This window comes from Enterococcus sp. S53, assembly GCF_016516865.1.
Classification (GTDB): domain Bacteria; phylum Bacillota; class Bacilli; order Lactobacillales; family Enterococcaceae; genus Enterococcus_D; species Enterococcus_D innesii.
On the sequence record NZ_JACVUH010000003.1, the window covers coordinates 1 to 57,671 of the forward strand.

Here is a 57,671-nt window from a genome sequence, read left to right on the forward strand (position 1 = left end):
TTGCAGATATGCTTTCGCTTGTCGAATCGCTATTACTTACGCTCGTACTGCTGCTATAACTTGCAGAGTCACTTGCACTTAGTGAGGTCGAAATGCTGCCACTCAATGAGGAGGAATCACTAAGTGAGGTACTCAAGCTCATTGACTCACTGTTACTTAACGATAATGAATCGCTAACTGATGTGCTGGTACTTATCGACTCACTAACACTTGTAGATGTTGATTCGCTCACTGACGTACTTGCGCTTGTGGAATCGCTGTTGCTCACACTTGTGCTGCCACTGAAGCTTGCTGATTCGCTAGTAGACTCACTATTGCTCAATGACATCGACGTACTAATTGAATTTGAGATCGAGTCTGATTCCGATAAACTTTCTGATAAACTCATGCTGGTACTCAATGAATCAGAAATAGATTCGCTGAAACTAATGCTCTCACTAAGCGAAGAAGAATCAGATTCACTAATTGCGACAGACAATGATTCTGATGCTGAAATACTTTCTGATACTGAATCACTCTCTGACAATGATAGTGAAGTGGATTCACTGAGTGATTGCGAGAGTGAAACTGATACTGACTCAGATAAAGATAAGCTTTCAGAATCACTTGTACTGTTGCTCAATGATCCAGAAACAGAGGCACTAAAGCTAGAACTATCACTTTCTGAATCTGACTCAGAAACACTAGCTGATATGGATAACGATTCTGATGCAGAAAGGCTTTCTGACATTGAATCACTATCCGACAGTGAAATAGATATTGAAATACTTTCAGATAGGGATTCTGATAAAGATTCTGAATCACTAATCGAAATTGAAAGAGACATTGATTCACTTTCTGAGATAGAGGTCGATGACGAACCACTCTCTGAGTCCGACACTGAAATAGATTCACTTATTGAAAGAGACGCTGATTCTGAGTCACTCAATGAAATCGAAACCGATTCTGAATCACTTAAAGAAGATGAAGTAGAGACTGATGTTGATAATGATTCAGATGTCGAATTATTCATATCAGATTCACTTTCTGAAATCGACGATGACAATGAATCACTCTCTGATTCTGATACTGAAACAGATTCACTCGTTGATGTAGACATAGATTCTGAATCACTGACAGAGATCGATTCTGATAAAGAGTCACTTTCTGAAATCGATTGAGAAAGAGAAACACTTTCTGATTCTGAAGTAGAAGTAATAATGGATTCAGATAATGATTCACTTCCCGAAACAGACTCTGAGGTAGACAATGATACTGGATCTTGCTCATAATTGACCGTGAACATCTGAGGTGAAGAATCCATTTGAGATGCTCCATTGCTAGTAGTGTCAAAAGTTTGATTGGCAGCCAAAGCTTCCGCTAATGTATTGTAGACTACTCCATCTGGTCCAGTAACCGTATAAATATATCCATTTCTCTCTAAATCTGCATCTGTTACACCAAGAGTGATACTTTCGTTTGAAACGCCAGAAGTACCATATTTTCCAACAGTGACTGTTCCCGGGATTTGCTCAAATGCTTCCCCTGTAGCCGGATCTGATTCCGGTTGGTTATTCCCAACGACACCGACTTCTTGATAAGACGGATAAAGAGTGATCGTAATAAACTGTTGATCACTATCTGTCGTACTACCATTATTGCTAGTATTATCAAAAACAAATGTCCCTGTTTGATCTGCATAATAGCCGGTTTGAGTGAGGTAATCCGCAATTAAATCCGTATAACTTATTTCTTGTCCGGTCGTCCCATTGATGGCAACTGTGCCAGTTTGGTTCTGTAATGGACGACCATCTGAATTAACAAATGTTACGTTGACTGTTTGTGTATCTGCTACAACATAAATAGTGGTTAGACTCGCACCTGTTCCTACTGTTGTAGATCCAGGCTGGACGTTGCCATTTAATACTGCACCTGTTGCATAATAGTAACCAGGAGGTAAATTCGTCGAAGTATAGTAACTATTGGTCCAATCGATAACATTTCCATAGTTTGCAGGAATTCTATCTGTTCCTGAAGCTTCGGTACCAGCATTCATGTACTCAGAAGAGATCACTTGACCTGTCTTAACGTCAACATATTGGTACTGAACCGAATTATTGGCAACACCGTATACATAAATATTATAGGTATAATTGGTGTTTTCCATCGGAACGATCGCAACTGTCGCTTGTCCATAACTATCCCCATTATCAGCATCAGTCGTACTATCTCCACCACTTTGGCCATCATTTTTCGCAGAACTAGCGACTTGGGTACCAATCGCCCACATGTAATTATCAGGCATTAACTCATTTGCATACTCCAACGTTTGCAAATCAAGATACTCACCAATGTAATTAACGTCTGGATCAATTGGCATATCAACAGTTTTGATAATATTGCCATACTGATCAACATAGTTTACAGTTACAGTTCCTGGTGCAATAGCAACAGTCGCTAATTCACGGGTAGAGGTATCTACAATATTAGATGTAGTAACATTTCCAGCCGTATCTTTAATGGTGGTTGTCGTACCTGAAATAGTCATCTCTACGAATTTTAAGTTACGGTTTCCTTCTGGAGCAGCGGTTTGGCTACTGCTGCCTTGCCATGTACTAATCTGAGAATTATTCATGACGAATGTTCCTGAACCTGTAATCAATCGGCCGGCTGAAACAGCTCCTGAAGAAGTTAGACGTGCTAAGTGCAATGCTCGCGGTGAAATAAAGCGAACGGTTGCGCCTGAGTCAACGTTTACAACAGTATTAGCATTCCATTGTTGCAAATCAAGTACTGTTCCAGCGTTAAATGTAACAACTGCTCTGTTCGTAACATTTAGCGAATTGGAACCTACTGTGCGGGTAGCGGTCATTTGCAGGTTTTGTCCAAAAGTTGCAGTTCGGTCATTTGATTGACTTCCTGAATAACGAGAAAAATCAAGGAGCATTTGGAAGCCGTCTTGTTTCCAGGTTACGTCATCTCCAACAGTGATTGAGTTAAATCCATAATAGACAAGGGGATAGTTGTTACTATTATAGGTACTAAGTTCGTTACCAATAATTGTCGCACCATCACCTACTTTAAAGGTATGGTTGAATCCTGTATCACTCGCATTGTTCCCTCGGATCGCCATATAGTAAAACATGGAATAACCAGTGGTACCAGCTGTTCGGTTCAACTCTACATGGGACCCATTAGCGATAGCTACTTCCCCAATTTGCATCAATTCTTGTTTTACATTGGCAACAATTTTGCCAGATAAAGTCACTTGACTATCCTCAGCATCCAGTAGTCGTCGTGGTTGATAAGCAGTATCTGTTCCGCTAACACCATCTCGTCCTTCGAGAGTGACATTATCGATATTGAAGTACCAGTATCCATAACCACCTGTTGCCGACCTTGAATCAATCACTGCGTCCGCTGTACCTGTCCCACTGTCTCCTGAGTTGGTGCCTGACTGCCAATGAATCAAGTTAATATTTGTGATCGTAAAAATAGAACCGCGAACCGTAGAACTTGCCCCTACATTAAACGCTGCTCCTGCCATATTGACTGTAAAACCATTCCCGTCAATAATCACACTCGTTTCGCGCCAACCTAAATCACGAGTAGCCACATTGGTAGCTGCTGTAATATTGGCGGTGACCTCGATATAGGTAATCGAAGAATTTCCATACGCTGCTTTTAAGGTAGCCCAGTCATTAACTGCCGCATACGTGCCATTAGCAATAGCGGTTTGTTTGTATAAATCTTTATTCTTCACTTGATCAGGCACATCAACTGTTACTCCAGAAGGTGAATTGGTTTTATTTCCATCATTGATTGCCTGTTCAAATTCTTCTCGACCCATATCCGGATCTGCAGAAACGTTGATTTTAATGATCTGCCCTGATTGAGTGGTGATTGCAAAACTTGCAATCAAGTTATTGGCACTAGCATATTGCTGCGCTGCCCGTATCAAAGATGTACTTGGTGAATTGCCATCTTTGACTACTATTTCTAATGAATTCGTTGTAGTGTCAACCGAAGCTTGTACTTTCTTAGGCACTAATTGATCAAAGAGCTCTTGTGCTTTTTGTGATTCTACTTTATTTTTTTCGGTGACTGTTTGTTTTGGTGGGTTCTTTTGACTTACTGACGTTGAATGAGAAACACTTGTAGATCGTGACATTGATAAACTGGTCGATTCTGATGCACTTGACGACAACGAACCACTTTCTGAAATCGAAGTACTTTCTGAGATACTCAAACTTTCTGATTCGGACACACTCTCCTCCTCAGAAAGACTCATTGATTCAGAAACACTTTGGGATTCTTCAATACTGGTAACATTGTTTTCAATTTCTGAATCACTCACACTCTGTGATTCTGTTAAACTAGTTGACTCTGTCGCACTTTGTGACTGCGTATTACTTTCGGATTCAGAAAAACTTTCCGATGGCTGCGTACTTTCAGAGAGTGAAGTAGCTTCACTTTCTTGTGTCGATGAAGCCGGTATTTTGGTAGTCGTTTTATTTGCCAAGACATTCTCGGCATTTGCTTCTTTACTTGCATCTAATGGCGGTGTGATTTCTGAAGCATGCGCCACGATTGGCGTGATACTCAATCCAGCAATGCCAGTAAAAGAAGTGATCGTTGCATACACCCAATGTTTTCCGCTTTTATACATCTTGTAGCGTTCACTTTTATTGGATCGTAACAACTTTCGATAATTATTCTTTTTACTCATTACGTTTATTTTTCTCCCCTTTCGTAAAAATATTTTTACAAGCTTCCCCAAGTCCTATTTCTTTATGAGATAGGACAACTAATTATTTCATAGCTAGTAAAAAAGTTACGTTTTGTCCCAGAATCGGGACAAAAAAAAGCAACCTCTCCAATAAAAGAAGTTACTCTGCTGGAAATTCATATTGAACAAGCTTCAAAGCAGCTGCGATCGTATCGTCCATATCATAATAGCGATAGTTGGCTAGGCGCCCACCAAATAAACATTTTTTTTGCTGTTGCGCCAATTTCTCATACTTGCGATACAGTGCATTATTGCTTTGATCGTTGATTGGGTAGTAAGGAATATCTCCTTTCTTCCACTCTTTCGGGTATTCTTTAGTGATAACTGTTTTTTTTGTCACCACTGGACAAAAATGTTTATGCTCAATGATTCGCGTATAGGGCGTTTGACTGTCTGTAAAGTTCATGACTGCTGTTCCTTGGTAATTATCCGTATCATAGACTTTAGTTTCAAAATGTAATGACCGATAGGCCAACTCACCATAACAATAATCGAAATATTGGTCAATCATTCCAGTATAAACAATGTTCTTAGAAGAGGCTTCATGACGTGTGCGATCTGCAAAAAAATCAGTCTCTAAAGAAATATCAATCAGTGGATGAGTAAGCATTTTTTGAATCATTTGTGTATAGCCCAATTTGGGTATTCCTTGAAAAATATCCGTAAAATAATTGTTATTAAAGGTATACCGAATTGGCAGCCTTTTGATAATAAAAGAAGGAAGAAGATCACATTCTCGTCCCCACTGTTTTTCAGTGTAGCCTTTGATCAGTTTGTGATAGATGTCTGTCCCGACTAACGAAAGAGCTTGTTCTTCTAAATTTCGTGGTCTTTTTATTCCTGTCTTTTCAATTTGGGTCGATATTTTGATTCGAGCTTCAGCAGGATTTTTGGTTCCCCACAGTTGGTAAAATGTGTTCATATTAAAAGGAAGATTATATAACTCACCTTGATAGTTTGCAATTGGTGCATGAATATAGGGATAGAATTCAGTAAACTGATTGATATAATCCCAAATTTTTTTACTCGATGTATGAAAAATGTGCGCACCATATTTATGTACGTCGATTCCTGCTTGTTTTTCTGTATAGCAATTGCCGCCAATATGTGTCCGTTTTTCTAACATTTTCACTGTATGTCCCCGTTTCGCTGCTTCATGAGCAAAAACTGACCCAAAAAGACCTGTACCAACGATCAAATAATCATAAGCCATTTTTTTCTCCTAACCTTTTTTCTTTTATTTTAGAATTTTGATAAGCCAGAACTATAATTTCTTTTTTCTGAAAAAGAAAATAAAGAAGAAATGAGTACTTTCAGTTATCTTAGATGAATGGTCATTGTCTTCAATGAATGAATCGAGACAACAAAAAAGCTCTGAAATCGCAGCGGCTGACTGTTAAATCAACCGCTACTCTTTCAGAGCAAAGCAATAATCGAGAGATTATTTATTTTTTAAGTTGTAGAAAGCTTGCAAGCCTTTGTATTCAGCAACTTCACCAAGTTGGTCTTCGATACGTAGTAATTGGTTGTATTTTGCAATACGGTCAGTACGTGAAAGAGAACCAGTTTTGATTTGGCCAGCGTTTGTTGCAACTGCGATATCAGAGATTGTTGAATCTTCTGTTTCACCTGAACGGTGAGAAACTACTGCAGTGTAACCAGCTTCTTTCGCCATTTCGATTGCATTGAAAGTTTCAGTCAATGTACCGATTTGGTTAACTTTGATAAGGATTGAGTTACCGATACCGTTTTTGATCCCTTTTTCAAGGATTTCAGTATTTGTAACGAACAAGTCATCCCCTACTAATTGAACTTTGTCGCCTAAGCGTTCAGTTAATAGTTTCCAACCATCCCAGTCATTTTCATCCATACCGTCTTCGATAGTGATGATTGGGTATTTGTTAACTAATTCTTCTAAGTAGTCAACTTGTTCAGCAGCAGTACGTTTTACGCCGTTTTCGCCTTCAAATTTAGAGTAGTCGTAAACACCGTTTTCGTAGAATTCTGATGATGCACAGTCAAATCCTAGGTATACATCTTTACCTGGTTCTAAACCAGCAGCTTTGATTGCTTCTAAGATTGTTTCAACACCGTCTTCAGTTCCTTCAAAACGAGGAGCGAAACCACCTTCGTCACCTACTGAAGTTTCTAAACCACGTTTAGACAAGATTGATTTCAAAGCGTGGAATACTTCAGTACCCCAACGTAAGCCTTCTTTGAATGTAGGTGCGCCTACAGGCAAGATCATGAATTCTTGGAAAGCGATTGGTGCGTCAGAGTGAGAACCACCGTTGATGATGTTCATCATAGGAGTTGGCAATACTTTTGTATTGAATCCGCCTAAGTAGTGGTATAAAGGTACTTCTAGGTAATCAGCAGCTGCACGAGCAACAGCGATAGAAACACCAAGAATCGCGTTTGCGCCTAATTTGCCTTTGTTAGGAGTTCCGTCTAAAGCGATCATTGCCTTATCGATAGCCATTTGGTCACGGACATCGTAGCCGATGATAGCTTCTGCAATGATGTTATTTACATTGTCAACTGCTTTCGTTACACCTTTACCGCCATAACGAGCTTTGTCGCCATCACGTAATTCAACTGCTTCGTGTTCACCTGTTGAAGCTCCTGAAGGAACCATTCCGCGGCCGAAAGCACCTGATTCTGTGTAGACTTCTACTTCGATAGTTGGGTTACCACGTGAGTCTAAGACTTCGCGTGCGTAAACATCAGTAATAATTGACATGTTTTGTCTCTCCTTTGAGTTTGTTTTATCTTAAGGGGAATACCCCTTGCGAACAACTTAATTGTAGTGAAAAAATCACGATTCTGCAAATGTTATTTTCATGAAAATGAAATTATTTTACAGCATCTAATAATGCTAGGAATGAATCAGCTTGCAAGCTTGCGCCGCCAACTAATGCTCCGTCAACATTTTCTTTTGCCATGTATTCAGCAATGTTTTCAGGTTTTACAGAACCGCCGTATTGGATACGCACGCTATCTGAAACTTCTTTGCCGTATAATTTTTCAACGGTTTTGCGGACAACGCCACAAATTTCGTCTGCGATGTTTGCATCCGCTGATTTACCAGTACCGATTGCCCAGATTGGTTCGTAAGCAATCACAAGATTACTTACTTGACCGTCTGTTAAACCGTCTAAGCCAGCAGTGATTTGTCCTTCGATCCACTCAGCTGTTTTGCCAGCTTCATAGGTTTCTAAAGATTCACCACAGCATAGGATTGGAATCATGCCGTTTGCAAAGATTGCTTTGGCTTTTTTGTTGATGTCTTCATCTGTCTCATGGAAGTATTCACGACGTTCTGAGTGGCCGATGATGACATAGTCAACACCTAGATCTGCTAAAGCTGCTGGTGAAGTTTCGCCAGTAAAGGCACCTTCATTTTCCCAGTAGCTGTTTTGAGCAGCAATTTTTAATTCTGTTCCTTCAGCAGCATTCACTAATGTTTCTAAGAATAAAGCTGGCGAACCGATCACAGAGTCAACTGTCTCGTTGCTAGGAATATTTGTTTTGACTGCTTCAGCAAATTCTTTTGCTTCTTTCGCAGTTTTGTTCATTTTCCAGTTTCCGGCAATAATTGGTTTGCGCATGTTCTGGCACTCCTTTTCGTTATCAAGCGTGCAAAGAAAGTTCTTTGCACGGCTTGTCATTGATTATTTATCGTTGATCGCAGCTAGGCCAGGAAGTGTTTTTCCTTCTAGCAATTCAAGGCTGGCACCGCCACCTGTTGAGATGTGGGTAAATTTGTCAGCAAACCCTAATTGTTCTGCTGCAGCTGCAGAGTCACCGCCACCGATGATCGTTGTTGCATCTTCAAGGTTGGCAATTGCTTCACAAACACCAATCGTACCGTTTGCGAAGTTAGACATTTCAAACACACCCATAGGTCCGTTCCAAACGACTGTTTTTGCGCCTTTTAATGTTTCAGCAAACAAAGCGATGGTTTCAGGTCCGATATCTAAGCCCATTTGTCCTTCAGGAACATCACCAGTATGTTCTTCTGTTGGGACATCATTTGAAAACTCAGCAGCAGTGATTGAATCAACTGGTAATACTAATTTATCGCCAGCTTTTTCGATCAATTCTTTTGCTAATTCTACTTTATCTGCTTCCACAAGAGAATTACCGATTTCCATGCCTTTTGCTTTGTAGAACGTATACGTCATTCCGCCGCCGATCAAGATTTTGTCTGCTTTAGGAATCAAGTTTTCGATTACGCCGATTTTATCAGATACTTTTGCTCCACCAAGAATCGCGATCATTGGACGTTTTGGTTCTTCGACTGCTTCCCCGATGAATTTGATTTCTTTTTCCATTAAGAAACCAGCAACTGTTGGGATACCTGTTGAAGCGATCCCTACGTTTGAAGCGTGTGCGCGGTGTGCGGTACCAAAGGCATCATTTACAAAAACATCGCCTAAAGAAGCCCAGTATTTGCCTAGTTCAGGATCGTTTTTGCTTTCTTTTTTGCCATCGATGTCTTCGAAACGAGTGTTTTCAAAAACAACGACATCGCCATCTTGCATGTTGTTGATCGCTGTTTCTAATTTTTCGCCGCGGGTTTCATCCACGAAAGTTACTTCTTTGCCTAATAATTCGCCAAGACGTTTCGCAACTGGCGCTAAAGATTTTCCAGCTTTATCTGCTTCTTCTTTCACACGACCTAAGTGTGAGAAAAGAATTGCTTTTCCGCCGTTTTCGATCACATAATTGATTGTTGGTAATGCTGCTTTGATCCGTGTATCGTCTCCGATCACTCCATCTTTCAATGGAACGTTGAAGTCCACACGTACAAGAACTTTTTTATCTTTTAAATCGATATCTTGAACTGTCATTTTAGCCATGAACAGATTCCTCCTAGCATAATTGTTAAAAAAAGCGGAGAAGCGCGATGCTTCCCCGCTTTCTCTTGCGATGGTTTAAATTAAAGTCGTTCGCAACTCTTATAGGTTAGCGAAGTATTCTAAAGTACGTACTAATTGTGCAGTGTATGACATTTCATTGTCGTACCAAGCAACAGTTTTAACTAATTGTTTGTCGCCAACAGTCATAACTTTTGTTTGAGTTGCATCAAATAATGAACCGTAAGTCATACCAACGATATCAGAAGAAACGATTTCGTCTGTGTTGTAACCGTAAGATTCGTTTGAAGCTTCTTTCATTGCTGCATTGATTTCATCAACAGTTACTTCTTTGTCAAGAACAGTAACTAATTCAGTTAATGAACCAGTTGCAACAGGAACACGTTGAGCAGCACCATCTAATTTGCCGTTCAATTCTGGGATTACTAAGCCAATCGCTTTAGCAGCACCAGTTGAGTTAGGCACGATGTTTGCAGCAGCAGCACGGGCACGGCGGAAGTCACCTTTAGGGTGTGGTCCGTCTAGAGTCATTTGGTCACCTGTGTAAGCGTGGATTGTAGTCATTAATCCTTCAACTACACCAAATTTGTCGTTCAATGTTTTCGCCATAGGAGCTAAACAGTTTGTTGTACATGAAGCACCAGAGATAACTGTTTCTTCACCTGTTAAAGTTTCATGGTTTGTGTTGTAAACGATTGTTGGAACATCGTTTCCACCAGGAGCTGAGATAACCACACGTTTTGCACCAGCTGTTAAATGTTTTTCAGCAGCTGCTTTAGAAGTGAAGAATCCAGTACATTCTAGCACGATTTCAACACCTAGTTCGCCCCAAGGCAATTCTTCAGGGTTGCGGTTAGCTAAAACTTTGATTTCGTTTCCGTTCACATTGAATGAACCTTCGTGAACTTCCACTGTACCGTTGAAACGTCCTTGTGTTGTATCATATTTTAACAAGTGAGCTAACATTTTAGCGTCTGTTAAATCATTGATAGCCACAACTTCGATTCCTTCTACTTCTTGGATACGACGAAATGCTAAGCGTCCGATACGTCCAAATCCATTAATACCTACTTTAACTGTCATTTAAGATTTCCTCCTTATGAAAATCATAAAAATATTTATTTTAAAGGGTTGCCCCTTTTAAAATCTCATTTGCGCAAGCTTCATCAGTGATGAGCCAGGTTTGTTTTGGTGCATTTTTCATGTATGCATTGACCGCTTTGGCTTTTGACTGTCCACCAGCGACCGCAAAAATGATTGGGACTTTTTGCAAATCTTTTAATTGAAGGCCAATTCGAGGAACTTTGTAAACGACCTCGCCTGCTTCATTAAAGAAATACCCAAAGGATTCTGCAACTGCATTTTTTTGTTTCAACATCAGAATTTCTTGTTCTGACATTTTTCGTCGAGCCGCCATATGCAACGCCCGTCCAATACTATGAATAACACAATTTGCTTGACTTATCAAGTTTAAGACATCAACGATGGCGGGTTCTTTCAAGAGAAACTCGTAGGTGTTCATGCTTAATTGTTCTGGTACAAACAAGGAGCGATAATCGCCATTTGTCTGCATCGCCATCACTGAGCTGACTGAGTTTGCTTGGACGTTGACTGATTCTCCAATACCGCCACGGGCTGGTACAAACAAGTTATGACGTTTGGCGGTTTCTAAATTGCCTAATTCCTCAGCAACTTTCGCCATTGTCGTCCCTCCCATCACTGCGATGGTGTTTTTGCCTTCTGGCAATAAGAGATCCAACGATTCATTCAGCAACTGGCCAAATTCAGCAATAACTTTCGGTTGTCGATCACCATCGCCGCTCGCAATCAAACAACGTTCGATGCCAAAGGTCTCTGATAATCGTTTCTCGATTTGGTGCATTCCGAACAGCTGATCCATCAGTGCACCGATCTTCGTGTACACTTCTTCTCCGTAGGCGGTCAATTGCATGCCGCTTTTTGAAGAGTCGATCAGTTTCAGCTTTTTAAGGATATCTGTTTCCGTCCTCAACACGCGTTCCGTCATTGATAAACTTTCCGAAAGTGTCCGGCGGCCAACGGGCTGCATCCAATAAATATTTCTTAAGATACGGTAACGTTCCTGGAGTACAGCGAGAATATCCGGGGTGATTGCCTCAATCAATTTTAATTCATCGAGCATTTTATATCCTCCCGTTGGACAATTTTCGTCCTACAATGACTTAAAATGACCCATCGATTGCAAAAAAAATTTAAATCTGTTTCCTACACCAATAATAGTAGCACTTATCGCCTTGATACGCAACTATTTCAGTCACAAAATCTTGCTTTTCATAAAATCGTCATAAATTAAAAAATTGGAAGTGATCGATAAAAAAAGGAAAGGCTTTGCTGCCTTCCCTACTCGTCGTTAGTAGTAAGCTTTTGCTTTACTCGAATCGTTTCCGCTTGGAAGAACCAGGGATATTCATGGCTTCGCGATACTTTGCCACCGTTCGTCTGGAAATATCGATGCCTTGGGCTTTGAGGGCATCTGTCAACTTTTGATCTGACAATGGTTTATTTTTATTTTCTTCATCGATCAGTGCTTTTAGCTGCTGTTTGATCGATGCAGTCGTCAGGTCATCCCCGCTTTCTTGCGTCGAAACTTTCTGTCCAAAAAATAGTTTCAATTCAAACACCCCAAAGGAGGTTTCCAAATATTTCCCATTGACTGCCCGGCTGACCGTTGATTCATGAATGCCTAACTCTTCGGCAACTTCTCTTAAAACCAATGGCTTTAATGGTCGATCCGGTTGGGTGAAAAACTCCTTTTGCCGAGCAACGATCTGCACGCCGACACGATAGATGGTATCCCCTCGTTGTTGCAAGGTCTTCTTTAGCCACTCGAACTCTTGGGCTTTATTGTCTAAATAACTTAGGACCTCCGGATCACCGCTTTGCTTTAATTGGTCAAAGTACTGTTGCTGAAAGCGAACTTCTGGTAAGGCGCGTTTGTTTGATTTCACGATTGGTTGTCCTTTTTCAACCGTTACTCGCAAATCAGGTACAATGTAGAGCCCATCCGTTGACCCAAACGCCGCCCCCGGTGTCGGGGTCAATGTTTGAATATAGTCAAAGACCTTTTGGATCTCGTTTAAAGGGATCTGCAACGCTTTACTGATTTTGTCCCACTTGCGCTCTGCCATTTCCGTAAAGAATTCTTCTAAAATGAGATAGGCCATTGGCGGCGCATAGTCATCTCTTTCCGTTTGCAGCATCAAGCACTCTCTTAGATCACGAGCACCGACTCCTGCCGGATCCAGCTGCTGGATCAAGGTTAGAGCATCGAGCATTTGGATTGGGGTCCCACCAACAAGCTTTCCAGCTTCTTCCAAGTCAATCGTCAAAAAGCCGTTTAAATCAATGTACTCGACTAAAAATAAAACGATCGTCCGCAAAAAGGTGTCGCGGTAATTTAAATGGACTTGATCAATGAGGTGTTCAAACAACGATGTATGCTGGTCAGGAATCTGACTTAAATAATCCATTATTTGTTCTGACGAGCCGCTGCTCTTGCTTGGTGTGATGGGCGAATCATATTCCCCCAGATCAATCAACGGATTTTCTAATGCCTGGTTATCTATGAATGACAATAATTCGTCTGCGGAAAATTGCAGCACTTGGATCGATTGCTGCAATTTCTGCGTCATAGCAAGCTTTTGCGTCTGTTTTTGTTGTTGTGAAAATTGCTGTTGAAATTTCATCATTCTACCTCTTGTTTTTTTCACTGAAATTGGTTAAACTAATATTTGTGCTTCGCGCCTTTAGTGTAGTGGATATCACGTAAGATTCCGGTTCTTGAGACGGGGGTTCGATTCCCTCAAGGCGCGTTTTTTCTTTTCGTTACAAGTATACTCGATTCAAATCAATAATTCAAAAGCACTTAGGGACCGCTGACGCGGTTCCTTTTTTTATTTGTATCTATGTAAGAAGACGAAATCGTCCTTCACCGATTACAAGTTGCTTGCAACCAAAAGGCGAAAAAAAGAAGAGGATTACTCCTCTTCTTCCTCTTCATCCGCAAAATCATCTTCATCATCGTCATCGATAATGGTGAGATCTTCCTCAATGCTGTCAGGTAATTCTTCTTCATCATCGGTGCTGTTGTCGGCGCCGATTTCTTGCAAGTCTGAATTGTATGCCGAGATTTCTTCATCCTCGTCATCATCATCATCAAAGAGATCATCTTCTTCGTCATCTGACAAATCAGTATCCTCAGGATCATCATCGTTATAATCGATTGCGTCTTCATCATCGTTGATAAAGGCATTGACTTTTTTACGTTTGCGACGACGTGGTGTATCTTCATCCTCGTCTTCGATGCCATGGTTGACTTCTTCATCGATCGAATCAATGGCGTACCATGAACGTAAGCCCCAACGATTGTCGCCTAAAGAAATAAAACTACCGTCGATATTCAAGTCTGTATAAAACTGCGCCAATGAATCACGAATCTCGCTGTCTGATGTTTCAAGATAATTTTGGATTTGGTTGACCAAATCAGAAAAATCCATCACGTCACCGCGCTGCTCTAAAATCGCATGGGCAACTTCAATCATCGACAATTCGTTTTTATTTACACCTTCAAATACATTAATTTCCAAACAGGACACGTCCTTTCACAGTCTACTCCTAATCATACAAAATTACGGCTCAAATTGCAATTTTTTCTTTCAATTTCCCTTTGATCAAGCGGTAAATTCTAAAGATAGTTTGTATTCGCCGACTTTGTCAGCAGCCATGAACAAATCATAATCGATATCGATCTTTCCCGAGTATGGACGGTCTTTCAAACTAACGTGCAAGTGATTGGTGAAGGTGTGGAACATCATCAAGCCATACGGGGTTTGATAGCTCGTCTCTAAACGTTCCTTATAAGAAAATTTCAAGCGCATACGCATTTCCCCTGAGCGAATCAATTGAATCAGTCCGTCTGGCATGATTTTCATCGTAACGGGAATGTCGGTGCCATCTGGCTGGATCTCTTTGTAACGGATATATAAGGTATCACCGATCTTGACTGCTTGTCCTTGCAGATCAAACAGAAAGTTCTCTGTTTCCCCTGCTTGACGTACATTGGTTGTTAAATGAATCGAGATTGGGATTCCTTTTGATAATTCTTGCATGTACGTGTGCCTCCTTTGAAGATTTCAGTTTCATTCTTGCTTTTTTTTATGCGTTTGTCAATCATTTCAGTTGATTCTCCTTGGTCTATTTCTTCATTGAAAATAAAAAACGAAAACAAAAGCAAGTTTTCATTCTTTTCTCCAAGTAATTTTCCAAGAATCGTATATAATAAGGATAACAGCTATTTTTAAAGGAGTTTAACCGATTTGACTATCTATGTAATGGATCAAACCTTACCACGTATCCACAATCCTTATGAGCCGTTTGCCTTCACCGATGTTGCCACCGAAGCTGCTGGCAAACAGGAACAAGTTTATTGTCATTTTTGGCAGTTGTCCGATACGATGATTTTAGGCATGAAAGATACCCGGTTGCCGTTTTTGACAGACGGTCTGCAGGTTTTAAAAGAAGCTGGCTATGCCTCGATCATCCGCAACTCAGGCGGGCTTGGTGTAATCAATGATACCGGTATTTTGAATGTCTCCCTCATTTTCCCTAAACACTTGGCTGTCACCACGGATGCAGCCTATGAAATGATGGCAGCATTGTTGCAAACAGCCTTTCCTGAGCAGACAATTTTGGCTTATGAAATTGCTGACTCGTATTGCCCAGGCACCTATGACCTGAGTATTGATGGAAAAAAAATTGCTGGTACAGCACAACGACGGATCAAAGATGGCGTGGCTGTCATGATGTATCTGAGCATCAATGGCGACCAACCAGCCCGCGGTTCTCTCGTTCGTCGTTTTTACCAAGCAGGTTTGAAAGAGCGCTTTGGTACGAATGGCTATCCAGCCGTCAATCCTGCCAGTATGACCACTTTAGAAGCAGCCCTCGGCCGTAAGTTTACCACACAAGAGGTGATTGACCGCTTGCAAAAAGCCCTGCTTTCCTTGATCTCTGACCAATCCCTATATCTGCTTGAATCACTGGATCAATGGCTGACAGAAAATAACCTTAGCGAACAAATGCAGCAACGCTTAGCTGGCATGGAAAAGCGAAACCAACCAATAAAGGAGTTTAGCGATGAGTCTACCTTATAAATATCAAACCTTAGCGATAGAAAAAGTATTTCGTGACCCCGTTCATAACTATGTCCATGTACAGCACCAAGTAATTTTAGATTTGATCAATTCCAAAGAAGTACAGCGTTTACGACGCATCAAACAGCTGGGAACTGCTTCTTTTACCTTTCACGGAGCAGAACACAGCCGCTTTTCCCATTCCTTGGGCGTTTATGAAATCAGCCGCCGCATTTGCGATATTTTCCAACGCAATTATCCCATTGAAAAAGTCGGGCCAAACGGCTGGGATGACAAAGAGCGTTTAGTGACCTTGTGTGCAGCATTGCTTCATGATGTGGGCCACGGACCCTACTCCCACACCTTTGAGCATATTTTTCATACGGATCATGAAGCGATCACAGTGGCGATCATCACTTCTCCTGAGACGGAAGTTCATCAGATATTGAATCGTGTGGAAGCTGGGTTTCCTGAGAAGGTGGCAAGTGTTATCACTAAAACCTATCCCAATCCCCAAGTCGTTCAAATGATTTCCAGTCAAATCGATGCTGATCGGATGGACTATTTGCTGCGCGATGCTTATTTTACCGGCACTGAATACGGCACCTTTGATCTGACTCGCATTCTACGAGTGATTCGTCCTTATGAAGGCGGTATTGCTTTTTCTATGAATGGCATGCACGCTGTGGAGGACTACATCGTCAGTCGTTACCAAATGTATGTGCAAGTTTATTTTCATGCTAGTTCTCGAGGGATGGAAGTGATCTTAGCCCATTTGCTGGATCGAGCTGCAGAACTGTATCAAGTGGATTCAGAATTGTTTCAAGGCCATTCGCAGCTGCTTCTCCCATTTTTAAAACAAGAATTCACTTTAGATGAGTATTTGAAACTCGACGATGGCGTATTAAATACCTACTTTACCCAATGGACAGAAGAAAATGATCCAATCCTCAGCGATTTAGCCAAACGGTTCTTAAATCGTAAACCGTTGAAATCCGCCCGCTTTGGCGATGAGACGCAGTTGCCGATGATCAAAGAAATGCAGGGACTGGTGGAAAAAGTCGGCTTCAATCCCCGCTATTATACTGCCATCAATTCAAGCTTCGATCTGCCTTATGATTTTTATCGGCCGACTTCAGGCAAACATCGGACACAGATCGAATTACAGGAAAAAGATGGTTCCCTTGTGGAATTATCCCAAGCCAGTCAGCTTGTTGCAGCCTTAGCAGGACAAACCCAAGGTGACCAGCGCTTTTATTTTCCAAAAGAAATGATTGACCCCAACATCCAAAATCACTATGATTTATTTGGAGAGACGTATCAAGAGTTTGCCAAGCACATTCGCAATGGTGCTTTGATCAAACCAAGCCACTAGGAGGAACTTATGAGTATCAAATTGATTGCCATCGATATCGATGGCACCCTGTTGAACAACGACCGCAAGATCACCCCAGCCGTTTACAAGGCATTGAAAGACGCTGAAAAGCAAGGTGTACGCATCGTTTTGTGTACGGGACGCCCTTTAACTGGTGTCCAAGATTTATTAAAGGAACTAGACTTATTTACGGACAATGATTTCGTGATTACTTATAATGGCTCTTTGGTTCAAAAAACCAAAAACCAAGAGATCATCTCTGAATTTGGTTTGTCCCAAGACGACTATCTCTTTGTTGAGATGACTGCGAGAAAATTAGGGGTTCATCTTCATGTAGAAACCGAAGATACCATGTATACCGCTAACCGCGATATCAGTCCTTATACGATTTATGAAGCTTTCTTAGTCAACATGCCATTGAAATATCGGACACCAGAAGAAATGACTGCTGACTTGAATATCATCAAAATGATGATGATCGATGATCCCGAAATACTGGATCAGATCATCCCACAATTGCCGAGCAGTTTGACGGACAACTACAATGTGGTCAAAAGTGCTCCTTACTTCTTGGAAGTCCTAAATAAACAAGCCCATAAAGGAGCTGCTGTCAAAAAATTGGCGGAGCACTTAGGCATCAAACAAGAAGAAGTCATGGCGATCGGCGATAACGAAAATGATTTAACCATGGTGGAATACGCTGGTATCGGAGTGGCGATGGCCAATGCCACTGAAAATGTGAAAAATGCCGCAGATGTCCTAACCGCTTCAAACGAAGAAGACGGTGTGGCAGAAGTAATCAACAAGTATGTTTTAGCAAATAACTAAGTGTAAAAAAAGGCAGGTTTCCTTTTTATCGGAAGCCTGCCTTTTTTATTTTGCTAACCATTGTTCAACTGCCCATTTATGACTGCCGCGTTTTAATCGCTGAATCGCTTCTTCTGGCGTATGCCATGACAACTGATTGGTTTCTTCTGTCGGTTCGCAGACTTTTTTCCATTTGGTCATTAAATAGAAATAGCCAGGGTGATGGTAAAATGTATCGCGATGGCGTGAATAGAAGTATTCAACTGCTTCTCCTAAATAGGCAGCGATCTCCCCTTCAAATCCAAGTTCTTCTATTAATTCTCTCTGGATCGCTTCTTCTTTGGTCTCATTTGGTTCAATTTCACCGCCTGGTAAAAAATAGGCGCCATTGGGTGCTTGTACCAAGATCACTTCATTTTTTTCATTTGGAAGAACGACATACGCGCCATATCTTGATTTGTATGGTTTCCCCGCTTCTTTTTCCCCGAACACAATTTCCTTTTCTGGCATGATTCCCTCCACCAACACTTTCTTTCCATTTTACCCTATGCCAATAGTCTGGACAAGCTGGAAATAACGCCCTGTTATCTTTTATTCGTTATAAAATGAGAAAATATGTTATCATACAACTATCAAGATCGAAAGGATGATTTACCCATGAAAATGGCTCACACTTGTGTCCGCGTCAAAGACTTAACGGCTTCTCTAGATTTTTATCAAACTGCCTTTGGTTTTGAAGAATCTCGCCGTCGTGATTTTCCTGAACATCAATTTACTTTGGTTTACTTAACATTGCCTGGTGATGACTACGAGCTAGAGTTGACATATAACTATGACCATCCTGGCTATGAGTTAGGCGACGGCTATGGCCACATCGCCATCAGTACCGATGATCTAGAAGCGCTTCATGAGAAGCACCAAGCTGCCGGATTTGATGTCACTGACCTGAAAGGACTACCAGGAACTTCTCCTTCTTACTATTTTGTGAAAGATCCTGATGGCTACAAAATCGAAGTTATTCGCGAAAAATAAAGCGAAGGTGATCGATAAAAGGACCTCGTGTCCTTTTTTCTTTTTCGATCCATTTCGATTCATTTACTAGTAGAAAGGTTTGATCAAATGAAACCCATTATCGGCATCGCTGCTAATGAACGACCAATGATTGAAGAAGCAGAGCATTGGTTGTCCTATACACCCAAAAATTTTGTCACCCATATCCAACAAGCCCAAGGCATTCCCCTATTATTACCAATGGGTGTCGTGGAGGATGCTGCAACTTATATCAGCAAAATCGATAAACTCTTGTTAGCCGGTGGTCATGATGTCTCCCCTGACCATTATGGCGAAGATCCTCATCCTTTGATTCAAGGCATTCATCCTGATCGTGATGTCTTTGAATTGGCATTGATCAAAGAAGCAGTGGCTCAAAACAAACCGATCCTTGGAATCTGCCGCGGTATGCAGTTACTAAATGTCGCATTTGGTGGGAGTTTGTACCAAGATCTCTCTTTGATCGATCACCCAACGATCAAACACGTGCAATTGCCAACGTTCTTTCAATTCCCTACACATCGGGTGGAAATCAAGGCAGACAGTCGTTTGGCTGCTCTTTTAGGCACAACCTATCACGTCAATTCTTTTCATCACCAAGCAGTCAAAACAGTTGCGGATGATTTCAACGTGACCGCCACCGCTCCTGATGGTGTTGTTGAAGCCATTGAATCCACCGCCTATGGCGCACAGATCTTAGGCATTCAGTGGCATCCTGAACTAGCCGCTCACAAGCTGCCTTCTGAGCAATCGATTTTCGACTTTTTTGTGCAGGAATTCTAAAGGCCTGCACATTGTTTTCTAGATTCTAGCCACTAAAAAACGCCCGATCACAAAAAGGATCGGGCGTTTTGTCTATTTCTCATTTTTCATTAACACCAGTGATTGTTTCAACGTTGCCAAGATGCCATTGTCGTTATAGATCAAGACATTTGATTTGTACATTTTTGCAGAAACCAGCATCAGGACGATCGTGGTAACAGCAAGGATCCCTACTGAAATCAACGCTCCGCCAATCCCCACTGTATCATTAGCAAGCCGGACTGGCATAATATACGAGGACAAGAATGGGATATAAGAGGTTACTCGTAAAACAACGTTATGCGGATCCATACCGCCTAGTACGATTCCTAGCATATACCCGCCCAATGAAAGATACGTCACTGGAATAATGGCTTTCGCCGTATCTTCTGCTTTATTCACTAACGACCCGCAAAGGGCTGACAAGACAGAATAGATCAAGATTCCTAAGAAGACGAAAACGATCGCAAACACGAGGAAAGGACCAAAAATGCCATCTGACGAAAAACTTGCCAACAAGTCTTTTACCATCGAGTTGTCCTTGATCCAGAAATAACTCCCGCCAAAAATCGCAACATACGCAACTAGCTGGGTTGCTGCAACCATGATTACCCCAGTCAATTTGGCGTAGTAATGGGTTTGTGCTCGCGTACTAGACAAAATGACTTCCATAATGCGTGTGCCTTTTTCAGAAGCAATTTCTTGCGCAATGATTTGTGCGTAAGTGATGATAAAGAAAAAGAGAACGATTGTTGCGATGGTACTAACCGCTGCTTGCATCGCGGTATTATCTTCTCCATAGGTCATTTCGCCATCTTCACTGAAGGAAACTTTTTGCCGGTCAAGCGGTGCAACTTCACTAAGAACTGCCACTTGCTCAGCCGTCAAACCAAGCTCGCTAGCTCTATAGGATGACTGCAGGCCCGTCAATAATTGTTGGATCGTCAGCTCTAAAGCTTGCCCCATCGAAGACTCGCTTAATAATTCCCCTTGCAGCGTATCCCCAGAAGAAGTAATAACTAGCAAGGCATCAGCATCTTTGTCTGCCAATTGTTGTTGTCCTTGTTCTTCGCTTTCCACAACTTCAAATTCAAAATCATCGCTACTTTGCTCCACAAAGGTCTGCGCAATAGCCGGTTCATTCGCATAAACAGCAATTTTATCGACACTGCTCATACCATCAGCAAAATAACTAATTAGATAAAACCCGCCCATTGCAATGAATGGAACCAATATCATAATCAAAAACGAAATTGATTTGATATTTTTCTTATAAACATCTAATGCGATTACCCAAAACTTATTCATTTTTTTTTCCTGCCTTCCGCTTAAAGATTTCTTCTAACGTTGGCGGTTGTTGATTGAACATAGGGATATAACCATCCGCCGTCGCTAAATCAAATAAGGTTTTTCCTACTGCAGGATCAGCGATCGTAATATCATAGCTGCCGTCTTCTCTAGCAATGACTTGCTCGACACCTGACACTGCCAAAAGCTGTTCTTTCGTCAAATTAGACTCTAAATAAACTTTCGTTCGTCCAAAGGATTCACGAATTTCATGGACCTTTCCGTTTAAGACCGTTTGACCATCTCGTAGCATAATCAAGTGATCGCAGATTTTTTCTACATTATCCATATTATGGCTGGAGAAAATGACGCAAGAGCCTTTTTCTTTCAGTTCAATGATCCCGTTTTTCAACAGTTCCGCGTTGACTGGGTCTAAGCCACTAAACGGTTCATCTAAAATCACTAATTTTGGTTCATGGATCAATGTTGAGATTAGCTGAACTTTTTGCTGATTTCCTTTTGATAAAGATTTGACTTTATCAGTTTTCTTGCCTTTGACTTTAAACTTGTCCATCCAATAGTCGATTTTTGGTACGATGTCTTCTTTCTTTTTGCCTCGTAAACGCGCGAAGTAGATCAATTGATCTTCAATCGTGACTTTTGGAAACAAGCCGCGTTCTTCTGGCAGATAGCCGATAATATTGTATTCTTTTTCACTAATTTTGTGACCATCCCATAATATTTCTCCTTGATCGGCTTTCAAGAAATCCAAGATCAATCGGAATGTTGTTGTTTTTCCTGCTCCGTTTTGACCAATTAAGCCCATGATCTGCCCATCATTGATGGTAAAGGATAAATGATCAACTGCTGTATAATCCCCAAATGTTTTTACTAATTGTTTTGCTTCTAACACATGCTCACCTTCCCTGTCTAATAAAATATATCACTAAAGAAAAAGCCGATAACGGCACCAATGATTGCTCCGACAAACATCAAAATGACTGTATCACGAATTACCCGTTGTCGCTTCGCCAGTTTCTCTGGTTCATTGTAATAACTTGCTCGATTTTTATATAAGAATTTCATAATGATCGTGGTTACCCCGATACCAATCGGAATAAACACAAGGCCAGTGAGTACTCCTAGTCCGAAAGATTTAAACGGATTTGTACGAATATTGAAATAACTAGCAATAAAATATATTGCTGCTAGTATTGCGAGACTGATTACCGAAAACAGAATCGATTTTTTCATCAAATATCGTGTCTCGTTATCAATCCGTTCTTGATAGCTTTCTTGATCACTGAAAATCGCCGGTGTATCTAGTGACGCTTTAAAATAAAAATACCGATCTTTATAATTGCTAATGTAGGTCCAGCCCCCAGCTTGGTACATCGCTAAGTAGTCAACGATCTCAGATGGTTCCCCTTCGAAAAAGTCCACTGCATATTTGGTCACTTCTGGTTTTCCTTTGATAAACTTCAAAAAACCTAAACGATTCATCTTTACAAAATGCCAGCCTAGTGACGCTTGTTTTTGCAGACGAACCATTTCCTTTTCTGGATAGTAGGCGACTCCAAGAGAAAGAAGATATTTCTTATTGATGCCCATCTTGATCACCTCCTAACGCTTCGAAGACTTGTTCTCCGATTTGATAAAACAATTTGCGTCGCTGAATATCTTTTTCCAGAATTTGTCTTCCTTCTAATGTAATCTGATAGATTTTTTTTCGATCAACGCTTTCTTCTAAATCGATCCACCCCTTTTTCGTAAGCTTTTTCAAAATCGTATACATCGTTGCGGGGCCAATCTCAAATGTTCCTTGGCTTAGGTCATCAATCTGTTTCATGATGAGATACCCATGTTTTGGCTTTAAAAGCGCTAATAAAATCAAATAGGTCGAATCTGTCAATGCCTCATCCATTAGATTCCTCCATCCATCACCTATATCACTTAATGATATATTATCGAATGATATAGCCAGCGTCAATCTTTTTTTTTGGAAAATAAAAGCCGTCTCCGTTGACGGAAACGACTTTTGATCATCAATTAGCAATTTTGACAGGCGTATTATAAGGCATGTTATAGTAAAACCATTTGGCATCCGGCACTGCTAATCGAATACAGCCATGAGAAGCCCGAGTGCCTAATTTTCGTCCTTCAACGGAACTAAAAGCATTGGTGGACCAAGCGATACTCGTTGGAATCGTATGGAATAAATAGACCCCATGGTCTTTAAAGGAACGGTAGTAGGCAGCCCCTGAAAAAGCTAAGCCTTTTTCTGCTTGAATGCGGAAATTCCCTAAAGGTGTTGGTGTATTAAAGGCACCGGTCGAGCAAAGCATCGTATAAATCACTTTATTCCCTGATTTGATATAAACCCGCTGTTTGCTGATGGATACTTCAATGTTTAAGTTTTGAACGTTTAATGAAGGATATTTCCCTCCTGTAGTATACATCCAAAAATTGCTATTTACATTTGTGGTTTGATTTTCCTTGACCCAACCGATTCGACCAGCTGGCGAAACGAGATACAAGTAATTGCCATCACTTGTTTTTGCTAGTTTAGTCGCTTGTGCCATATAGCCTTTGTAAGCACTCTTTTTCCCAAGTTTCGTACTATTTGGATCGGCTTTTTCAAAGAAATTGCCATCTCCATTCTTAACGACCACATAGCGGCTAATGTTGCTTTGAGAAGTGATCGTATGGGCATTGGTCACTCCGCTTGCATTGATGTAGCCCAGCCATTTGTTGTTGAGATAGAGTGAGTAGTAGGTGGAGCCGTTGAAATGTTGATATTTCCCAGTAACTTGGATATTCTTATTCATGTAATTTGCGCTACTGCCTTTTTTCTTCGTAAAAGCTAAATCTTGCCATAAGGTATAATTCTTGCTTTTAAGGCGGACTGTGCGTTTTTCGCTTTGCCAAGTACCACCTTGATTGTTGGCGACCGTTGCTGCATCGGCATTTAAGTAGCCAATCCATTTTCCGTTAGCATCATAAAGGGACAAGTAGACACCGCCATTGATGTGGTTATATCTTCCTTTTGCAAGATAGGTTTTTCCCGCTAATTTCGTGGTAGTGTTTTTCTTACTCGACCAACGGAAATTTCCCCAAATCGTGTAATTTTTCTTGGTCAATGTCACATATTTTCCGTAGGATTGATAGGCGCCTTGTGCATCCGTCGTTAACTTAACACCCGAGGCATTGATATAGCCCAACCATTTATTGTTATTTGTATAAAGGGAATAGTACGTCGACCCATTCAAGTGACGATATTTCCCAGTAACTTTGACTGTTTTGCCATTTAAAGCGGCTGTCGTTCCTTTCTTCGCTGTCCAATTAAAATTTTGCCATAGCGTATAATTTCCGCTGATGATTGTGGCATATTTTGATTCAGATTGCCATGCACCCCCGGGTGAAGTCGCTAGCTTAACACCGGCGGCTTTTATCCAACCGATGAGAACATTTTTATTTGAATACAATGCGTAATAGGTCACTTTATTATTCGTCGTGAATACTTCTTTGATTTCAAAGGTTTGACCATTAATGCTTGAAGAGGTGCTCGTTTTTTTATCTAAAAACACATCTTGCCAAAGCGGTTCTTTCGCACTTGTGATGGTTGCATATTTCTTCTCGGTTTTGAAGGTTCCGCTGGCAACTTTCACTGCTGCTTCTGCTACGACACCGACAACCTTTTGATCGTCGCGAATTTCAAGATAGGTCTGCTTGTCGGTACCTTGATACTGTTTGACACTACGATATACCCTGCCAGCTAATTCATCGATCGTTCCTTGTTCGATCAACTGACCATTTTCTAATCGGTAAAGGATTTTTTGTGTTTCTGGATCCGTTGCGGCGATCGACTTGATTTTTACATATTGGTCATTATCTTCTACTTTCTTAACATCGATTTTCGCAACATCTGGTTCTTCAGAAGATTCTTCCGTCGATTGAGTAGATGAATCTTGTGTGGTCTCGGTCTGACTAGTCTCAGTCGTAGCCGTGCTAGTACTTGACGTTGTTTCTGATGAAGAGGTAGACGTTGATGAGGACTCTGTTGCCGTACTTGACTCTACACTCTCAGTGCTGGCCTCTTGAGATGATGCTGCGCTTTCTTCTGAGAAACTTTCTGACGTCGTCTCTTGCGCAGCGAAAGAAGCTGTTGTCGAATCCCCGTCATTTGCTGCATAAACTTGTGTGATCGTTCCTACAATGGGTGCGATCAGTACCCCAACAATCGCAACGCCTTGAAATAACCCGCGTTTTAACTTTTTCATTTTTATTCCCCCTTTAATCCTATTTTGGTATCACTTTCTTACTATATGAACGAGATTTTTTTTAGTGCCACTCCCCACTTTAAGTATACCACTGCCTAAAAGAAAATTTGAAAAAAACGTCCCCAAAATAAAAAAAGCAATAGCCACTTTCGGCTATTGCTTAAAAAACATTTCTTCTATTACATATGTTCTGCAACTAAAGCTTTCAATTGATCTTTTGTATGAACCCCAATTGCTTTATCAACCACTTGTCCGTCTTTTTTCAACAACAAAGTTGGGATAGACATGATTCCGAATGAAGCAGGTGTTTCAGGATTTTCATCCACATCCATTTTCACGATCTTCAATTCGTCTTCCTCATATTCATTCGCTAATTGTTCCAAGATCGGTGCTTGCATACGACAAGGGCCACACCAAGTTGCCCAAAAATCAATAAGGACTAAGCCTTTATCTGTTTCTTCTGAAAAAGTTTTATCGGTAATTTCTTTTGCCATCGTACTTCCCCTCCATTTTTAAAACTAAAAAAAGTATACCACGTATCGGAAGTTTTTTAAAATCGTCTGCTTACAAAAGGTAAGGGTTCTTAACGTTTAGTTAAACTTCACAATGGTCGCTCCATTGCCTCCTTGATTTGCTGGGGCAAATTCAAAACTTTTCACCGAGCGATGGTTTTTTAGGTAGTCAGTGATCCCTTGACGCAATGCGCCGGTTCCTTTACCGTGAACGATCGTCACCTGCGGATAACCTGCCAAAATTGCTGCATCCAAATACTGATCCACTTCATTGAGGGCTTCTTCGTACCGCTTGCCGCGTAAATCCAACTGATTGACCACTGGACTGCTGTCAGCAGAACGAATCGTATTAACGATACGCTGTGTAGGCTCCTTCACTGGCGCTGCTGGTTGGAGATCTGTTTCTGGCAAATTCATTTTCAGAATGCCGATTTGGACTTGCCACTGATTTTTACCGGCTTTTTTCAACAGTACCCCGCGCTGCCCATAAGAAGTTACGAGTACCTCGTCTCCTTCTTTCAGCGTCTTGGCTGCTTTGGCTTTTTGCAGAACCTTGTTTTTTTGCAGATGTTCTTCTTGCTGCAGTCCTGATAGCTTGGTGCGCGCATCGATCAGTTCGTGTTCTTTGACCTTCGTTTGACCGCCGGCTAATTGCATTTTACGAATATCAGCAATGATTTTTTCAGATTCCTCTTTGGCTTCTTCAACGATCTGATTGGCTTTTTGCCGAGCTTTCGCCAATTCTTTTTCGCGTTCTTCAAAGAAATAACTATAGGCTGCTTCTAGCTCTTGGTGCAAGCGGGCTGCTTCTTTTACATGATGACGAACTTCCAGATACTCCGTTTCCGTCATTTTGCGTCGATTTTCCAAATCAGCGATCATTTCATTCAGATCTTGACTTTCTCCATCCATGATCTCTTTGGCTTGGTCAATGATGGTATCTGGCAAGCCAAGTCTTTTCGAAATCTCAAACGCATTGCTTCGTCCTGGAACCCCGATCAACAAGCGATAGGTTGGACTTAAGGTATCAACATCAAATTCCATAGAGGCGTTGATCGTATTGGATCGGTTATAGCCATAAACTTTCAATTCTGGATAATGGGTCGTCGCCATGACATAAGCCGACTTAGCCCCAAGTTCGTCCAAAATCGCAATCGCTAGTGCCGCCCCTTCTTGAGGATCGGTCCCAGCACCTAGTTCATCAAAAAGCACCAGACTTGTTTCGTCGACTTTTTTCAACACATCAACGATCGTTGTCATATGTGAAGAAAAGGTCGATAGGCTTTGCTCAATGGATTGTTCATCACCAATGTCCGCAAAAATTTCATTGAAGACCCCCATTTGGCTTTCTTCTTCTGCCAGAATTGGTAAGCCGGCTTGGCCCATGATCTGCAACAGCCCTAATGTTTTTAAGGTGATGGTTTTCCCACCGGTATTCGGCCCAGTAATGACAACAGCTTGATAGTCTTTTCCAATCGTAATATCGTTAGGAACGACTTTTTCTTGATCGATCAATGGGTGACGTGCTTGTTTAAAAAAGACATGGTTATCTTGATTGATCGCTGGTACGACCGCCTTCATCTCTTTCCCAAAGCGAGCCTTGGCATTCATGAAATCCATGATCCCGATCACATACGCATTATGGAGAATCTCTCTTTGATATGGGGCTAACTCTGCTGATAATTCTGCTAAAATACGAGTGATTTCGTCCCGTTCCGCAATTTGATGTTGACGCAAACGGTTATTTTGTTCCACTACTTGTTTTGGTTCGATAAACAAGGTTTGACCAGAGGAACTTTGGTCGTGAACCACGCCGCCAAAAACACCTCGGTATTCTTGTTTGACTGGAATCACATAACGCTCATTTCGCATGGTTACGATCGTATCACTTAGATACTTTGCATTGCCACCTCGGACGATGCCATCCAATGTCTCGCGAATCGTCCGTTCTGCTCGTCGGATCGATTGGCGAATTCCCCGTAGTGCTGGAGAGGCATCGTCTGTGACTCGGCCATCCTCATCGATAGCTTCTTTCAAGCGACGATTCAAGGTTGGCAAAGACACCAACTGTTCTTCCCAGTGATACAAGCGGGAAAATTCAATCTCACTTTCAGACAAATCAGCAAAAAAGCGTTTCAATTCTTGCGTGGTTGATAAGACGCGGGCAACTTGTGCCAATTCAACGCCGTTTAAATCTGCGCCGATTTCGATCCGTTTCATTTGGGGACGAATATTCTCAATTTTTGGTACAGGGATTCCGCCTCTTAAACGCTGGATCTTGATCGCGTCTTCTGTTTCTGCTAGCCAAGAGGAAATAACTTGCGCATCACTTGATGGCACAAGCTTTGCTAAGGCTTCTTTTCCTTGGGCTGTTACGATATACTGACCGATTTGACTCTTTACTTGTTCAAATCCTAAAACATCAAGGATCTTAGTATTCATTCTTTTCTCACCTGCTTTGTTTTAACTTTTTGTTCCTAAGAAAAAGGCAGAATGGCTCTGCAACCATCTGCCTGCTTTTTACCCAATCACATCTGTGATCCACAATCGATAGAAGTAATCTGAGAGAATCGGTGACCGATCAACGATGAAATTCGCAGTTCCGCTCGTTTCAAACAGATTTTGAATCGTGGCAAACGGGATCATTGAGAGAATCATGAAAAACATATACAAATTGATATACATCAAGATGACATTCAAAACACCCGCAACTGCCCAGTCATAGCCGCCTAAAAAACGTAGGCGTTTGTAACGCAAACTGTCTGCAAAAATCACTAATAGTTTGGTGATCAGCCAACCAGCAAAGAGTACCATCACAAAAGCGATGGCCGCATAATAGGCTTTGTCTAAATCTAAAGCCAGTTCCATATCGTAGTATTTTAACTTTGAATCCGCCGTTACTGACATATAAGGAACATAGAGCTCAATTTTTTTCGCAATTTCTTGGTAATTCGCAACTGCAAAGAAAAAAGAGATCAAATAGCCCAAAACTGAGACCAATTGTAAACTGGTTCCGCGCCGCGCGCCGCCATAAAAGGCTGCCAACAACAAAACCAAGACAAATAATCCAATCATTTAGGAATCCTTTCTACGCCGCACTACCCATGGGCTGTCTTTTCTTGAATTTTTCGTTTCCTTTGTTCATTTAAGATCTGTTGTGCTTCCACATGATTATGGATCTCCACATCACTGCGACCTGTCTCATCGAGAACTTTCCGTGCTTCGGATTCGATCGCTTCGATCCGCTTGATACGATTCTCAAGCTCCGTTGCTTTAATGGCTTGTCCCCGCAATTCGTCCACTTTTTTTTGTAGGACCAACAGCTGTTCTTGTTTTTTCAGCTGGTCGGAAACAGCGTTGATCGCTAATAAGATCGACGCTTGTTCTTGATCGGTTTGTGGCGACAATTGCATGATCTCAAGCAGTTGGTCATTGACCAATCTTGTCACCATATCCATGTGTTCTTTGCTTTCGCGTCCAATAATCGTGTAACTTTGATTCGCGATAACTGCTTTATAGCGTTTCTTTTGCTCCGTCATAGGAATATTTCCTCCCATTGCTTACATTCTGCTCTATTCTATCACTTATTGAACATGTGTCGCAAACTCTTAACTATTATACGTGATTTTCTTATGAATTTCCATGCCAATCGTTTGTTTGCTGATCGTCTTAGTAAAAAAGAATAAGAAGTATGGTAAAATCTTAAAGTATCCTTTTGTCTACCTAAAAAAAGACAAAAAATCAGGAGGAATCAAATGAGTACGATCGTTATCAAAGTACCAACTTCAACTATCCAAAAAATGCAGCAATTTTATCAACGAGAATTGCTGGCGAAGAAAGTTCCTTATACAGTGTTTGTCGCCAAAAAAGGGCCAACGACGATCACTGCTTATACGTCTGGAAAAGTCATGTTTCAAGGAGCGACTGCTGAAAAAGAAGCTTCCTTATGGGGCGACACGGCTAGTGCTGTACCGGATAAGAAAAAAGCGCCTGTTTCAACCACTGCGTTGCCAGCAGGATTTAGCGAAAAAAGCGTCGTCGGCAGTGACGAGGTCGGCAACGGCAGTTATTTCGGTCCTTTGGTGGTCTGTGCCGTCTATGCCAAAAAAGAGCAATTACCACAGCTGAAAGCCTTAGGTGTCAAGGACTCAAAAATGCTGACAGATCCAGAGATCCGTAAGATGGCGCCGAAAATCAAAGAATTGGTTCCTTACCAATTGCTCACTGTCACGCCCAGCAAATACAACGAGATCCAACCAAAATACAACACGGTCCGAATGAAAGTTGCTTTGCATAATCAAGCCATTCGTTTGCTTTTGCAAAAAATTGCTCCTGAGACACCAGATGCCATTTTGATCGATCAGTTCACAAGCGAAAAAAATTATCGCACCTATTTAAAGTCGGAACAAGCAGCGGTCACCGAAAAGCTCTATTTTGCAACGAAAGGTGAACAATATCATCTAGCAGTAGCGGCAGCCTCTATTTTATGCCGTACAGTCTTTTTGGATGAATTAGAGGCAGCCTCCAAAGAAGTCGGTATGCGTTTGCCTTCTGGCGCCCACGCAGCTGCTGACCAAGTTGCCGCAAAATTACTACAACAAGGTGGCATAGCACTATTGAGCAAATATGCCAAACTGCATTTTGCGAATACCGAAAAAGCACAGAAACTTGCTAAGCTGTGAGTTCTCGTATTTTCAAAAAAACTGCCCTGCTTCTGATAAAGGAAGCGGTGGCAGTTTTTGTCCTCAATACCAGTTGAATGCTGCGAATCAAAGCCCTAAGCCAGCTGCTTCGATTCCCATCGTGATCAACCCAGCTAAATAATTTTCTGAAAACCGATCGGAAAAGTGTAATTTTGGCAAGACGCCATACTGAAACACTGCTGCCAGCTGCTTTTCCAAAAAGGAGCGCGACACGAGCGCCTGCCACTCAGAGGGTAAAAACAAAATGACTTGATGCGGGTCCGTCACTGCCACGATCGCTTGAAGTGTGGCAGTCACTTGTTCTGGGATCGCCTCTTTTGCCAACGGGTAAGAAGCCGTGTAGAGATGCGGCAAATGCTTGATTTCGCCACTTAAATGGTTGGCTCCTTTAAAGAGCTGTTGGTCGATGACCAGTCCCGCACCTGGCGGATAATTTTTCGGAAAATAAATGCCAGCCACGATTTTTTTCTCTTCTTTGAAATGAAATACCGCAGCATTCACGTCATTCTCAATAAGCGCTTTTACAGCGATCTCTTTTTCAATCAATTCCCCTAACGCCATGTCCTTAAATGCCGGAGCATCCATGATCTTCAGTCTTCCAGCAATTTCCACACCCGGAATCCCCACGACTGCCAAGCCGATTTTCGGGTATTCCTGTTTTATCTGACGAATCACTTGCAAGAACTGCGGCAATCGGCCCTCTGCTGACTGCTCATGATGCAAAATGTTCCCCACGAGATCAACAACTGAAAAACGAATCACGATCTGCTGGTCTTCTTCGATAAACTGAATGATCAACAACAGTGTCCGTTGTGCATTGTACTGGTAAGCCGCAGCTTGACGTCCTCCCGTTCGTTGCGGTTGATCCGTCGTCAAAAGTAGTTGCTTTTCAATCAATTCAGGAAGCAACTTGTTGATCGTTACCACGCTTAATTGAGAGGCATCTGCCAGTTGGCGCTTGGTCATAGGCGCTTGCTGCTGCTTTAGCAAATTCAGCAAAACTGCCTGATTATGTAATTTAATGGTCGTTGGCTGATAAGCTTTCATTTTTCTCCCCCTCAACGCTCCTATTTTAACAGATAAAAAGCTGGGAATATACCTTTATTAATTTTGTTAACAAAGGTATAATAGAAGTAACTTATTAAACAAAGTTTACTAAGTTCAAAAAGGAACGAAGAAAGAACGACGCATGTTGCTTATTAAAGGAGTTGTCGATAATGAAAATTGAACACATCGCACTATATGTCAATGATTTGGAAAAAATGAGGACATTTTATGAAACCTACTTTCAGGCGGTCAGCAACCCAAAATACCATAATCCGAAAACAGGCTTTCAGTCCTATTTTTTGACCTTTGATTCTGGAAGTCGGTTAGAATTAACGACCAAGAAATTTTTAAGCCCTCGTGTCAGTGAAAGCTTAGGCTACACTCACCTTGCGATAGCAGTTGGTGATCAAGCTGACGTCGATCGATACGCTCAACGGTTTGTTGAAGATGGCTACCCTCTTTTAAATGGTCCTCGTACAACAGGCGATGGCTATTATGAAGCAGTTGTCCAAGACCCCGAGGGCAATTTGATTGAATTAACCACCGACGATTTACCGTCTTAGAAAGGATTTTGCAATGAAAGAAGACTTTGATTATCAAGCGATGTTGGCTGGTCAATTGTATCAAGCTGCTGGCATTCTCCCTGAGAATGGTTCAGCGGAGGGAAAAAAACGGGCCCAGGAAATCAACCATTTACCAGTCGATGACCGAGAAGGAATCATCGCCAAAGAAAAAGTACTCTTTGGCAAATTTGGGCAGCATTGCTTTGTCCAGCCCCCCCTTTTTGTTGATTATGGTCGCCATGTTGAGATTGGTGATCACTTTTATGCCAATATGGATTGCATTTTTTTAGATGTCAATAAGATTCTGATTGGTGATCATGTGATGGTGGGACCACGGGTCAGCTTCTATACTGCCGGCCATCCAATCGATTCTGTGATCCGCAGTCAAGATTTGGAATTTGGCCTACCGATCACCGTCGAAGATTACGTTTGGATCGGGGGTAATAGTACGATTTTACCAGGTGTCACGATCGGCAAACATGCCATCGTCGCTGCTGGTTCCGTCGTCACAAAAGATGTGCCGCCGAATACGATCGTCGGTGGCAATCCAGCCCGTGTGATCCGTGAGATTCAGCCGACTGACAAAGAGCATTGGGAGACTGCCGCCCAGCTCTATCATCAAAAACGAGCAGACTGGCAGAAGCAGCAAAAATGACGAAACAAAAGGAGACGCCATGATTTTTACAGACTATCACGTTCATAGTGATTACAGCGATGATTCTTGGTATTTGATGGAAGATGTAGTCAAAGACGCCATTAAACTAGGCTTAGCAGAAATCTGCTTTACCGATCATGTGGATTATGGGGTCAAAGAAGACTGGCAAGCGACGGATACGTACCTCGTCGGAGCCAATAAAGTCGTAAAAAATGTCTACTACGACTTGTATTTTAACGAACTGGCACGCTTAAAGGAAACATACAGTGACCAAATCAAGCTAAAAACTGGGCTGGAATTTGGGATGCAAATGCACACGATCCCACAATTTACCCGTCTTTATCATTCGCATCCCTTTGATTTCATTTTACTTTCCGTTCATCAGGTAGACGATCAAGAATTTTGGACCGGAGAATTTCAAAAAGGACGCAGCCAACAGGAATGCTACGAGCGCTATTATGATGAAATGTATCAACTAGTCACGACATATAAAGAGTATTCCGTCTTAGCCCATATGGATTTGATTCGTCGTTATTTAGATAAAGAGAAGGACGCTTTTAAACAAACGAAAGAACAAATCGCAGAGATCTTGAAAGTCGTGATCAAAGATGGCAAAGGCATTGAACTGAATACCTCTTCCCACCGTTACGGAATCAATGGGTATACGCCATCGATCGAGATCCTCAAGCTTTATCGTGACTTGGGGGGAAGCGTGCTAACCATCGGCAGCGATAGTCATAAACCAGAGCAGCTCGGGTTTCAAATCAAAGAGGGACAAGATCTTTTACGATCATTAGGATTTACTGAACTCTGTACGTTTGAACAGATGCAGCCGATTTTTCATCGTTTTGCTTAACCTAAAAATCACCTGATAAAACGCATACTGAAGCAACCTCGACTCGTTAGAGTTTTGGTCTAACTGTTCGAGGTTGCTCCATGATCAGGTGATTTTTTGTTGCTCAACGAACCGAATGCTTTCGCGCAAACTCCATGACTGGCGCAAAGTTCAGTAATAATAAGATGGCAATCAGCCCTACGCCAAATAATGCCAGATAAATTGGAACCAAGGCTAACAGCAGCCAACTACTAATGATGATCATAAAACTTAACATATATCGGCTGGATTTCAAAATAAATAATTGGAGATTAAGCAAAAGAGCTTCCTTGATTGAAAGAGACGGTGCCGTTGCGACCACTAAAAAATAGTTGATCGCAAACGTCAAGGCGACGATCAGCAGAAACAGATTTAGCCATTTCAATTCAGTGATTTGGATCGTGACCCTCAGTAACAATAAATTTGCACTACATAACCCAATAACGACTAAAACAGGAAGACACCCTAGCAGACTATGCTTAAATTTCCTGCGATAGGCCAATAAAAATACTTTTGGGGTACCATCTTTCTCCTTTGCTTCTTTCAAATAGATGAGTAACGCTGTAAAAGCTGGTGCTACTGGCAAGAAGGACAGGAGAAACAATGGTAAGGTGCTAAGTTTGATTTCCATTGTTAGCAATAAAAAAAGAAGGGGTAAATTGAACAACCAAAACAGCAGCGTCCCTAGAAAAGTATAGATAATATAATTTAAATAAGATAGATGATGAAACAGTTTGTAGCTATCTTTTTGATTGATCTCCGGTTGTCGAATATTTTTTTCCATCTGTCGCTCCTTGTAACTCTATTTTCTATATGCGATCGTCAGTTTTTTTCATAAGCTCTTCAACTTATTTTGTCCCGCTATTGCCAATCCCCAAATTGATTTGGAACAAATATTTTTGTCCTAAGAAATAGATAACGATCTGTGGAAGTGTCAGCAGCAATGACATTACCATTAACATCGACATATTGACGGTACCCGCTGGATTGGAGGTGGCGGACATAGATTGTGCGCCTAAAGCTAAGGTCATTTTGCTCGTATCTGATACATAGATCAAAGGACCCATGATGTCGCTCCAAGCAAAGTTAAAGGTAAAAATAGCAATGGCAGCCATCGCTGGTTTGATCAAAGGTAAGACTATTTTGGTAAAGGATCTAAATGGTCCTAAACCATCCATTTCTGCCGCTTCAAATAAGTTTCCCGGAATCGCCGTAATAAATTGGCGAGTAAAAAAGATATTATAGGCAGAGCCAAAGAATTGCGGGATGATCAGTGGCCAAAGAGTGTTATAAAGACCTAAGTTTCTAAAAATCAAAAACACAGGAATCAAGGTGATTTGACCTGGTAACATCATTGTTCCTAATACCAATAGAAACAATTTATTTTTATGTTTATACTTCATTCGGGCAAAGCCAAAAGCAACCAGTGTCGAAGAAATAATTTGTCCAACAATGCTAAGAACGACGATCAGCATCGTGTTGAAAAACCACAACAAGATTGGTCGCTCTCCTGAAAAGGAATCTCTAAACAAATTGGTGAAATTGGACAAATAGAATTCCATCGGCAGTAAAGTGAACTGTTCTTTGATATTTGACTCCGGCGAAGCTAGTGCAATCGAAATCATATAAACGAATGGAATGATCAAAATTCCCGCAAACAAAATCAAGGTCAGATAGATCAATAATTTAGATACTTTGGATAGATTTTTATCTAACACTTACTTCACCTCCTCTTCATAAAATACCCATAAGCTTGAGCTCTTCAGCACGATTAAGGATAAGACCATCACGATCATAAACAACTCCCAAGCCATTGCCGAAGCATAGCCCATCCGATAAAATGAAAAGGCATTTCGATAAAGGTACGGAACAATCATTTCGCTGGCATAATCAGGCCCACCACCGGTCATCATATATACTTGAGTAAAGGTTTGAAGGGAGCCAATGACTCCGGTAATCAGGTTGAAAAATAAAATCGGCGAAATTTGGGGAATGGTTATACTAATAAACATCCTGAATCTGGATGCACCATCAAGAAGTGCCGATTCATACATTTCTTCCCCCACACTATTGATAGCAGACAACATCAAAATCATTGTTCCACCGACACCCCATAGAGAAAGGAATACGAAGCTCCAAAGCACATGGTCCTTACTCAACAGCCAAACTGGTCCGTCGATACCAAATAAGGCTAGTGCCTGGTTGACTAGTCCTTTGGAAGAAAGCAAACGGGTAAACAGCATCGTGCTCGCAACGATTGGTACAATGGAGGGTAAGTAATAGATGGTACGAAAAACACGCATCCCTTTCAAATGAAAGCTCAATAAATAAGCCATACCTAATGAAAGTAACAAATTGATTGGAACACTGATCAAGGTATATTGAAACGTATTTGCTAAAGCTTTTAAAAAAATATCATCCTTAAAAAGACGCAGATAGTTATCAAATCCGATAAAATTAAATTCCGAAAACATATCCCAATCAGTAAAACTCATGATGATCGAAAAAATCATTGGTCCAATGGTAAAACAAACAAACCCAATGATCCAAGGTGAAACAAAGGCAAAAAACCAGCGGGACTGAGTCCGCTTACGCTTTTTTTGATTTAGTTGAAGTTGTGTCGCTGAACTATCCAATAGGAAACCCTCCTTAACTAAGGTGCTTAAGGAAGAAAATTTTTCTTCCCTAAGCTATCCTTTTTCTGAATTAATATTGTTCCATGATTTTTTCGCCAGATTCTTGCATTTTCTCAAGTGCTTCTTCTGGTGTTAAACGGCCAAGGAGCATTTCTTTTACTTGATTACTGAACTCACCGGTCAGTTCTCCGTAGTAAGGACCTTCGAAAATACCATCGATCACAACACGTTCTGTCGAGATTCCTACGACGTCCAAGCGAAGATCTTTCCCATTTACTTGTCTATTGGTAAATTCTTCAGAGTTCAATACTTTGATATTGGCAGGAGAATCCACTAAACTTTCACCAAGAATTTTTTGTGCTTCTTCGCTCGTCATATATTCAATGAATCGAAAGGCGGCATCTTGTTTGGTCGATTGCTTAGAAATCGCTAAGGCACTTCCGAAGGGCCATGTAACTTTTTCATTGAAGAAAGGCATCGGTGCAATATCAAAATTTAAATCATCCAGTTGTGTGAAGTTGCCAATATTCCAAAATCCTGTCGTCAACATACCAATTCTACCTTGTGAGAACATTGAATCCGCACCAGACTGCGCAACAGATTCATAAAATTCATATGTGCCAACATAACCGTCTTGGTATAGATTATTAAACCAAGTAAGAACTTCTAAGTTTTCGGGAGAATTGATCACAACCTCATTATTTTCCACAAGGGAACCACCATTGGACTTGATAAATACTCCCCAGTTTGGCACCCAATCCATTCCACTAGCACCATACTGAACCGTTTCGCCGTTTTCTATTTTTGTTAATTTTTCGGCAGCAGCTGTGTATTCTTCAATCGTCCAATCATTTGTCGGGTATTCGATCCCTGCTTCATCAAATAAGTCTTTATTGTAGTAAAGAATTTCCGGGCCCCCTCTATCCGGCAAACCAAATGGTTGGCCATCATAGGTATATTGGGTCATTGCATCCCCCCAATTGCTTTCTACGTCAATCGATGATTCCGCAATATATTCTGAAAGATCAATAAATAATCCCTTAGAAGCAAAGTTTTGCCCATTTTCTGCCACTTGGACAACGTCAGGTGCTTCATTTCCGGCATACATTGTTTGCAGTTTGGTGTCATAATCACTTGGCACTTGAACGAAGTCTACTTTTATGTCAGGATTCGCTTCCTCAAAGGCTTTGATGCGTGGCTCATAGATGGGAAGGTCACCTTCACCTCCCCACGTATAAAACTGGATCGTCGTGATTTCTCCATCCGAATCATTATTGTTGTTTTCTTGCCCACAAGCAGCAAATAAGACTACTGAAGACGCCAATAAAGATGTTTTAGCAATTTTCCCAAAGTTCATAGCCATTTCCCCTTTTCTTATTCATTCGTTGTAACGCTCTTCAAGGTAACGATCGATTTCCGAGGGATTGTCAGTTCCTGAGAAGTGATGCTCTGCTCTTCTAAATCAGACTCACTATCTGTCGTATAGCTGATGATTTCACCAAATCCGACTCCTTGAAGATCAATCTCTTTTTCCTGAAAACTGTTATTGATAAGCACTGTAATAAGTTCTTCTTCATTTGCTTCATTTTTTCCCAAAAAGCTTACGACATTCACCTCTTTGTCGTCGCTGATTGCGGAAACTCTCGTGTACCCTGGTCGAATAAACTTGCTGAAATTCCCCATTCCCCAAAGTCTTTTTGTCGGAATAATTTCTTTTGAACCTAAGTTTACATAGATCAGACCATCTCGATAATCGTAACTACTGACTGCGATCCAATATTGCCAAGCAACCACATCAAGGATCGTTAAATCATCGTGTATCTCGTTGGCTAAATTTAAGGCAGAATCCATAGTGTAGTCGCGACCATTGATCATTTCTGTCCACTCAGACATTTTTAAGGTAACATCGATTTCCTGTTCGTCTAACCACTCTTTAAAATTCATTTTCTCGACGTAAGTTGTCCAATATGAATGGACTTCCCACGTGTCAAAGTAATTCATCAATGTATCACTTTCGATGATTGCTTCGAAATATTCCTTGCTGGTGTTTGCCCATTCTCCTAATTCGGGCATCGATAGCGCTATTTGTTTCAACTCTGGTCTTTTTTGTTTTTCTTCAATAAATACCTCTAAGAGTGCGACTACTTCAGCTGGATCGTAGTAGGTGCCCTCCTGACCACCAGTCCAATCCCATTGTGGTTCATTGATTGGCGACACATGCGTGACGGGAATGTCTTCTTTTAAGAAGTGTTCCGTTACATCATAGACGTAGTTGGCAAATGCTTGATAATTCTCAGGAGCTAGATTACTGCGTTTTTCTTCCAGCTGATCACCATACGCAGAACCATTTTTCGTTAGCCTCGTCAATGGGCTATTGACGAATAAATAGATATCATCAATTCCATAATTAACCGCTGTTTTCAGCATCCATCGTGCATTTTCATCCTTCGACCAATCATAGACTTCGGGTCCTTCTTCAAAGTTTTCTGCTCGTCGCCAGGGATCTTCAATGCGAGGACTATTTTGTAACGTACTTCCGGCGCCTAAGTTGTAGCGATAAGACGTCAAGCCAATCCCTTCAAGCGGATCAAATAATAATTCTGCGATATATTCTCGCTTCGAAAGTTCTGCTGTTTCTTCTTCGATCCAGCCACCAACATCTTGACTCCACCAAGCACCGCTTGCGCCAAAGCTTTCAATTGTCTGGTAGGTTTCTGCCGTATTTAAGGTGATCATCGCCGTATCAATGACTTCATCTGTCTCTGGCTCTTTTTCTTTCTGTGTATTTTCCTCGACCGTTCCACACGCTGTCAGTATACTCAATAAGACCAAAGGAATAAGGAGTGTCCGCTTTTTTATCATGTACTTCCCTCTCTATTCTCTAGAATCAATCGTGTATCTGGTAGTCCGGGTGAGCGCAGCGTCACAACTGTCTCTTTCTTGCGCTCTCCTGCTACAAAGCAAAGCAACTTTCCTTGCATCGTTCTACGGAATGACTCTGTATAAGCGGTAGTATCTGCTAGATCACCATTCTCTAAACCTAGTAATGTCCCATTTTCGACTTCTAAATAGACCATTACTTCTGCTGCTATCGGATTTTCAGCATAATCTAAGACTTGGCATTCGATTTGATGAAGGTTCTTATTTAGTGTTAAATCGGTTGCAGCCAATTTCTCCCGCCATCTTTGAGGAATTTCATAGTTCATAGCTACCAAAGCAGTTGGCGCTGCTTCGGGTCTTATTTCGTCATACAGAATCGTTTCTTCAAATACCGCTTCCACCGACAAGGTTTTTGGCTGATAGTTGATCCGTGCAACATAATAACCAAAGGTATCATCATAACGAACATCGGGTACTTCCAAGTTGCCAACCTTCAATCGAATCTCTTTTGCATTTGTATAACACCTTACTTCAATTTCTTGCTCAGCTGGGTAAGACCATTTTCGATAGGTGGGTTCCCATTCTGCTCTTCGTTTGTTTTTCTCGTAAGGAATCGTTGTCAAATAAACAGTCGGTTCTTGACTCCACCAGCTCTTTCTCTTGTAATAATTAGGCTTTTCAATACCAGCCAATGTCAATAAGCCTGCCCCAGATCCGTGAATAGGCCATCCATGGGCTTCCCCTAAATAATCAATGCCCGTCCATAAAAATTGTCCAGCGATATACGGAAGAGTGTTTGCCGTTTGCCATTCTTTAAACCCGTGACTGTTCTCACTCCCAATAAAAGGTTTATCTGGGAATTTGCGATGATCTTCTTCGTATAGATGTTCTTTGTAGTTATAGCCAACGACATCCAAGTGATCTATCAAGCCAATTTTCGTAGATAATTCTGGAAAAGCTGCTGCCAAGGTAACTGGTCGAGTCGGATCGAGTGTTTTGCTCAAATGGACCAGCTTTTCGGCTATCGTGCGTAACCTTCTCATATCAGGTCGATGTGGATTATAGATGCGCTCAGCTTCTGGTTTGCTATTGTCATTATTCCCTGTCATTTCAGCAAACAATGGACTAGCATATGGATCATTGGGATAATCAATCTCATTGCCAATGCTCCAAGCAATGATCGATGGATGGTTTCGATTGCGTAAAATCATATTTTCCAAATCTTTTTCATACCAAGTTGGAAAATGTTCTGCTGCTCCTTCTAACTTGGGTGGATACACATTATGACCTTGCCACCATTTATTTTTAGGATTTTCCCATTCATCAAATGCTTCATCAAAGACTAAAAATCCCATGGTGTCGCACAAACGATACAAAGCAAACGAATGAGGATTGTGTGCCATTCGTATAGCATTTGCCCCCATCTCTTTTAACTTTATTAAACGCCGTACCCATACCTCGCTCGGAACAGCTGTACCGAAAGAGCCCGCATCTTCGTGCAAGCAAACACCTTTGATTTTCAGCTTTTGCCCATTTAAAGAAAAGCCCTCATTGGCATCAAAATGAAAGGATCTGATCCCGATATACTCGTTGTATACGCTCTCAATTCTATTTAAGGACGCATCTTGAAAACTCACCTTTGTTCGTAGCTGATAAAGATTCGGCGCTTCAGGTGACCATAGCTCTGGCTTTTCAATTTTTGCTTTCAATGTGACCGTGCGGCGTTCCCCTGCGTTAAGTTGGATTTCCTCACTTATGTTCATCACTTTTTCCGTTTGTAAACTTTCCAGCACTTGTTCGATCCTAACAACACGGTCTTGTTTTAAGGTATTTACTAGCCGATGTTCGATCATGATCTCCGCTTGCCCCTCTGTAACACTTGGCGTTGAAAAACTCGTTCCGTATTCGTCGATATAAATAGAATCATGAATTTCAAGAGAAACAGGACGTGTGAGTCCATTTCCGTTATACCATCTTGAATCTGCCAAATCTGTGTGCTCGACACGGACACTAATAAGCAAGCTATCATCCGAATTGTAAGTTAAAATCTCTGTCAAATCATAATAAAATGAAGCATATCCTGAAGGTCTAATCCCCATATGATAGCCATTGATCCAAACCCGTGCATTTTTATAAACACCTTCAAAATGAATTTTTACGACTTTATTCGTAAGGTCACCCAACTCTTGCAGCGACTGTTTGGTTCGATACCAACCTATTCCTCCGGATAGATACCCTGTTCCGCTTGAAAAATGTTTTTCAAAGGGATAAGAGACACCCCAATCATGAGGAATCGTTACCTTTTCCCAAATAGAATCATCAAAATCTTTTTTCCATGCTTCTTTTTCTTCTTGTTTTGAGAATCGCCATTCATTCAAAAAACGTTTTTCCATTAAACCCCTAACCTCCCTTTTACCAATACTCACATAAAGAAATCGCTTTCTTTCACTTAATTTTACTAAAACATTTAATGAAGAACATAGTCTATCCGATTCATTTTCATGTATTATATGATATGAAGAAAAAAAAGCGCCTACTTTTTCGTAGGTAATAGGAGGGAACTATGTACCACATCCATTCGAATATATTTAATCCTGAAATTATTTATGTCGTTGACTTTTGGAATAAAAAGAAAAATCTTCGGGGATACCACCATCATGATTTCATTGAGATCAGCATCGTATTAGAAGGAACCGTTGATTACGAATTCAATGAAACCCGCACAAGGCTATATACTGGTGACACGCTCCTTTTTAACCCTGGCCTTCCCCATACCGAAATCCATCCAGCAGGGATGGAATCCCATGAACTTCATATCGGCCTTTCTAATATTCTGATCGAAGGACTTCCTTTTAATACCTTCCCTAATGAAGATCCCCTGCTCAATTTGGGGATTTATCAAGAAGCGTTCTTCAAAAAAGCATGGCAGCTGACCCATGAGTTTAACAGCCATAATATTCATCACGATTTGATGGGCAAAGGAATCATTCTCGAAATGCTAGCTTTGATTTTAAGAAGTTTGACGCCCTCCGATCCAAACAATAGCCTGTCAGTAATTTCTGAAAAAGATAAACAAAAACAAACGCTAGTAAACCATACGATTTATTATTTGGAGAATCATCATCAAGAAGACATCACTTTGGAAATGCTAGCAGACATGCTTTATATTAGTCCTGCCCAACTTTCAAAAGTTTTTCGGAAAATCACTGGTCGTAGTCCGATTAAATATTTGATCGAGATTCGTCTCAAACATGCCTATGAGCTGTTGCTTCATACCAATTTGACCGTCAAAGAAATCGCAGAAAAAGTAGGCTATCATGATCCTTTTTATTTTAGTAAACTATTTAAAAAGCATTATGATCTTGCTCCTTCTAATGTTCGTAAAAGAAACTAACTGAATTTGCAGACAAAAAAGGATGCATCGCTGCACCCTTTTTCTTATACGACTACTTGCTTCATATAGCCTGCTTTGTCAAAATCTAATGGGGAAATGCGAACCTGTCGATGAAATCCGCGGGCTTCTTCTGGATACTTACTAAGTGGAACAGCAAAGCTGTGATAAGCAATATAATATCGATCAGAATGTTCCAAAATGCTGTGATGACCGGTTCCTAAAATGCCTTTCTCAACATTTTTTTGTAAGACAGGATAATGATACTGAATCGGTCCATACAATGAAGATGAGGTACCATAATTCACATGATAGTCTTCACTGCGGGTATCTTCTCCCGACCAGGTAAAATGATACAAATCATCTTTTTTCAAAACAGTAATGGCTTCTCGAAAATCTTCCAGCCCTTGATATTCTGTTAGCGTATCAAGTTTGACAGTCCGCATGTCATCTCCCAACGCTACGATGGCAGCAGTCCCTCCCGCAGAATTGCCAAACAATAGATAATACTTTCCAGCTTCTACGTAAACAGATGGATCAATGACTTGACTCATGTTTAACCCATAGTCATCGATAAGATCAGGACTCAATAGCGGTTTCTCATCTGCAATAAAGGGACCTGTTGGATGATCCGCATAAGCGACACCGATTCCTGAGCGTCCATCCGCCATTTTTCCAGTAAAGTAAAAATAAAACGTTCCTTCTTTTTCTGCTATACAGGGTGCCCACGCACCACCGATCGTCCACTTCACCTGAGCGGATGCTAGATCAAGGATCGTTCCTTTATTTGTCCACTGAGTGAGATCTTCTGATTCAAATACCGAAAAGCTTGTCCCAGACCAATCCGTAAAACCATCTGATGTTGGATATAAGTAAAATTTCCCATTAAATGAAACCAAATCAGGGTCAGCATAAAGTCCCTCTAAAACCGGGTTTTTCTGTTGATAATAGGTCAGTAGTCGTTGATACTCCTCATCTGTGATCGTGATCACCCCACCATGGCGCTTGATAGATTGACCGAAGTCGAAGGCAGAAACAGGTTCGAAAACGCCTGTTGTGAGATCATCACTTACTGCGATCCCATATCCTGTGCCTTTTTTAAAGTGATCTACGATCAGCGCCCATTTGCCATCAGGTAATTGGTACGCTTGCGGTCCTTCAACCCCTTCTAATTGAGCGAGATATTCAGAAGTTACTTCCTGATAGTCTCCTGTCAGCTGTTGACTGCGATCTAAAAAAATGCGACTATTTTCTTCGTTTTTTGTAAAACGATAATAATACCCCTGACTAAAAACAATCGTTGTATCGATCACATCCATCGTTTTTTCAATAAATAGCACAGGCTCAGTAAACGTCTGAAAATCCATAGTAGAAACAGAATAAATCTTATGTTTTCCATTAACCTTTGCAGCAAAATAGACAAAAAATGTCTCTTTTTCTGCGTCATAAATTGCCTCTGGCGCCCACAAATTCCCTGCACCTTCTGGAGCAATCGTTGCGGTCCATGGGTTTGTCCAATACACAAGATCCGTTGATGACCAGATAACCATCTGGCGGATACCATTGGTTTGAGCATGTGCCCAGCCAAGTCCCTTTTCAATACGCAAATCTGTCGCAATGAGATAATACGTGTTCTTCCCCTTAACCAGAAAAGGATCTCTGACTCCTTTTTCCCCTAGATCACTTTTCAAAACGGGATGGCCTTGATTTAAATCTGTAAAAGTCAATCCATCCTTGCTCACACTAAAGTATACTTGTTCACCATTTTTTTGCTCGCCAGTGAAATGACAAAATAAATAAGCTGTCATTCAATCCCTCCTAATTCCTTCTCTATGCACTCGACTTCCTTCTCTCTCATTTTATAGAAGTCCCCGTGAATTTGTATAAGTTGATGAACGAACTTTTATAAGATTTTGAAACACTTGCTTTCCTATTTTCTTACACGAGCGATTCCATTGACTTGCCATTTTTTGCTATCTCTTGTCAAAAATCGTCGGCCATTATTCTTTCATTTTCTTTATACCTGAAGTTTGTGCAGCAAATAAACGATCAAAAAAAGCACACATCCGAAAGTGGATGTGTGCTATCTCAACATTAAAATCGATTGAAGATTTAATACACTTATTTGAAAGAAGTTAGTTCGTCCAAGCAGCAACTTCTTCTGGGTGATTGGCTACCCAATCTTTGGCTGCATCTTCGGCTGACGTTCCGTCATTGATTGCTAACATGACTTCTTCCATATCTTCTTGTGTCCAGTTGAAACGATCAAGTACTTCGTAAACTTCTGGCATGTCATCTGCTAATCCTTGGCGTACAACAGTATTGATGCTTTCTGCTTCACCCATTGTTCCTTCTGGATCATCCAGATATTTCAGATCATATTTCGCAAACATCCAATGTGGAGACCAGCCAGTAATAACGATCTCATCTTGGTTCTTGATGGCTTGGCCTAATGCCACTGTCATCGCTCCTGAAGAAGAGGTAGCGACATTCCAATCTGAAAGGTTGTCATACGTTGCAACCGTATTTTCCGCTGCATTTACGACCCCAGCGCCTGGTTCGATACCAGTGATGGTTTTTCCAGCTTCATCAGAAAGGTCAGCGATGGAATCTACATCCATATAGCTTGGGACAACGATCCCCAGTTTTGCCCCTTCTAAGTTAGGACCCAAGTTCTCGACTTGGTCTTGGTACTGTTCATACTGGGATTGATGCGTAGATGGTAGCCAAGCAGCAACCATCCCGTCAACTTCCCCTTTTGCCACAGATTCCCACATGATGGCATTATCTAATGGCGTCGTATTGACTTCGTAGCCCATTTGCGACAAGACTTCTGCCACCACATGGGTAGATGCAACTTCCGTATCCCATTCGACATACGCCAAGTTCACCGTGCCTTTGCTGTCAGAAACATTTCCAAAGGCAAACGATGCTCCAATTAAAGCAACGACTGCCGCTGCAGCAATCCCGCCAAAAAGACGTTTTTGTTTGCGACTCGTCTTGCTCGCTGCTTTTTGATGTGCCGAACGGTTCAAATTCTGGGTAAAGCGATCCATAATGATCGCCAAAATAACTAAGGATACCCCACTGACAAATCCGTTACCAACTTGTGCTCGTTGTAAGGCGGACAAGACGCCACGCCCTAATCCAGGAGCCCCGATCATTGACGCGATCACGACCATTGATAATGCCAGCATCGTCGTTTGGTTGACCCCAGCCAAAATAGTACTTTTGGCTAGTGGCAATTCTAATTTGATCAGTTTTTGCCAGCCAGTCCCACCGAAGGAATCAGAGGCTTCTACCAATTCACGAGAAATTTGGCGAATCCCTAAGTTCGTCATCCGAACGGTTGGTGGTAGAGCAAAGATCACTGAGGCAAAGACCCCAGGAACCATGCCGATCCCAAAGAAAGCAACCGCAGGAATCAAATAAACGAAACCAGGCATCGTTTGCATAAAGTCTAAGATTGGCGTCACGATGCTTTGCGCTTTTTCGCTTTTCGCCATTAAGATCCCTAGTGGAATCCCAATGATGATCGAAACCAAACTTGACAACAAGACCAACGTCACGGTGTTCATCAAGTCTGTCCATAACCCTTGGTTATAGATGAACAGCAACCCAACAAAAGTAAAGGCTGGCAAGCCGAATTTTTTGCGTGAAACGAAAAAGGCAGCAGCCGTCAATAAGACGATCATTAACAACGGTGGTACAAACAATAATACATTTGTAATAGCGTCCATGATAAATTGTCCGAAAGACTGTAAGGCTGAAAACAATCCACTGAAAGTTCCTGTTAGCCAATCAGTAAAGTTTTCGACCCAATCAGCTACCGGAATCGTATGTTGTAAGAAATTATCCATTTGTCACTACCCCTTCCTCTGCTTGAGCGGCTGAATCAGTCTCAGCCAATGCTTCAATCACACTTCCGCGGATCACGACTCCGATCAACCGATCGTTTTCTACCACAGCTAAAGGTGTAGGCGAATCATAGATCAAATTGAAGATATCCGTTACCAGCATATCTTTATCGATCTTTTTAACATTTTTATCAATAACTTCCTTCAAGGTCAGATTGTTTTTCCGTGCCTCACGAGCAGACTCGGCTGTCAGGCTTCCTTTTAGGTGACGACGTTTGTCGACGGCTAACAGCATGCTGACTTCTTCTTTCCGCATCCGGTTCAATGCTACGCTTGGTCCATCGATCTCGATGTTCGTCGTCAATGCTGGGACCATGATGTTTTGCGCAGTCAAGACTTTGGAACGATCGACATCTTCCACGAAATCACGCACGTATTGGTTGGCAGGATTCGTCAAAATATCTTCTCCTGTACCGATCTGCATGATCTGACCATCTTTCATTAAAGCGATCCGGTCACCGATCCGCAAGGCCTCGTTCAAATCATGGGTGATAAAGATAATCGTTTTTTGAACATTGGCTTGCAATTCTAAAAGTTCATCTTGCATTTCACGGCGAATCAGCGGATCTAATGCTGAAAAGGCCTCATCCATCAAGAGGATCTCTGGATCATTGGCTAACGCACGGGCAAGTCCCACACGCTGTTGCATCCCTCCAGACAGCTGGTCAGGGTATTGGTCTTTAAAAGAAAGCAATCCTGAGTTTTCTAACGCTTTTTCCGCTTTCGCTGTTCGTTCTTCTTTCGAGACCCCACGGACTTCTAGTCCGTATTCGGTGTTCTCTAAAATTGTCCGATGAGGGAAAAGGCCAAAGCTTTGGAAAACCATGTTGATTTTGTGACGGCGAACTTCTCGCAGTTCTTCTTTACTCATTTTAGCAACATCCACGCCATCTATGTAAATATCTCCGCCAGACGGCTCGATCAATCGATTCAAGAGGCGAATCAATGTTGACTTCCCGCTTCCAGAAAGGCCCATGATGACGAAAATCTCGCCTTCGTTGACTTCGAAGTTCACATCATAGACCCCGACGGTGGCACCCGTTTTTTCTAAAATCTCGTTTTTGCTACGTTGTTCTTTGACCATGGCAAGAGCTTGCTGCTTTTTCTTACCGAAGATTTTGGTTAAGTGTTCCACTTTAACTTTACTCAAATGATTAATACTCCTTTTTCTGAAAAATTTCACGAAAGTGACCATACTATCTTAACAAGATGTGGTCACTTTGTCAAAAAAAATTTCCCAATGCTTTTTCTTTTGCAAAAAAAGCATGGGAATCAGGAAAAAGAATTACGCTGAATGGTCCGTTGGATAGAAGAAATTGGTCATGCGCTGCAACGCCAGTTCATTTCCGACAAAATAAATCGTATTGCCTGCACTAAATTTCGCATAAGGTCCTGGTGACAACAACAATTCTTCGGTTGTTTGGATTGCGATGATCGTCGCCCCTGTGGCTTGCCAAATATTCAATTCATTGATACTTTTTTCCAAATGCTGCGCTTGTTCCGTCAACTGAAGTTCAAAGGGCACAAACGGACTCATGTGGTGTACCTTTTTGGTCTGCTGCACTAACGTGTTCAACAAGTCAGAAAAATTATCCAGCTCTTGCTGCTGCCGCTCCACACTGTCTAAAATGTCTTGTCTGATTTCTTGGATCGACTGCACATCTTGGTATTGTTCCACAAAGGCCTGTGCTTTTTCCTTTGAAGCAATATAGGCGCCGCTGCCATGACGGACATCCATGATTTCTAAATCAACTAATACATTGATCGCTTTACGGGCTGTTTCAGGAGAGACATTGAAATTGCTGGCTAACGTTGAGCGTGCATGGATCTTTTGCCCAACTTGGTAGCGATTTTCAACGATTCGTTCCGCGATCGCCACGGCAATCTGCTGATAACGAGGCAAAGCGACCTTCTTTTTATCTTGAAACTTATTCGTCATGATGAACTTCCTTTACTTTTTTTTCATCATAACAAGAAACATTGTTGGTGGCAACTATTCACTGATTCGCGGATTTTTGATCAAACGTACACGAATGATTGCCCCTGCCTGCTGCATCTGTTTTTGCAGATCTTGCAGCAGCGTTTCATTTGTCTCATCAAGATCGATCAAGGTATAGGCGACTCCGGCTTTTCTTTCACTTGTCAAATTATCGATATCTACACCTGCTTCAGAAATGATCCGCAATAATGGGGCAAAAGCACCAGGCTTGTCGTGATAAAACAGCGCCAAGCGATACGGTGCCAAAAAAGGCAACTCTGCATGAGGAAAGTTGACCGATTCTTGAATCGTCCCAGCGCGCAAATAGGCATGCATGCGATCAAAAACTACGTGATCCCCTTTTTCCAAGGCATTGGTAGTACTACCGCCAATATGCGGATAGCACAATACTTTCGGTTGGCCGATCAAGCCCGCACTAGGAAAATCAGTGATGTATTGTTTGAGCTGATTTTTGGCTAATGCTTCTAAGACGGCTGTTTCTTCCACGATCTCCCCACGACCAAAATTCATCAGCACTGCATTTTTTTTCATCTGCTGAATCGTTCGTCGATTCAGCAAGCCGTGGGTCTCTTGACTCAAAGGAAGCAAAACCACCACAAAATCTGATTCGGCCAACAGTACGTGCAAGTCACTGACTTGTTCGTAATCGTGGGCCGCTTTTTTCGTACGGGCATAGCCGAGGACTTCCATTCCTAACTGGTGACAGGCTTTTGCCACCCGTTCACCGATCTCTCCTAAGCCTAAAATACCGATGGTTTTTCCAGCTAATTCTTCGCCGATCACTTCTTTTCGCCGTTCTTCAGCTACCTTCAACACATCTTCTGCTTCAATTTGACCTGACGTTAGCTCTTCTTGCAAATCGGCTACCGTCTGGATGGCTTTGAATAAGGGGCGAACGCTGAGAAACAAATTGGAGAGCACCAATTCTTTGACTGCATTGGCATTGACACCGGGACTATTGAAGACTACTGTGCCATTTTGAGTACACCGTGCCAAATCGATCGTATTGGTGCCTGTTCCTGAGCGAGCGATCACAGCTAATTTGGGTGTGATCAATTCGTTAGGAACCGTTGAACTGCGTACAAACAGCGCCTCTGGGGCCGCTTGATTTTTTAACGTGTATCCTTTTTTGATTGCTCGCTTACCTATCGTTTCGGTCATCTTATCTAACTGATAAATCGTCTCCATAACGCAGACCTCCTTTTGTCTTTAGTGCGTATTAGTCAAATAGTACAAAAAAGTGCGGTAAAATGATAGCAATACGCAAGAGAGGATGATTACTATGCACCTATCGATCACAAATTTTCCAGATAAACAGCCGATCGTCGGCAAAGACTCGCAGCTTCAAGACACAACTTTAGGAGACTATGTCGAAATTGGCGAAGCCAATCACATTGATCATTCTTCCATCGGCAATTATACCTATACGGGGCAATATTGCTTTATTCAGAACAGTCAATTAGGACGTTTTATCAGTATCGCAGCGATGGTCCGCATCGGCCCCACCAATCATCCCTATGAACGCCCTAGTCAGCATCTTTTTGCCTATAATGGCGAAGGCTATGGATTTGCGCCAAAGGACGAGTCCTTCTTAGAAAAACGCAAAGCAAAAACGACCGTCATTGGCAATGATGTCTGGATCGGCCACGGTGCCGTGATCCAATCTGGTTTGACCGTCGGTGATGGTGCCGTGATCGCCTCAAACGCAGTCGTAACCAAAGATGTGCCGCCTTATGCGATCGTCGGCGGGGTTCCAGCAAAAGTGATCAAATACCGCTTTGATCCAGAAACGATCACTGCTTTAAAAGAAATCGCTTGGTGGAATTGGAGTCTTGCAGAATTAGAAGCACGCTATCCGGATTTCCGGCTCCCAATCGAAGATTTTGTAGTAAAATACACCCGTTGATTATGCGCTTTTTCCGCTTAGTACGAGGAATGAATGATAACACATCACAGTCATTCATTCTTCGAAAGTCTTTGAGGGAAGGATTTTTTAGAAATAAATAAAAAACACTGAAAATCTATTGTATCGAGAAATTCCTGTGCTAAAATGGAGAAATCAAATGAAGTTTTTCACGAACTTTTAAAGGAGTGTTCTATTTGACCATTTTAGACTATCGTCCATTAAATCTTTACACCAATTACCGCGAAGCTGCCGAGGCATTTCCTGACACAACCATCATCCACGATGAAGTGCTGCCAGCATTTCCTGAACTTGGCTATCATAGTACCTACCGTTCGAGCCATGAAATGATTTTAAAACGTGCGTACCAACTTGCTGCACTAGGCGTGCAAGCCGGCGATAAAATCATTCTTTACAAATCTTCAAAATTCGATACCTATTTATTAGCAACGGCTGCTTCTTACCTTGGTGCCGTTCCTGCCATGATCTCCTATCATTTTCCTGCTGAAACCATCGAAGTGTTTGTGGATCGCTTAGAAGATCCATTCATCTTATTTGATGAAGAAACCGAAGGCCGCGTCGCACAAGTGAAAAATAGCAGTACTGACAAACAGATTGCTGTTCGTCATCTGCTGCAACAACCAGCGGAACCAGTGGCCCAAACTGAGTTACCGGTGGATCAAATTTCTTATATGACCCACACTTCTGGAACAACGGGTATTCCAAAATTGATTTGTCATTCGGCAAACTCCATGGGCTGGCGGACAAAATGGCAAAAAACGATCTTCACCAAGATTGATCGCACCAAAGCAGACTCTGATTTAATTGCGTTCCATATCTCACCGGTGCACTCCCGCTTCAATATTGGCATCTCATCCTTGATGGCGATGGGCTTTCCGATGATGCCATTAGCCAATGCCAACGGCGCTCATGTCGTAAGCATGCTAAAAGAATACCCACCAATCGCTTTGGAAACTCATCCAAACAATTTTGTCCAATGGAGCTTTGTGGCAAAAGAACAACCAGATGCTTTCGCCAATATTCGCTATTACCATTCAACTTTTGATGCCATCAACAACCAAACAATGGCCACTTTTTTAAATACTTCAGCAACAAAAGAAGCAATCTTTTTGCAAGTCTATGGTCAAAGTGAATGCGGGCCAATGATCCTAAAAGCACATACCTTAGAAAGCATCGCTACCAACGATGCCCGTGATATGGGTGTGGGTCTCGAGGACTTAACGAGAGCACGGATCGCCGATGCAGAGGGCAACGAGCTACCAGCCAATACCGATGGGCACATCCATTTCCTCTCAAAAGGACGCGCGTTGACCTATTATAAAGAAGATCAGCGTTTTGCTGACAATGTCTATGGCGCTTGGTGGGACAGTGGTGACTACGGCATGATGGATGATCAGGGCCATCTTTACTTAAAAGACCGACAAGTGGACTTGATCAAAAATATTGAAAGCAATCTTGCCTTGGAAGACCTTTTGCTGGATCATTTAGACTTCCTTGCCGAAGTTGTGATTGTTCGCGACAAAGAAAACTCACCACAACCAATCATTGCTTTAGCGCCAAATCGTGAAATGGATTGGGATGCTTGGTGGAAAATGGTGGAAGATCTCCCTCACCTCAATCAACCAATTTTACGCGACTACGAAGATATCCCACGAACAGCAACCATGAAAGTTCAACGACTACAAATTGAAAAAGAATTCAAAAACGCAGACTAAAACAAAAGAAACGGCCAGCAGATTTCTCTGCTCGCCGTTTCTTTTGCTTTCGCTGTGTTTTCTTTCGCTGCGGTTATTCTTTCGCTGACCGTTTTCTTGAGTAGATACGTTCTTTAGATTGCCCATATTGACTTAGCTTTGTTTCAGCTAATGTGATACCAAAGCCCTTTCCATCAGGTACCAGCAGCTTTCCTTCATGCAAAGTTGCAGGCTGTGTAATGACATCATCATAAAAGTAACGGTCAGAAGCGGAAAGGTCCCCGGGAAAATGGAAAATATCTTGACTCGCAAATTGCAAATTCATGGCTCGTCCCACACCAGACTCAAACATGCCGCCTAACCAAACAAGCAGTCCATGGGTTTGACATCGATCAAGGATCCGCAAAGCTTCGGTGATCCCACCGACACGAGGGATTTTCAGGTTGATCGCACGGCAGCTGTCCAGTGCTGCGACTGTATCGACGTCTTCTGCCGTTCGAATATCTTCATCCAAACATAGAGGCGTCTTCATCTGTCGCTGTAGCTGACTGTGCCCCACCAGATCTCGTACCATAAGGGGTTGCTCGATCATCACCAAGCCTAAGTCATCAAGTGCCAAAATGCGTTCAGGCTCACTTTGATAGGCCCCGTTCGCATCTGCCATCAAAAGCAATTCTGGAAAGGCTTGTCGAATCGCTCGCAAGGGTGCCACATCTTGCCCCGGCTTGATTTTTAACTTGATTCGTTGATACCCTTGGGCGACATAAGCGGCAACAAGAGCCATTAGTTTTTCGACAGAGTCTTGTATGCCGATACTAACGCCAACCGCGACACTCGGTCGGGTCGCGGTATACAGCTCTTTCACACTTTGATGCGTTTGCTTGCCATATAGATCCCAAATTGCTGTTTCCAAAGCCGATTTTGCCATGTAGTTTCCTTGGATCGTTTGAAACAGCTGCCAAACTTCTTGCGGATGCTCGATCTCCTGGTCAATCAATAATGGGATCAGTGCTGTTTCAATCACTTGTCGAGCAGAAAAGAGGGTTTCTTCAATGTAATCTGGCTGCTCAAAAGCGACCAATTCACCGATGCCAACCATTCCATCCTCTGCCGTCACCAAATAAAGATCAAAGGCTTTTTCTGTTAATTGTCCGTAACTTGTCACAAAGGGGTGTTTGAGGGGCAAACGACAGGCGATGCGTTCAATTTTTTCAATCTTCATTGCGTTCTCTCCTTGTCAATCAGCTGACTGTGGCCCCGATCCTTTTACAAACCATTGATCGATTTCATGACGAACCTGTGTCGGCTGTTCTAAATGGATACAATGTCCAGCATTAGCAACGACTTTGATGGTCATCTCTGGTTGCAGCTGCTTCATTTGGTGGGCGATTTTACGAAACTTTACATCTTTTTCCCCCGCTAAATAAAGAATTTCACAAGCTAGCTGCGGAAGTGCCGACCAACAGCTTGGCTGTTTGCCAGTACCACCGTAAACCAAGCTTACTGCCAAGCCAAATTTGTTTTGCTGCAAGCGTCCTTGCCGTACAGCAGCCTGCTGCGCTAAAGGTAGCTCCTTTTGACTAGCAAACAACGGCAGTTCTTGCCAGTAATCGACAAAATCGACCAAAGGCTCCCTTAGTAAGCGCAACGCTAAGCGACGATCGTGCCGCTGACGAGCGAGTCGTTCCGCTGGATCAGCTAACCCGGGTGAACCACTCTCAAGCAAAAGATGGGTCACTGCCGTTGGTTCCATGACCGCCCAGACAAGTGCGATTCGCGCCCCCATCGAGTAGCCATAAAGACCATAACGTTCAATTCCTAACTTCGCTAAAAGCTGTGCGAGATCCTCCACCAGTAAAGGAAGTTCATAACGCATGGGATGGACATAAAGCGATGACCGTCCATGTCCAATCAAGTCGACTGCCAATACATTATAAGAACCTTCCTCTGCAAAAACCGGTCGAAAACTTTCTGAAGAACCCGTGAAGCCATGCAATGCCACAAGGGTTGGTAAGGCTGGTCGGTACGGTTGCAACCACTGATAAAAATAACTGACGCCATTTATCGTGTCCCTCATTGCTGTGCTCCCGCCTCGCTAAACTGCTGTTGCAGTGCTTGCCATGTATTGACCGGATCTTTTTGCTCACCTTTCACTTCGATTATTTGAAAGCACGGCCGTTGGCTTGTTTCCGTTAAAATCGTTTGAAACTCTAGCAAAGAGGTCGGTGTGTGCCAATCTGCCTCATATAAGGCCGCCACTTTTTGAAACTCAAGGTCTAACGGCGTGCCAAAGAGCGGGACAAAGTCGTTTGATTCTAAGGTGTTTTGTGACAAAAAGGAAAAGATCCCACCACCGTTATTATTCAGTAAAATGATTGTTACTGGCAATTGATACTGACGCAGTAGTTGTAGGCCGTTCATATCATGGTACAACGCTAAATCACCAATCAACAAGTAGGTAGGCTTTTGACTGGCGGAAGCAATCCCAGCCACGGTCGAGACAAGGCCGTCGATCCCATTGACGCCCCGATTTCCATACACTCGATAAGTGGAGGTAGTTTTGCTGCCGTAGCGATCAAAGAAACGGATCGCATTGCTGTTTGCCAAAAGGATCTGCGCATCTTCGGGCAAACATTGTTGGAGCATGCGCACAGCGCTGCTCTCATCCCATTGTTGCAACTGCGGACATGCAGCAAGCACCTGATCTGCCCGCGCTTGAAGTGCTTGCCATTGTTGTTGCCACGCCATATTTTTGACGATTGGCAACTGGGTGATGGCAGCCACGAAAGTGCTGATCGCTGCTTCGATCAAATAGTTTGCCCGATGCAACTGGTCTTGCCACTGTCCCGATGGATCAACAAAGAGCCACGTCGTCGTATCCGCTGCTTTGTTCAACCATAATAGGACATTTTTAGTGACTGGTAAGCGACCAAAACGCACGACCACTTCTGGTTGGAAGGCAGAAGTCAATTGCGGGAAAACAAGATCGGCTTGACTGATAAATGTTCCTACTTTGGTACCGGCTGTCGCCAAATTGGTCAATGGATCGCCGACAATCGGCCAGCCTAATTTCTCTGAAAAAGTCAGCAACTGCTGCGCTTCTTCGATCGTAAGGCTTTCTCCAGCAATCAGAATACCTTTTTTACCAAAGTAAGGGGCTAGCTGGGTGATCATCTCTGCTGACAGCTCTTGTTGTGGTGCCAGATAGCTCACGTCTTGCTGTATACTGCATTGGCGACTAAAGTCAGGCAACAGCGGCTCCCGTAATGGAAAGTTGATTTGGACAGGGCCTCTCGGCTGCTTTTGCGCTTCGATCGTGCAAGTTGCAGCTTGCCAAAAACTATAACGCAACAAAGCTGGGTCGTTTTCTGGCACCGTCATCTCTACCATCTTTTTGACGTGAGAGGCATACAAATTCTGTTGATCCATTGCTTGTGGCGCCCCAACGCCCCGCAGTTCTGGCGGGCGATCAGCCGTTAAGACGATCAATGGCAAGTTGGTAGCTTCTGCTTCACAAACGGCTGGATAATAATTGGCTGCTGCAGTTCCAGAAGTACACAGTAAGATTGTTGGCTGGAGATCAACTTTGGACATCCCTAAAGCAAAAAAAGCAGCCGAACGTTCATCGACAGCCACCGTACAGGTGATCTCAGGATCACGATGCAATAGTAGCGCCAATGGCGTTGAGCGTGAACCGGGACTAATAACCGCTCGCTTCGCACCCGCTGCTTTTAGTCCCTGGATTGCCGCTAATAAATAGTCTGTCATGACTGTCTGATTATTCATCTCCTAAGATCCCTCTCCTCATCGGTTGAAATTTTAACCGTGTTTCTTGACGTTCAGATTCTGCGTCTGAATCGGCAACGATCCCACAGCCCGCATACAGCGTTGCTTGATTGCCGCTAAAGAATCCTGAGCGGATCGCCACAGCAAACTCGCCAATATCTTCTTGAATACCCAACCAACCGATCGGTCCACCGTACATCCCTCTGCTGGCTGGTTCATGGGTACGAATCCATGAGACGGCTGCTTCTTTCGGTTCTCCCCCCAATGCTGGGGTCGGGTGTAGTTTTTGCACGGCGCTCAGAAAATTGACTCCTGCTTTTCTTTGCCCTGCTAAAGGAACAAACAAATGCTGAATGTCACGATTCTTGATGACGGAGCGGGCTTCTGATTGAAAACCGTCAGCTAACAAAGTAGCCAATGCCGTTTCTAAGCGATCGACAACTACTTGATGTTCATGGGTATTTTTTGCGTCCGCTAAGAGGGCTTGTGCCAGTGCCTCATCTTCTTCTTTTGTTTGGCCTCTTGGTGCGGAACCTGCGATACTTACCGTTTCAAATTGATCGACAGTCGCTTTTAGCAAGCGTTCTGGCGTCGCACCAGCAAAAACATGGCCCCCATGTTCGATGGCAAAAAGATAGGTATTCGGCTGCTGTTGCGCCAACCGTTGCAACACCCCAGCACTAATGATCGACTGCTTCGTTTCTATCTTCATTCTCCTGGCCAGAACCACTTTTTTCAACGGTGTTTCATTCGAGCGAATGGCTGCCACTGTCTCTTCGACCGTTTGCAGCCATTGGGGCACCTCTAGTTCCTCTTGTGCCTGAAAAGCAGGCGTTTCTGCTACAAGACTCTTGTCCGGGTTGGCATTCAACCAGCTTGCGACTTTTTCCTGTAAGGCAGCGACTTTTTGTTGTCGTTGTTCCTCGGAAGAAGCGGCTACTGTATAAACGACGCCACACTGATCGCCAGTTTTGCGGACCAGTATTTCTGGCAACGCAAAGAGACCGGCACCTAGCTCAGCCCAATCCTGACTGACTTCTGCCTGTTCATCAAAAGCAAAGCCCCCAACCAGCTGCGCCTGAAAAGGTGCCTCTGGTTGATAATGGGCTTGCTTTAAGAGAGAGCGGACTTCTGAAAAGTCTGCAAGTTTGGGTTGCGAAAAAGTGACTAACCAACCCAACCCTACCATACTAGTCGTTTCATCAGGAGTACGCCAGAAATAGCGTTCCCCTTGATATTCTTGTGCCGCTGCATAAAGAGCCAGTAAGTCACACCTTTCTAAAGGCTGATACTCACTCAAATAGGTTTTCCCGGCAGCGATCGCTGCTTCATAATTACTTGTTGATTTGCTGTTCAATGTAGTTCACTCTTTCTTCACTCAGCAATAGCCGTTTTAAAAGTTTGCCGCTTGCTGTGCGCGGCATTTCTCGCACGTGATAAAAACGGCGCGGAAATTTATAATGGGCGATCTGCCCTTCTAATGTATCCAACAACGCTTGAAGTCGGACGGACTCATTTAACGTTAAATAAGCCGCGACAGATTGTCCCCACTCCTCGTCTGGTTCCCCCACCACAGCTGCCTCTTTGACCGCTGGATGCTGCAACAAGGCTTGCTCCACTTCTGCGGGATAGATATTTTCTCCACCAGATATGATCAGTTCGCTTGCAC

General features: G+C 42.3%; 49 protein-coding genes and 1 tRNA gene (1 of these 50 running past the window's edge). 13 read left to right on the forward strand and 37 right to left on the reverse strand.

Annotated features, from left to right (window positions below; translation table 11 throughout):
• The 8 genes from IAE45_RS05370 to rpoN all read right to left on the reverse strand — a co-directional run.
• On the reverse strand, window positions 1-4,708 hold a 4,708-nt coding region (locus IAE45_RS05370; RefSeq protein WP_200125311.1), incomplete at its 3' end, for a KxYKxGKxW signal peptide domain-containing protein.
• A 160-nt stretch (window positions 4,709-4,868) separates the two neighbouring features.
• Window positions 4,869-5,981, reverse strand: coding sequence for a UDP-galactopyranose mutase (glf, locus tag IAE45_RS05375; RefSeq protein ID WP_140966001.1), 1,113 nt, complete (start codon window positions 5,979-5,981; stop codon window positions 4,869-4,871).
• Between the two features lie 228 nt (window positions 5,982-6,209).
• Window positions 6,210-7,511, reverse strand: coding sequence for a surface-displayed alpha-enolase (gene eno, locus IAE45_RS05380; protein ID WP_005234360.1), 1,302 nt, complete (start codon window positions 7,509-7,511; stop codon window positions 6,210-6,212).
• A gap of 112 nt (window positions 7,512-7,623) precedes the next feature.
• On the reverse strand, window positions 7,624-8,379 hold the full coding sequence (tpiA, locus tag IAE45_RS05385) for a triose-phosphate isomerase (protein WP_200125313.1): 756 nt from the start codon (window positions 8,377-8,379) through the stop codon (window positions 7,624-7,626).
• Window positions 8,380-8,442: 63 nt separating this feature from the next.
• Complete coding sequence (locus IAE45_RS05390) at window positions 8,443-9,633, reverse strand: phosphoglycerate kinase (protein WP_140966000.1); 1,191 nt, start codon at window positions 9,631-9,633, stop codon at window positions 8,443-8,445.
• Between the two features lie 99 nt (window positions 9,634-9,732).
• Window positions 9,733-10,734: a type I glyceraldehyde-3-phosphate dehydrogenase gene (gap, locus tag IAE45_RS05395; RefSeq protein WP_005228677.1), complete on the reverse strand. Its 1,002-nt coding sequence runs from the start codon at window positions 10,732-10,734 to the stop codon at window positions 9,733-9,735.
• 40 nt (window positions 10,735-10,774) lie between these two features.
• Window positions 10,775-11,812 carry a sugar-binding transcriptional regulator gene (locus IAE45_RS05400; protein WP_005228675.1) on the reverse strand — a complete coding sequence of 346 codons (1,038 nt, stop codon included), beginning with the start codon at window positions 11,810-11,812 and terminating at the stop codon, window positions 10,775-10,777.
• A gap of 247 nt (window positions 11,813-12,059) precedes the next feature.
• Complete coding sequence (gene rpoN, locus IAE45_RS05405) at window positions 12,060-13,379, reverse strand: RNA polymerase factor sigma-54 (RefSeq protein ID WP_194195072.1); 1,320 nt, start codon at window positions 13,377-13,379, stop codon at window positions 12,060-12,062.
• A 51-nt stretch (window positions 13,380-13,430) separates the two neighbouring features.
• On the opposite strand from rpoN, the gene IAE45_RS05410 reads away from it, so the two are divergent.
• A tRNA-Arg gene (locus tag IAE45_RS05410) sits at window positions 13,431-13,502 on the forward strand.
• Window positions 13,503-13,667: 165 nt separating this feature from the next.
• Here the strand turns inward: IAE45_RS05410 and rpoE are convergent.
• Window positions 13,668-14,276, reverse strand: a complete 609-nt coding sequence (rpoE, locus tag IAE45_RS05415) for a DNA-directed RNA polymerase subunit delta (protein ID WP_005234347.1) — start codon at window positions 14,274-14,276, stop codon at window positions 13,668-13,670.
• Window positions 14,277-14,360: 84 nt separating this feature from the next.
• The gene (locus IAE45_RS05420; RefSeq protein WP_077451789.1) at window positions 14,361-14,798 is read right to left on the reverse strand and encodes a DUF1934 domain-containing protein; all 438 of its coding nucleotides are present in this window, start codon (window positions 14,796-14,798) and stop codon (window positions 14,361-14,363) included.
• A gap of 222 nt (window positions 14,799-15,020) precedes the next feature.
• On the opposite strand from IAE45_RS05420, the gene IAE45_RS05425 reads away from it, so the two are divergent.
• From IAE45_RS05425 to yidA, 3 genes are read left to right on the forward strand one after another with little or no spacing between them, the layout of a single operon-like run.
• The gene (locus IAE45_RS05425) at window positions 15,021-15,842 is read left to right on the forward strand and encodes a lipoate--protein ligase family protein (protein ID WP_442784170.1); all 822 of its coding nucleotides are present in this window, start codon (window positions 15,021-15,023) and stop codon (window positions 15,840-15,842) included.
• Window positions 15,826-17,196: an HD domain-containing protein gene (locus IAE45_RS05430; protein ID WP_200125315.1), complete on the forward strand. Its 1,371-nt coding sequence runs from the start codon at window positions 15,826-15,828 to the stop codon at window positions 17,194-17,196. The genes IAE45_RS05425 and IAE45_RS05430 overlap by 17 nt, the downstream gene beginning before the upstream one ends.
• A gap of 9 nt (window positions 17,197-17,205) precedes the next feature.
• Window positions 17,206-18,024, forward strand: a complete 819-nt coding sequence (gene yidA, locus IAE45_RS05435; protein ID WP_016619757.1) for a sugar-phosphatase — start codon at window positions 17,206-17,208, stop codon at window positions 18,022-18,024.
• A 45-nt stretch (window positions 18,025-18,069) separates the two neighbouring features.
• Here yidA and IAE45_RS05440 read toward each other — a convergent pair whose 3' ends face one another.
• On the reverse strand, window positions 18,070-18,513 hold the full coding sequence (locus IAE45_RS05440) for an NUDIX hydrolase (protein ID WP_005234342.1): 444 nt from the start codon (window positions 18,511-18,513) through the stop codon (window positions 18,070-18,072).
• Between the two features lie 147 nt (window positions 18,514-18,660).
• Here IAE45_RS05440 and gloA point away from each other — a divergent pair, with 147 nt between their 5' ends.
• Window positions 18,661-19,035 carry a lactoylglutathione lyase gene (gene gloA / locus IAE45_RS05445; protein WP_005234340.1) on the forward strand — a complete coding sequence of 125 codons (375 nt, stop codon included), beginning with the start codon at window positions 18,661-18,663 and terminating at the stop codon, window positions 19,033-19,035.
• 87 nt (window positions 19,036-19,122) lie between these two features.
• Entirely contained in the window at window positions 19,123-19,836 is a 714-nt protein-coding gene (locus IAE45_RS05450) for a gamma-glutamyl-gamma-aminobutyrate hydrolase family protein (protein WP_194195074.1), read from the forward strand.
• A 72-nt stretch (window positions 19,837-19,908) separates the two neighbouring features.
• Here IAE45_RS05450 and IAE45_RS05455 read toward each other — a convergent pair whose 3' ends face one another.
• The 9 genes from IAE45_RS05455 to zapA form a co-directional block, all read right to left on the reverse strand.
• Window positions 19,909-21,162 (reverse strand): ABC transporter permease, encoded by a 1,254-nt coding sequence (locus IAE45_RS05455; RefSeq protein WP_200125317.1) that lies wholly within the window; start codon window positions 21,160-21,162, stop codon window positions 19,909-19,911.
• Complete coding sequence (locus tag IAE45_RS05460; protein ID WP_200125319.1) at window positions 21,155-22,054, reverse strand: ABC transporter ATP-binding protein; 900 nt, start codon at window positions 22,052-22,054, stop codon at window positions 21,155-21,157. The genes IAE45_RS05455 and IAE45_RS05460 overlap by 8 nt, the downstream gene beginning before the upstream one ends.
• A gap of 17 nt (window positions 22,055-22,071) precedes the next feature.
• Window positions 22,072-22,752: a DUF2812 domain-containing protein gene (locus IAE45_RS05465; RefSeq protein WP_200125321.1), complete on the reverse strand. Its 681-nt coding sequence runs from the start codon at window positions 22,750-22,752 to the stop codon at window positions 22,072-22,074.
• Window positions 22,739-23,065 (reverse strand): PadR family transcriptional regulator, encoded by a 327-nt coding sequence (locus IAE45_RS05470; protein ID WP_077451805.1) that lies wholly within the window; start codon window positions 23,063-23,065, stop codon window positions 22,739-22,741. The genes IAE45_RS05465 and IAE45_RS05470 overlap by 14 nt, the downstream gene beginning before the upstream one ends.
• Window positions 23,066-23,186: 121 nt before the next feature.
• The gene (locus tag IAE45_RS05475; protein ID WP_200125323.1) at window positions 23,187-25,421 is read right to left on the reverse strand and encodes a L,D-transpeptidase; all 2,235 of its coding nucleotides are present in this window, start codon (window positions 25,419-25,421) and stop codon (window positions 23,187-23,189) included.
• Window positions 25,422-25,600: 179 nt separating this feature from the next.
• On the reverse strand, window positions 25,601-25,915 hold the full coding sequence (trxA, locus tag IAE45_RS05480) for a thioredoxin (RefSeq protein ID WP_005228645.1): 315 nt from the start codon (window positions 25,913-25,915) through the stop codon (window positions 25,601-25,603).
• A 96-nt stretch (window positions 25,916-26,011) separates the two neighbouring features.
• On the reverse strand, window positions 26,012-28,375 hold the full coding sequence (locus tag IAE45_RS05485; protein ID WP_194195078.1) for an endonuclease MutS2: 2,364 nt from the start codon (window positions 28,373-28,375) through the stop codon (window positions 26,012-26,014).
• Window positions 28,376-28,453: 78 nt separating this feature from the next.
• Entirely contained in the window at window positions 28,454-29,008 is a 555-nt protein-coding gene (locus IAE45_RS05490) for a CvpA family protein (RefSeq protein WP_005234314.1), read from the reverse strand.
• Window positions 29,009-29,031: 23 nt separating this feature from the next.
• The gene (gene zapA / locus IAE45_RS05495; protein ID WP_005228634.1) at window positions 29,032-29,472 is read right to left on the reverse strand and encodes a cell division protein ZapA; all 441 of its coding nucleotides are present in this window, start codon (window positions 29,470-29,472) and stop codon (window positions 29,032-29,034) included.
• A 216-nt stretch (window positions 29,473-29,688) separates the two neighbouring features.
• Between zapA and rnhC the strand changes: the two genes are divergently transcribed.
• A complete protein-coding gene (gene rnhC, locus IAE45_RS05500) occupies window positions 29,689-30,615 on the forward strand; it encodes a ribonuclease HIII (RefSeq protein ID WP_086291899.1) in 927 nt (308 codons plus the stop codon).
• 87 nt (window positions 30,616-30,702) lie between these two features.
• Here rnhC and IAE45_RS05505 read toward each other — a convergent pair whose 3' ends face one another.
• On the reverse strand, window positions 30,703-31,683 hold the full coding sequence (locus tag IAE45_RS05505) for an ROK family protein (RefSeq protein ID WP_200125324.1): 981 nt from the start codon (window positions 31,681-31,683) through the stop codon (window positions 30,703-30,705).
• A gap of 170 nt (window positions 31,684-31,853) precedes the next feature.
• Here IAE45_RS05505 and IAE45_RS05510 point away from each other — a divergent pair, with 170 nt between their 5' ends.
• From IAE45_RS05510 to IAE45_RS05520, 3 genes are read left to right on the forward strand one after another with little or no spacing between them, the layout of a single operon-like run.
• Window positions 31,854-32,246: a VOC family protein gene (locus tag IAE45_RS05510; protein WP_016619764.1), complete on the forward strand. Its 393-nt coding sequence runs from the start codon at window positions 31,854-31,856 to the stop codon at window positions 32,244-32,246.
• 13 nt (window positions 32,247-32,259) lie between these two features.
• Entirely contained in the window at window positions 32,260-32,901 is a 642-nt protein-coding gene (locus IAE45_RS05515; protein ID WP_086291897.1) for a sugar O-acetyltransferase, read from the forward strand.
• A gap of 19 nt (window positions 32,902-32,920) precedes the next feature.
• Window positions 32,921-33,757 (forward strand): histidinol-phosphatase HisJ family protein, encoded by an 837-nt coding sequence (locus IAE45_RS05520; RefSeq protein ID WP_081117504.1) that lies wholly within the window; start codon window positions 32,921-32,923, stop codon window positions 33,755-33,757.
• A gap of 103 nt (window positions 33,758-33,860) precedes the next feature.
• Here the strand turns inward: IAE45_RS05520 and IAE45_RS05525 are convergent, their stop codons facing one another.
• The 6 genes from IAE45_RS05525 to IAE45_RS05550 all read right to left on the reverse strand — a co-directional run bounded on the left by IAE45_RS05525 (window position 33,861) and on the right by IAE45_RS05550 (window position 41,684).
• Complete coding sequence (locus IAE45_RS05525; protein WP_200125326.1) at window positions 33,861-34,559, reverse strand: DUF624 domain-containing protein; 699 nt, start codon at window positions 34,557-34,559, stop codon at window positions 33,861-33,863.
• A gap of 64 nt (window positions 34,560-34,623) precedes the next feature.
• Window positions 34,624-35,493 carry a carbohydrate ABC transporter permease gene (locus IAE45_RS05530; protein WP_016619769.1) on the reverse strand — a complete coding sequence of 290 codons (870 nt, stop codon included), beginning with the start codon at window positions 35,491-35,493 and terminating at the stop codon, window positions 34,624-34,626.
• A complete protein-coding gene (locus tag IAE45_RS05535; protein WP_233618967.1) occupies window positions 35,494-36,411 on the reverse strand; it encodes a carbohydrate ABC transporter permease in 918 nt (305 codons plus the stop codon).
• 70 nt (window positions 36,412-36,481) lie between these two features.
• Window positions 36,482-37,768, reverse strand: coding sequence for an ABC transporter substrate-binding protein (locus IAE45_RS05540; protein ID WP_233618968.1), 1,287 nt, complete (start codon window positions 37,766-37,768; stop codon window positions 36,482-36,484).
• Between the two features lie 17 nt (window positions 37,769-37,785).
• Window positions 37,786-39,273, reverse strand: a complete 1,488-nt coding sequence (locus tag IAE45_RS05545) for a glycoside hydrolase family 30 protein (protein WP_200125328.1) — start codon at window positions 39,271-39,273, stop codon at window positions 37,786-37,788.
• On the reverse strand, window positions 39,270-41,684 hold the full coding sequence (locus tag IAE45_RS05550) for a glycoside hydrolase family 2 TIM barrel-domain containing protein (protein ID WP_200125330.1): 2,415 nt from the start codon (window positions 41,682-41,684) through the stop codon (window positions 39,270-39,272). Before IAE45_RS05550 ends, IAE45_RS05545 begins: the two co-directional genes overlap by 4 nt.
• A 170-nt stretch (window positions 41,685-41,854) precedes the next feature.
• Between IAE45_RS05550 and IAE45_RS05555 the strand changes: the two genes are divergently transcribed.
• On the forward strand, window positions 41,855-42,685 hold the full coding sequence (locus tag IAE45_RS05555; RefSeq protein WP_016612664.1) for a helix-turn-helix transcriptional regulator: 831 nt from the start codon (window positions 41,855-41,857) through the stop codon (window positions 42,683-42,685).
• A 44-nt stretch (window positions 42,686-42,729) separates the two neighbouring features.
• On the opposite strand, the gene IAE45_RS05560 is transcribed toward IAE45_RS05555, so the two are convergent.
• The 5 genes from IAE45_RS05560 to IAE45_RS05580 form a co-directional block, all read right to left on the reverse strand.
• Window positions 42,730-44,490, reverse strand: a complete 1,761-nt coding sequence (locus tag IAE45_RS05560) for a family 43 glycosylhydrolase (protein WP_200125332.1) — start codon at window positions 44,488-44,490, stop codon at window positions 42,730-42,732.
• A gap of 327 nt (window positions 44,491-44,817) precedes the next feature.
• Complete coding sequence (locus tag IAE45_RS05565) at window positions 44,818-46,542, reverse strand: ABC transporter permease/substrate binding protein (protein ID WP_005228611.1); 1,725 nt, start codon at window positions 46,540-46,542, stop codon at window positions 44,818-44,820.
• Entirely contained in the window at window positions 46,535-47,749 is a 1,215-nt protein-coding gene (locus tag IAE45_RS05570) for a quaternary amine ABC transporter ATP-binding protein (protein ID WP_005228609.1), read from the reverse strand. The genes IAE45_RS05565 and IAE45_RS05570 overlap by 8 nt, the downstream gene beginning before the upstream one ends.
• 135 nt (window positions 47,750-47,884) lie before the next feature.
• Window positions 47,885-48,538: a GntR family transcriptional regulator gene (locus IAE45_RS05575; RefSeq protein ID WP_005234303.1), complete on the reverse strand. Its 654-nt coding sequence runs from the start codon at window positions 48,536-48,538 to the stop codon at window positions 47,885-47,887.
• 54 nt (window positions 48,539-48,592) lie between these two features.
• A complete protein-coding gene (locus IAE45_RS05580; RefSeq protein ID WP_140965983.1) occupies window positions 48,593-49,786 on the reverse strand; it encodes an NAD(P)-dependent oxidoreductase in 1,194 nt (397 codons plus the stop codon).
• Window positions 49,787-49,880: 94 nt separating this feature from the next.
• Here IAE45_RS05580 and IAE45_RS05585 point away from each other — a divergent pair, with 94 nt between their 5' ends.
• Together IAE45_RS05585 and IAE45_RS05590 are read left to right on the forward strand one after the other, a co-directional pair.
• Window positions 49,881-50,504, forward strand: a complete 624-nt coding sequence (locus IAE45_RS05585; protein ID WP_200125572.1) for a DapH/DapD/GlmU-related protein — start codon at window positions 49,881-49,883, stop codon at window positions 50,502-50,504.
• Between the two features lie 194 nt (window positions 50,505-50,698).
• Entirely contained in the window at window positions 50,699-52,237 is a 1,539-nt protein-coding gene (locus IAE45_RS05590) for an AMP-binding protein (protein ID WP_200125334.1), read from the forward strand.
• Between the two features lie 73 nt (window positions 52,238-52,310).
• On the opposite strand, the gene menC is transcribed toward IAE45_RS05590, so the two are convergent.
• The 5 genes in view from menC to menE are tightly spaced (at most 15 nt apart) and all read right to left on the reverse strand, a layout consistent with a single transcriptional unit that may run on beyond the window.
• Entirely contained in the window at window positions 52,311-53,438 is a 1,128-nt protein-coding gene (menC, locus tag IAE45_RS05595; protein ID WP_200125336.1) for an o-succinylbenzoate synthase, read from the reverse strand.
• A 15-nt stretch (window positions 53,439-53,453) separates the two neighbouring features.
• On the reverse strand, window positions 53,454-54,293 hold the full coding sequence (gene menH / locus IAE45_RS05600; RefSeq protein ID WP_096741568.1) for a 2-succinyl-6-hydroxy-2,4-cyclohexadiene-1-carboxylate synthase: 840 nt from the start codon (window positions 54,291-54,293) through the stop codon (window positions 53,454-53,456).
• A complete protein-coding gene (gene menD / locus IAE45_RS05605; protein ID WP_096741569.1) occupies window positions 54,290-56,002 on the reverse strand; it encodes a 2-succinyl-5-enolpyruvyl-6-hydroxy-3-cyclohexene-1-carboxylic-acid synthase in 1,713 nt (570 codons plus the stop codon). The genes menH and menD overlap by 4 nt, the downstream gene beginning before the upstream one ends.
• Window positions 55,995-57,359, reverse strand: coding sequence for an isochorismate synthase (locus IAE45_RS05610; RefSeq protein ID WP_096741570.1), 1,365 nt, complete (start codon window positions 57,357-57,359; stop codon window positions 55,995-55,997). Before IAE45_RS05610 ends, menD begins: the two co-directional genes overlap by 8 nt.
• Window positions 57,337-57,671, reverse strand: partial view of an o-succinylbenzoate--CoA ligase gene (menE, locus tag IAE45_RS05615; RefSeq protein WP_200125338.1) — the end only. It continues 1,165 nt past the right edge of the window; 335 of the gene's 1,500 nt are visible here — the last part of the coding sequence; the start codon falls outside the window, past its right edge; the stop codon is at window positions 57,337-57,339. The genes IAE45_RS05610 and menE overlap by 23 nt, the downstream gene beginning before the upstream one ends.

Bases quoted from the DNA above. Each gene is read 5' to 3' on its own strand.
- IAE45_RS05505 (WP_200125324.1), bottom strand. From the start codon at position 31,683: ATGAAAGCTTATCAGCCAACGACCATTAAATTACATAATCAGGCAGTT.
- IAE45_RS05490 (WP_005234314.1), bottom strand. From the start codon at position 29,008: ATGATTGGATTATTTGTCTTGGTTTTGTTGTTGGCAGCCTTTTATGGC.
- IAE45_RS05580 (WP_140965983.1), bottom strand. From the start codon at position 49,786: ATGGAGACGATTTATCAGTTAGATAAGATGACCGAAACGATAGGTAAG.
- menH (WP_096741568.1), bottom strand. From the start codon at position 54,293: ATGAGGGACACGATAAATGGCGTCAGTTATTTTTATCAGTGGTTGCAA.
- menD (WP_096741569.1), bottom strand. From the start codon at position 56,002: ATGAATAATCAGACAGTCATGACAGACTATTTATTAGCGGCAATCCAG.
- IAE45_RS05575 (WP_005234303.1), bottom strand. From the start codon at position 48,538: ATGACGAATAAGTTTCAAGATAAAAAGAAGGTCGCTTTGCCTCGTTAT.
- IAE45_RS05485 (WP_194195078.1), bottom strand. From the start codon at position 28,375: ATGAATACTAAGATCCTTGATGTTTTAGGATTTGAACAAGTAAAGAGT.
- IAE45_RS05390 (WP_140966000.1), bottom strand. From the start codon at position 9,633: ATGGCTAAAATGACAGTTCAAGATATCGATTTAAAAGATAAAAAAGTT.
- IAE45_RS05550 (WP_200125330.1), bottom strand. From the start codon at position 41,684: ATGGAAAAACGTTTTTTGAATGAATGGCGATTCTCAAAACAAGAAGAA.
- yidA (WP_016619757.1), top strand. From the start codon at position 17,206: ATGAGTATCAAATTGATTGCCATCGATATCGATGGCACCCTGTTGAAC.
- IAE45_RS05510 (WP_016619764.1), top strand. From the start codon at position 31,854: ATGAAAATTGAACACATCGCACTATATGTCAATGATTTGGAAAAAATG.
- glf (WP_140966001.1), bottom strand. From the start codon at position 5,981: ATGGCTTATGATTATTTGATCGTTGGTACAGGTCTTTTTGGGTCAGTT.
- IAE45_RS05540 (WP_233618968.1), bottom strand. From the start codon at position 37,768: ATGAACTTTGGGAAAATTGCTAAAACATCTTTATTGGCGTCTTCAGTA.
- IAE45_RS05555 (WP_016612664.1), top strand. From the start codon at position 41,855: ATGTACCACATCCATTCGAATATATTTAATCCTGAAATTATTTATGTC.
- gloA (WP_005234340.1), top strand. From the start codon at position 18,661: ATGAAAATGGCTCACACTTGTGTCCGCGTCAAAGACTTAACGGCTTCT.
- IAE45_RS05450 (WP_194195074.1), top strand. From the start codon at position 19,123: ATGAAACCCATTATCGGCATCGCTGCTAATGAACGACCAATGATTGAA.
- IAE45_RS05455 (WP_200125317.1), bottom strand. From the start codon at position 21,162: ATGAATAAGTTTTGGGTAATCGCATTAGATGTTTATAAGAAAAATATC.
- IAE45_RS05420 (WP_077451789.1), bottom strand. From the start codon at position 14,798: ATGCAAGAATTATCAAAAGGAATCCCAATCTCGATTCATTTAACAACC.
- IAE45_RS05475 (WP_200125323.1), bottom strand. From the start codon at position 25,421: ATGAAAAAGTTAAAACGCGGGTTATTTCAAGGCGTTGCGATTGTTGGG.
- rpoN (WP_194195072.1), bottom strand. From the start codon at position 13,379: ATGATGAAATTTCAACAGCAATTTTCACAACAACAAAAACAGACGCAA.
- IAE45_RS05545 (WP_200125328.1), bottom strand. From the start codon at position 39,273: ATGATAAAAAAGCGGACACTCCTTATTCCTTTGGTCTTATTGAGTATA.
- IAE45_RS05520 (WP_081117504.1), top strand. From the start codon at position 32,921: ATGATTTTTACAGACTATCACGTTCATAGTGATTACAGCGATGATTCT.
- menC (WP_200125336.1), bottom strand. From the start codon at position 53,438: ATGAAGATTGAAAAAATTGAACGCATCGCCTGTCGTTTGCCCCTCAAA.
- IAE45_RS05400 (WP_005228675.1), bottom strand. From the start codon at position 11,812: ATGCTCGATGAATTAAAATTGATTGAGGCAATCACCCCGGATATTCTC.
- IAE45_RS05515 (WP_086291897.1), top strand. From the start codon at position 32,260: ATGAAAGAAGACTTTGATTATCAAGCGATGTTGGCTGGTCAATTGTAT.
- trxA (WP_005228645.1), bottom strand. From the start codon at position 25,915: ATGGCAAAAGAAATTACCGATAAAACTTTTTCAGAAGAAACAGATAAA.
- IAE45_RS05565 (WP_005228611.1), bottom strand. From the start codon at position 46,542: ATGGATAATTTCTTACAACATACGATTCCGGTAGCTGATTGGGTCGAA.
- tpiA (WP_200125313.1), bottom strand. From the start codon at position 8,379: ATGCGCAAACCAATTATTGCCGGAAACTGGAAAATGAACAAAACTGCG.
- gap (WP_005228677.1), bottom strand. From the start codon at position 10,734: ATGACAGTTAAAGTAGGTATTAATGGATTTGGACGTATCGGACGCTTA.
- IAE45_RS05465 (WP_200125321.1), bottom strand. From the start codon at position 22,752: ATGGGCATCAATAAGAAATATCTTCTTTCTCTTGGAGTCGCCTACTAT.
- IAE45_RS05425 (WP_442784170.1), top strand. From the start codon at position 15,021: ATGGATCAAACCTTACCACGTATCCACAATCCTTATGAGCCGTTTGCC.
- zapA (WP_005228634.1), bottom strand. From the start codon at position 29,472: ATGACGGAGCAAAAGAAACGCTATAAAGCAGTTATCGCGAATCAAAGT.
- rnhC (WP_086291899.1), top strand. From the start codon at position 29,689: ATGAGTACGATCGTTATCAAAGTACCAACTTCAACTATCCAAAAAATG.
- IAE45_RS05525 (WP_200125326.1), bottom strand. From the start codon at position 34,559: ATGGAAAAAAATATTCGACAACCGGAGATCAATCAAAAAGATAGCTAC.
- IAE45_RS05430 (WP_200125315.1), top strand. From the start codon at position 15,826: ATGAGTCTACCTTATAAATATCAAACCTTAGCGATAGAAAAAGTATTT.
- IAE45_RS05560 (WP_200125332.1), bottom strand. From the start codon at position 44,490: ATGACAGCTTATTTATTTTGTCATTTCACTGGCGAGCAAAAAAATGGT.
- IAE45_RS05470 (WP_077451805.1), bottom strand. From the start codon at position 23,065: ATGGATGAGGCATTGACAGATTCGACCTATTTGATTTTATTAGCGCTT.
- IAE45_RS05585 (WP_200125572.1), top strand. From the start codon at position 49,881: ATGCACCTATCGATCACAAATTTTCCAGATAAACAGCCGATCGTCGGC.
- eno (WP_005234360.1), bottom strand. From the start codon at position 7,511: ATGTCAATTATTACTGATGTTTACGCACGCGAAGTCTTAGACTCACGT.
- IAE45_RS05440 (WP_005234342.1), bottom strand. From the start codon at position 18,513: ATGCCAGAAAAGGAAATTGTGTTCGGGGAAAAAGAAGCGGGGAAACCA.